Annotated in this window: 57 protein-coding genes and 1 tRNA gene (2 of these 58 running past the window's edge); 31 read left to right on the plus strand and 27 right to left on the minus strand. The window is 70.2% G+C overall.

Going from position 1 to position 56,233, the window contains the following annotated elements; all coding sequences use genetic code 11:
- Together AB0J76_RS02665 and AB0J76_RS02670 are read left to right on the plus strand one after the other, a co-directional pair.
- On the plus strand, positions 1 to 1,004 hold the 3' portion of the coding sequence (locus AB0J76_RS02665; RefSeq protein WP_352319157.1) for a hypothetical protein. Its footprint begins 1,867 nt before the window's first position; the window shows 1,004 of its 2,871 coding nt (coding positions 1,868–2,871); its start codon lies beyond the left edge, outside the window; the stop codon is at positions 1,002 to 1,004.
- Between the two features lie 567 nt (positions 1,005 to 1,571).
- A complete protein-coding gene (locus AB0J76_RS02670; protein WP_352319159.1) occupies positions 1,572 to 2,708 on the plus strand; it encodes an ImmA/IrrE family metallo-endopeptidase in 1,137 nt (378 codons plus the stop codon).
- Between the two features lie 9 nt (positions 2,709 to 2,717).
- Here AB0J76_RS02670 and AB0J76_RS02675 read toward each other — a convergent pair whose 3' ends face one another.
- A complete protein-coding gene (locus AB0J76_RS02675) occupies positions 2,718 to 3,158 on the minus strand; it encodes a hypothetical protein (protein ID WP_352319161.1) in 441 nt (146 codons plus the stop codon).
- Positions 3,159 to 3,520: 362 nt separating this feature from the next.
- Positions 3,521 to 5,161, minus strand: coding sequence for a PD-(D/E)XK nuclease family protein (locus AB0J76_RS02680; RefSeq protein WP_352319163.1), 1,641 nt, complete (start codon positions 5,159 to 5,161; stop codon positions 3,521 to 3,523).
- A gap of 427 nt (positions 5,162 to 5,588) precedes the next feature.
- On the opposite strand from AB0J76_RS02680, the gene AB0J76_RS02685 reads away from it, so the two are divergent.
- The 5 genes from AB0J76_RS02685 (at position 5,589) to AB0J76_RS02705 (ending at position 9,505) form a co-directional block, all read left to right on the plus strand.
- The gene (locus tag AB0J76_RS02685; protein ID WP_364388552.1) at positions 5,589 to 6,089 is read left to right on the plus strand and encodes a hypothetical protein; all 501 of its coding nucleotides are present in this window, start codon (positions 5,589 to 5,591) and stop codon (positions 6,087 to 6,089) included.
- 1,082 nt (positions 6,090 to 7,171) lie between these two features.
- On the plus strand, positions 7,172 to 7,510 hold the full coding sequence (locus AB0J76_RS02690; protein WP_352319167.1) for a hypothetical protein: 339 nt from the start codon (positions 7,172 to 7,174) through the stop codon (positions 7,508 to 7,510).
- Positions 7,511 to 7,639: 129 nt separating this feature from the next.
- Positions 7,640 to 8,269: a pentapeptide repeat-containing protein gene (locus AB0J76_RS02695; RefSeq protein WP_352319208.1), complete on the plus strand. Its 630-nt coding sequence runs from the start codon at positions 7,640 to 7,642 to the stop codon at positions 8,267 to 8,269.
- A gap of 66 nt (positions 8,270 to 8,335) precedes the next feature.
- A complete protein-coding gene (locus AB0J76_RS02700; RefSeq protein WP_352319169.1) occupies positions 8,336 to 9,004 on the plus strand; it encodes an HNH endonuclease family protein in 669 nt (222 codons plus the stop codon).
- 141 nt (positions 9,005 to 9,145) lie between these two features.
- Complete coding sequence (locus AB0J76_RS02705; protein ID WP_352319171.1) at positions 9,146 to 9,505, plus strand: hypothetical protein; 360 nt, start codon at positions 9,146 to 9,148, stop codon at positions 9,503 to 9,505.
- Positions 9,506 to 9,811: 306 nt separating this feature from the next.
- Here the strand turns inward: AB0J76_RS02705 and AB0J76_RS02710 are convergent, their stop codons facing one another.
- From AB0J76_RS02710 to AB0J76_RS02725, 4 genes are all read right to left on the minus strand, one after another.
- Complete coding sequence (locus AB0J76_RS02710) at positions 9,812 to 10,429, minus strand: hypothetical protein (protein ID WP_352319173.1); 618 nt, start codon at positions 10,427 to 10,429, stop codon at positions 9,812 to 9,814.
- Positions 10,430 to 10,524: 95 nt separating this feature from the next.
- Entirely contained in the window at positions 10,525 to 11,517 is a 993-nt protein-coding gene (locus tag AB0J76_RS02715; RefSeq protein WP_352319175.1) for a carbohydrate kinase, read from the minus strand.
- A gap of 78 nt (positions 11,518 to 11,595) precedes the next feature.
- A complete protein-coding gene (locus AB0J76_RS02720; protein ID WP_352319177.1) occupies positions 11,596 to 12,516 on the minus strand; it encodes a hypothetical protein in 921 nt (306 codons plus the stop codon).
- A 74-nt stretch (positions 12,517 to 12,590) separates the two neighbouring features.
- A complete protein-coding gene (locus AB0J76_RS02725; RefSeq protein WP_352319179.1) occupies positions 12,591 to 13,616 on the minus strand; it encodes a LacI family DNA-binding transcriptional regulator in 1,026 nt (341 codons plus the stop codon).
- A 92-nt stretch (positions 13,617 to 13,708) separates the two neighbouring features.
- Between AB0J76_RS02725 and AB0J76_RS02730 the strand changes: the two genes are divergently transcribed.
- From AB0J76_RS02730 to AB0J76_RS02755, 6 genes are read left to right on the plus strand one after another with little or no spacing between them, the layout of a single operon-like run.
- Entirely contained in the window at positions 13,709 to 15,433 is a 1,725-nt protein-coding gene (locus AB0J76_RS02730) for an ABC transporter substrate-binding protein (protein WP_352319181.1), read from the plus strand.
- A gap of 25 nt (positions 15,434 to 15,458) precedes the next feature.
- Entirely contained in the window at positions 15,459 to 16,400 is a 942-nt protein-coding gene (locus AB0J76_RS02735) for an ABC transporter permease (RefSeq protein ID WP_352319183.1), read from the plus strand.
- Complete coding sequence (locus tag AB0J76_RS02740) at positions 16,397 to 18,271, plus strand: dipeptide/oligopeptide/nickel ABC transporter permease/ATP-binding protein (protein WP_352319185.1); 1,875 nt, start codon at positions 16,397 to 16,399, stop codon at positions 18,269 to 18,271. The genes AB0J76_RS02735 and AB0J76_RS02740 overlap by 4 nt, the downstream gene beginning before the upstream one ends.
- On the plus strand, positions 18,268 to 19,296 hold the full coding sequence (locus AB0J76_RS02745) for an ABC transporter ATP-binding protein (protein ID WP_352319187.1): 1,029 nt from the start codon (positions 18,268 to 18,270) through the stop codon (positions 19,294 to 19,296). The genes AB0J76_RS02740 and AB0J76_RS02745 overlap by 4 nt, the downstream gene beginning before the upstream one ends.
- A complete protein-coding gene (locus AB0J76_RS02750) occupies positions 19,293 to 20,435 on the plus strand; it encodes a serine hydrolase domain-containing protein (RefSeq protein ID WP_352319189.1) in 1,143 nt (380 codons plus the stop codon). Before AB0J76_RS02745 ends, AB0J76_RS02750 begins: the two co-directional genes overlap by 4 nt.
- 31 nt (positions 20,436 to 20,466) lie before the next feature.
- Positions 20,467 to 21,423, plus strand: a complete 957-nt coding sequence (locus AB0J76_RS02755) for an alpha/beta hydrolase (protein WP_352319190.1) — start codon at positions 20,467 to 20,469, stop codon at positions 21,421 to 21,423.
- A gap of 929 nt (positions 21,424 to 22,352) precedes the next feature.
- Here AB0J76_RS02755 and AB0J76_RS02760 read toward each other — a convergent pair.
- The 5 genes from AB0J76_RS02760 to AB0J76_RS02780 all read right to left on the minus strand — a co-directional run bounded on the left by AB0J76_RS02760 (position 22,353) and on the right by AB0J76_RS02780 (position 27,741).
- On the minus strand, positions 22,353 to 23,141 hold the full coding sequence (locus tag AB0J76_RS02760) for a type II secretion system F family protein (RefSeq protein ID WP_352319192.1): 789 nt from the start codon (positions 23,139 to 23,141) through the stop codon (positions 22,353 to 22,355).
- A 159-nt stretch (positions 23,142 to 23,300) separates the two neighbouring features.
- A complete protein-coding gene (locus tag AB0J76_RS02765) occupies positions 23,301 to 23,990 on the minus strand; it encodes a type II secretion system F family protein (RefSeq protein WP_352319194.1) in 690 nt (229 codons plus the stop codon).
- Positions 23,991 to 24,027: 37 nt separating this feature from the next.
- Complete coding sequence (locus tag AB0J76_RS02770) at positions 24,028 to 25,191, minus strand: TadA family conjugal transfer-associated ATPase (protein ID WP_352319196.1); 1,164 nt, start codon at positions 25,189 to 25,191, stop codon at positions 24,028 to 24,030.
- Positions 25,188 to 26,228, minus strand: a complete 1,041-nt coding sequence (gene ssd / locus AB0J76_RS02775; protein ID WP_352319198.1) for a septum site-determining protein Ssd — start codon at positions 26,226 to 26,228, stop codon at positions 25,188 to 25,190. Before ssd ends, AB0J76_RS02770 begins: the two co-directional genes overlap by 4 nt.
- Positions 26,229 to 26,961: 733 nt before the next feature.
- Positions 26,962 to 27,741, minus strand: coding sequence for an oxidoreductase (locus AB0J76_RS02780; RefSeq protein WP_352319200.1), 780 nt, complete (start codon positions 27,739 to 27,741; stop codon positions 26,962 to 26,964).
- A 460-nt stretch (positions 27,742 to 28,201) separates the two neighbouring features.
- On the opposite strand from AB0J76_RS02780, the gene acs reads away from it, so the two are divergent.
- The 4 genes from acs to AB0J76_RS02800 all read left to right on the plus strand — a co-directional run bounded on the left by acs (position 28,202) and on the right by AB0J76_RS02800 (position 32,169).
- A complete protein-coding gene (gene acs / locus AB0J76_RS02785) occupies positions 28,202 to 30,175 on the plus strand; it encodes an acetate--CoA ligase (RefSeq protein WP_352319202.1) in 1,974 nt (657 codons plus the stop codon).
- Between the two features lie 186 nt (positions 30,176 to 30,361).
- Positions 30,362 to 30,802 carry a phage holin family protein gene (locus tag AB0J76_RS02790; RefSeq protein ID WP_352321392.1) on the plus strand — a complete coding sequence of 147 codons (441 nt, stop codon included), beginning with the start codon at positions 30,362 to 30,364 and terminating at the stop codon, positions 30,800 to 30,802.
- Positions 30,792 to 31,709, plus strand: coding sequence for an alpha/beta hydrolase (locus AB0J76_RS02795; RefSeq protein WP_352321390.1), 918 nt, complete (start codon positions 30,792 to 30,794; stop codon positions 31,707 to 31,709). Before AB0J76_RS02790 ends, AB0J76_RS02795 begins: the two co-directional genes overlap by 11 nt.
- A 16-nt stretch (positions 31,710 to 31,725) precedes the next feature.
- Entirely contained in the window at positions 31,726 to 32,169 is a 444-nt protein-coding gene (locus AB0J76_RS02800; protein WP_352321389.1) for a DUF309 domain-containing protein, read from the plus strand.
- Here the strand turns inward: AB0J76_RS02800 and AB0J76_RS02805 are convergent.
- Complete coding sequence (locus AB0J76_RS02805) at positions 32,166 to 33,356, minus strand: MarP family serine protease (protein ID WP_352321387.1); 1,191 nt, start codon at positions 33,354 to 33,356, stop codon at positions 32,166 to 32,168. The genes AB0J76_RS02800 and AB0J76_RS02805 overlap by 4 nt on opposite strands.
- A 103-nt stretch (positions 33,357 to 33,459) precedes the next feature.
- Between AB0J76_RS02805 and AB0J76_RS02810 the strand changes: the two genes are divergently transcribed.
- Positions 33,460 to 33,951, plus strand: a complete 492-nt coding sequence (locus tag AB0J76_RS02810; RefSeq protein ID WP_352321385.1) for a HEAT repeat domain-containing protein — start codon at positions 33,460 to 33,462, stop codon at positions 33,949 to 33,951.
- Positions 33,952 to 34,008: 57 nt separating this feature from the next.
- Here AB0J76_RS02810 and AB0J76_RS02815 read toward each other — a convergent pair whose 3' ends face one another.
- Positions 34,009 to 34,674 (minus strand): CoA pyrophosphatase, encoded by a 666-nt coding sequence (locus tag AB0J76_RS02815; protein ID WP_352321383.1) that lies wholly within the window; start codon positions 34,672 to 34,674, stop codon positions 34,009 to 34,011.
- Positions 34,675 to 34,723: 49 nt separating this feature from the next.
- The gene (nth, locus tag AB0J76_RS02820; RefSeq protein ID WP_352321382.1) at positions 34,724 to 35,446 is read right to left on the minus strand and encodes an endonuclease III; all 723 of its coding nucleotides are present in this window, start codon (positions 35,444 to 35,446) and stop codon (positions 34,724 to 34,726) included.
- A 76-nt stretch (positions 35,447 to 35,522) separates the two neighbouring features.
- Here nth and AB0J76_RS02825 point away from each other — a divergent pair, with 76 nt between their 5' ends.
- Complete coding sequence (locus AB0J76_RS02825; RefSeq protein ID WP_352321380.1) at positions 35,523 to 35,951, plus strand: hypothetical protein; 429 nt, start codon at positions 35,523 to 35,525, stop codon at positions 35,949 to 35,951.
- 133 nt (positions 35,952 to 36,084) lie between these two features.
- Positions 36,085 to 36,765 (plus strand): Crp/Fnr family transcriptional regulator, encoded by a 681-nt coding sequence (locus AB0J76_RS02830; RefSeq protein ID WP_352321378.1) that lies wholly within the window; start codon positions 36,085 to 36,087, stop codon positions 36,763 to 36,765.
- On the opposite strand, the gene AB0J76_RS02835 is transcribed toward AB0J76_RS02830, so the two are convergent.
- From AB0J76_RS02835 to AB0J76_RS02850, 4 genes are read right to left on the minus strand one after another with little or no spacing between them, the layout of a single operon-like run.
- Positions 36,747 to 37,535: an MBL fold metallo-hydrolase gene (locus AB0J76_RS02835; RefSeq protein ID WP_352321376.1), complete on the minus strand. Its 789-nt coding sequence runs from the start codon at positions 37,533 to 37,535 to the stop codon at positions 36,747 to 36,749. The genes AB0J76_RS02830 and AB0J76_RS02835 overlap by 19 nt on opposite strands.
- On the minus strand, positions 37,532 to 38,350 hold the full coding sequence (locus tag AB0J76_RS02840) for an NUDIX hydrolase (protein WP_352321374.1): 819 nt from the start codon (positions 38,348 to 38,350) through the stop codon (positions 37,532 to 37,534). Before AB0J76_RS02840 ends, AB0J76_RS02835 begins: the two co-directional genes overlap by 4 nt.
- Before the next feature lie 49 nt (positions 38,351 to 38,399).
- Positions 38,400 to 38,858 carry a RidA family protein gene (locus tag AB0J76_RS02845; RefSeq protein ID WP_352321372.1) on the minus strand — a complete coding sequence of 153 codons (459 nt, stop codon included), beginning with the start codon at positions 38,856 to 38,858 and terminating at the stop codon, positions 38,400 to 38,402.
- The gene (locus AB0J76_RS02850; RefSeq protein ID WP_352321370.1) at positions 38,855 to 39,010 is read right to left on the minus strand and encodes a hypothetical protein; all 156 of its coding nucleotides are present in this window, start codon (positions 39,008 to 39,010) and stop codon (positions 38,855 to 38,857) included. The genes AB0J76_RS02845 and AB0J76_RS02850 overlap by 4 nt, the downstream gene beginning before the upstream one ends.
- A gap of 131 nt (positions 39,011 to 39,141) precedes the next feature.
- Here AB0J76_RS02850 and AB0J76_RS02855 point away from each other — a divergent pair, with 131 nt between their 5' ends.
- Both AB0J76_RS02855 and AB0J76_RS02860 read left to right on the plus strand, forming a co-directional pair.
- Positions 39,142 to 40,146, plus strand: coding sequence for an ArsA-related P-loop ATPase (locus AB0J76_RS02855; RefSeq protein WP_352321368.1), 1,005 nt, complete (start codon positions 39,142 to 39,144; stop codon positions 40,144 to 40,146).
- Positions 40,143 to 41,270: an ArsA family ATPase gene (locus AB0J76_RS02860; protein WP_352321366.1), complete on the plus strand. Its 1,128-nt coding sequence runs from the start codon at positions 40,143 to 40,145 to the stop codon at positions 41,268 to 41,270. The genes AB0J76_RS02855 and AB0J76_RS02860 overlap by 4 nt, the downstream gene beginning before the upstream one ends.
- A 53-nt stretch (positions 41,271 to 41,323) precedes the next feature.
- Here AB0J76_RS02860 and AB0J76_RS02865 read toward each other — a convergent pair whose 3' ends face one another.
- The gene (locus tag AB0J76_RS02865) at positions 41,324 to 41,620 is read right to left on the minus strand and encodes a WhiB family transcriptional regulator (RefSeq protein ID WP_090771382.1); all 297 of its coding nucleotides are present in this window, start codon (positions 41,618 to 41,620) and stop codon (positions 41,324 to 41,326) included.
- A gap of 244 nt (positions 41,621 to 41,864) precedes the next feature.
- Between AB0J76_RS02865 and AB0J76_RS02870 the strand changes: the two genes are divergently transcribed.
- Positions 41,865 to 44,216 (plus strand): transglycosylase domain-containing protein, encoded by a 2,352-nt coding sequence (locus AB0J76_RS02870; RefSeq protein ID WP_352321364.1) that lies wholly within the window; start codon positions 41,865 to 41,867, stop codon positions 44,214 to 44,216.
- 332 nt (positions 44,217 to 44,548) lie between these two features.
- Here AB0J76_RS02870 and AB0J76_RS02875 read toward each other — a convergent pair whose 3' ends face one another.
- Positions 44,549 to 45,004, minus strand: coding sequence for a GatB/YqeY domain-containing protein (locus tag AB0J76_RS02875; protein WP_352321362.1), 456 nt, complete (start codon positions 45,002 to 45,004; stop codon positions 44,549 to 44,551).
- 89 nt (positions 45,005 to 45,093) lie between these two features.
- On the opposite strand from AB0J76_RS02875, the gene AB0J76_RS02880 reads away from it, so the two are divergent.
- From AB0J76_RS02880 to AB0J76_RS02905, 6 genes are all read left to right on the plus strand, one after another.
- The gene (locus AB0J76_RS02880) at positions 45,094 to 45,957 is read left to right on the plus strand and encodes a metallophosphoesterase (protein ID WP_352321394.1); all 864 of its coding nucleotides are present in this window, start codon (positions 45,094 to 45,096) and stop codon (positions 45,955 to 45,957) included.
- Between the two features lie 64 nt (positions 45,958 to 46,021).
- Positions 46,022 to 46,095 (plus strand) — tRNA-Pro (locus tag AB0J76_RS02885).
- A gap of 333 nt (positions 46,096 to 46,428) precedes the next feature.
- Positions 46,429 to 46,545 carry a TMEM175 family protein gene (locus tag AB0J76_RS02890; RefSeq protein WP_352321360.1) on the plus strand — a complete coding sequence of 39 codons (117 nt, stop codon included), beginning with the start codon at positions 46,429 to 46,431 and terminating at the stop codon, positions 46,543 to 46,545.
- 29 nt (positions 46,546 to 46,574) lie between these two features.
- Positions 46,575 to 47,027 carry a TMEM175 family protein gene (locus AB0J76_RS02895; RefSeq protein WP_352321358.1) on the plus strand — a complete coding sequence of 151 codons (453 nt, stop codon included), beginning with the start codon at positions 46,575 to 46,577 and terminating at the stop codon, positions 47,025 to 47,027.
- Positions 47,028 to 47,328: 301 nt separating this feature from the next.
- Positions 47,329 to 48,198, plus strand: a complete 870-nt coding sequence (locus AB0J76_RS02900; RefSeq protein ID WP_352321356.1) for a hypothetical protein — start codon at positions 47,329 to 47,331, stop codon at positions 48,196 to 48,198.
- Positions 48,199 to 48,234: 36 nt separating this feature from the next.
- Positions 48,235 to 48,783 carry a hypothetical protein gene (locus tag AB0J76_RS02905; RefSeq protein WP_352321354.1) on the plus strand — a complete coding sequence of 183 codons (549 nt, stop codon included), beginning with the start codon at positions 48,235 to 48,237 and terminating at the stop codon, positions 48,781 to 48,783.
- Between the two features lie 133 nt (positions 48,784 to 48,916).
- On the opposite strand, the gene AB0J76_RS02910 is transcribed toward AB0J76_RS02905, so the two are convergent.
- Positions 48,917 to 50,317, minus strand: a complete 1,401-nt coding sequence (locus AB0J76_RS02910) for a hypothetical protein (RefSeq protein WP_352321352.1) — start codon at positions 50,315 to 50,317, stop codon at positions 48,917 to 48,919.
- A 43-nt stretch (positions 50,318 to 50,360) separates the two neighbouring features.
- Here AB0J76_RS02910 and AB0J76_RS02915 point away from each other — a divergent pair, with 43 nt between their 5' ends.
- Both AB0J76_RS02915 and AB0J76_RS02920 read left to right on the plus strand, forming a co-directional pair.
- Entirely contained in the window at positions 50,361 to 50,921 is a 561-nt protein-coding gene (locus tag AB0J76_RS02915; RefSeq protein ID WP_352321350.1) for a hypothetical protein, read from the plus strand.
- 36 nt (positions 50,922 to 50,957) lie between these two features.
- Positions 50,958 to 51,506: a hypothetical protein gene (locus AB0J76_RS02920; RefSeq protein ID WP_352321348.1), complete on the plus strand. Its 549-nt coding sequence runs from the start codon at positions 50,958 to 50,960 to the stop codon at positions 51,504 to 51,506.
- Positions 51,507 to 51,578: 72 nt separating this feature from the next.
- Here the strand turns inward: AB0J76_RS02920 and AB0J76_RS02925 are convergent, their stop codons facing one another.
- The 6 genes from AB0J76_RS02925 to AB0J76_RS02950 form a co-directional block, all read right to left on the minus strand.
- Positions 51,579 to 53,057 carry a hypothetical protein gene (locus tag AB0J76_RS02925; RefSeq protein ID WP_352321346.1) on the minus strand — a complete coding sequence of 493 codons (1,479 nt, stop codon included), beginning with the start codon at positions 53,055 to 53,057 and terminating at the stop codon, positions 51,579 to 51,581.
- Entirely contained in the window at positions 53,054 to 54,121 is a 1,068-nt protein-coding gene (locus tag AB0J76_RS02930) for a S8 family serine peptidase (protein WP_352321345.1), read from the minus strand. Before AB0J76_RS02930 ends, AB0J76_RS02925 begins: the two co-directional genes overlap by 4 nt.
- A gap of 98 nt (positions 54,122 to 54,219) precedes the next feature.
- Positions 54,220 to 54,720 carry a hypothetical protein gene (locus AB0J76_RS02935; RefSeq protein WP_352321343.1) on the minus strand — a complete coding sequence of 167 codons (501 nt, stop codon included), beginning with the start codon at positions 54,718 to 54,720 and terminating at the stop codon, positions 54,220 to 54,222.
- Entirely contained in the window at positions 54,711 to 55,562 is an 852-nt protein-coding gene (locus AB0J76_RS02940) for a hypothetical protein (protein WP_352321341.1), read from the minus strand. The genes AB0J76_RS02935 and AB0J76_RS02940 overlap by 10 nt, the downstream gene beginning before the upstream one ends.
- A complete protein-coding gene (locus AB0J76_RS02945) occupies positions 55,559 to 56,110 on the minus strand; it encodes an RNA polymerase sigma factor (RefSeq protein WP_352321339.1) in 552 nt (183 codons plus the stop codon). Before AB0J76_RS02945 ends, AB0J76_RS02940 begins: the two co-directional genes overlap by 4 nt.
- A gap of 101 nt (positions 56,111 to 56,211) precedes the next feature.
- Positions 56,212 to 56,233: the final stretch of a hypothetical protein gene (locus tag AB0J76_RS02950; protein WP_352321337.1), read on the minus strand. It continues 737 nt past the right edge of the window; the window shows 22 of its 759 coding nt (coding positions 738–759); its start codon lies beyond the right edge, outside the window — the gene reads right to left on this strand; the stop codon is at positions 56,212 to 56,214.

Below are 56,233 nucleotides of genomic sequence, written 5' to 3' on the forward strand. Positions count from 1 at the left end.
AACCTTCGGACGCCGACGCCGACCTCCGCACCAAGATCGTCACCGCTGCCACTCGGCGCCTGGTACTCATCGCACCCCGCGGCGACGAGGGCTACGGTTTCGACGTACGTTCCCTGCAAGAGCTCATGGCCGCGATGCACCTCACCACCGGCCCGCTGGACCTGGTGAGCCAGCGCCTGCGTACCGCAGCCGCCAGCCCGCACTGGCGCAACACATGGATCTTCGCCGCTGGCCGGTTATTCTCCACCCCTCAAGAGCACCAGCACCACGCGCTGGTCGAACTCGTGGAAACCATCGATGAGAGCGCCGAGGCCAGGCTGGGCAGCGTCGTCCCCGTCGGGCCCAGGCTGGCTCTTGACCTCATCGACGACGGGATGGCACGCTCGTGGCCGAAGTGGCGCGACCGCCTCGTTGCCTGCGGACTGCGCGTGCTTCAAGAACCTGAGCTGACACCCGCTGACCTCCTCACAGTCGTGCGCACCCTGGTGCGCTTCGCCAGCATCGGTGACGACCAACATCATGCTGTTGCCGAAGGGCTGCGCGATGCCCTCGCGGGTTCACCAGCCGCCCAGGCCACGGCGGAACGCTTTCAGAAGACGGTTCAGGATGTGGTCGAAGACATCGACGCACGGGCACGGACCCAGGGACTGTCAGAGGTTCGCCGGCGACCAAGCGCGAGCACACCAGGCATGCTGCTGGACGGCTGGACCGACTTCGAAGAGGAGATTCATACCTCCCCCTTTTCCAGGGACGTGCTGGTAAAGGTGACAGCTGCTGCAAACGCCATCCGCCGGATCAGCCAGAGCGGCGCGGACAAAGCCGCCGCCGCTGACGATTCACTCGCTGAAGTGGTCGCTACAGCACTCGAAGATGATCAGGCAGCCCGGGTTCTGGCATCGGCGCTGCACCATGTCGCGGCTCATGAACCCGTTCTCGTCGCAGTACTTCGAGACGAAGTCCTCCCCATTGTTCACCGTGCACCCGTTGGCGGACTCTTGCGGTAAGCCGACCAGTGTGACGAGCTCCGCCGCGATATGCGCGACCGCTCGTGCATCGTCTGCTGGCCGGGCACTCGAGCGCGCAACTCGTCGATCCGTCCGTGCCGTTCCACCCCGTCCCGAGGCGAGCTGCCGCGGCAGGCAGATATGGGATGCGGGCCTGGGGTCATTGGGTGGAGCGGGGCGGCAGTGTCGTCACACGTTGCCATCAAGACGCGACGGATGGTGTCACCTCGAGTCCTCCCGGCGCAGGCGTCGCTCCCGCAGAGTCGTTGGCAGCCTGGAGGGAGGGTTAGGCGAACGTCTGTGCGGGAAATGAAGGAATAAGGAGAGACGAGAGCACTTCGAACCGTAGTGGTGGGATCCCCGCTCGGGAGACCGATGTGCTGCCAGCATCTATGTGGCAAACGATATCTAGTGGTTATACAGCGTCCATCCTCTTTCCCCTCATACGTCCGGTTGTTGTCGGTGGCAACCTCTACTGTCGTACGTGGTAGCCGATACTCGGGTCGAGGGTCGCAGTGGCGGGTAACGTCAGAGCCTTCAAAGGTCGGGCAAGGCGAGGAGGAGCGTGTGACGAGGCAGGAGGTCCCCAGAAGCCCTGGAGGCCGGATCGCGCAGTTGCTAGAGCGTTCACCACAGGCGAGCGGCGTCCTCGCCCAAGCCTTGTCTCTCAGTTCGGAGTCGCTTGCTCAGATGCTGCGCCAGCCGGAAGGACTGTCGCTGAGCGAATTGGTGACAGCGGCTGATGTTCTAGATGTTCCCGTCACCTATCTGGCCGGGCAGACCGACGGGGCGCACAGTTTGGCTGTATCACTACGTCTGGGCCAGGCACAAGAGTCTGGCGTGCCCGAGCGTGCGCTGCAATACGCCCACATGCTGATCCGCCGGCTCACCCTCTTGGACTCCTGGCAGGGCAGGAGCCCGGGGGCACTGGATGAGTTGGGCGTCGACTACAGCCCGCTATACAAGGAGGCGGGCCAGCGCACGGCGGGGAAGGTCCGTGACGCCCTCGGCCTGGGCGATCAGCCGATCTCCGATCTAGTGGGTCTGGTCGAGAGCTGCGGCATCCCCGTCGCCTTTCAGCCTCTTCCCGACAACTTGCACGGCATCAATGTCCGCGATGACAGCAACGACCAGGTGCGGCGCGCCATCGTAGTCAGCAGCGGCGACTACTGGACGCGGCAGCGGTTCACCTTGGCGCACGAGTTGTGCCATGGCCTGTACGACGACGAAGGCCAGATCATCGTCGATGAAGTCGACGTTCCCCAGACCTTGCCTGAACTGCGTGCCGAAGTGTTCGCCCGCCACTTGCTGCTGCCGACGGCTGCGCTACGAAGGGAAGTAGAGGCGGCCCGGGCAAGGCAGGAGCACGCGCATGCGTTGCTCGTCCGGCTCATACTCACCTTCGGGGTCAGCCGGGATGTTGTGCTCAAAGCCTTGGTCGACGACGGGTTGGTGCCCCCCGCTGACAAACGCCTTGCGATGCTGGAAACGGCACCGGTGCGGGATCTGATGGCCCGCGCTGGCCAAGCGCAGACATGGCAAGAATTGTGCGAGGGGCAGGACGAGGCATCAGGCTCTCCCTGGCTGGTCGAACGCGCTGTCCAAGCTCACGGGGACGGGCTGCTCGATATCTCGGTGGTAGCCGAGCTCATGGGGGTAGAGGAGCCTGTGGTACGGCGCATGCTGACCGAGGCTGGTTGGTAGGCTCCCCGGCTAGCCCGCGTTGTCGCACGGAGTGCACACGCCGTCAGCACTGCTGCAGGCGAAGGCGGAGGCGTCTGCAGGTCGGGCCACGGTCGGTGGAGCAGAGACCTCGCAGGCGGATGTGAACAGCGTCATGCACTCCGCCGGAGACAGCTCCGGGTCAGCGCATGCGAACTCGGCCAGGACGTCGGCCGCGTGACGGGTGGGGATCTGGTAAAGCGCCGCGACCACGCTCGCGCCTCCGTCGTTCGAAAGCAGGACCTGTCGCGCTCCGGTGGTTTTCTGCTCCCGCGAGGCCAGGGCGATGAGCTCGGCTTCACCGCCGTGGGCCTTGTCCATGCCGCCAGGGAGGTTTTTGAGCGCTTCTCTGATGCGGTCCACCACCGGCAGATCCTCCGCAATGAGCTCAGGCTGCGGAAAGCGGCTTTTGCCCAGGAAGAACGCGGCCACGATGGCAGTGGCCGCTGTAGCTTTGCGCTGCTCGTGCGCGGTGGAGCCTCCTGGCCTGGCGTGACGTCGAATCTCGCGCTCGATTGTACGGGGCACCCGCACCCGACCTCCGTATTGGCGCACGAAGCGGCCTGCCACATGCTGGGCCACACCCAACGTCAACCAGATGCCGGTGTCGGGCCATACCGCGGCGTCGGACCAACCGCGCCGGGGATAGCCGTCGGCGGCCCTGAACGCGCTCCTGCTGGGCGGGGAAGGCCGCGGAGGGATAACGGGCCGCCGCCGCCGCGGCATCGACGCTGGTGTGGGCCTGGGGGGTGTGGTCACGTCCTCTAGCTTGGCAGGACTCCCGGGTCGCGAACTCAGAACGGAGGCAACTCATCGATCGCCATGCCGGCGAGACTCTCCAGGTCGACCCCACTGTTGTCAAGCGACACCCCCGGGCCTTCGCTGTCGGCGTCGGGACACCACTGGCGCACGGGACACCAGGTGCAGTGCGGGCCGGGACGGGACGCCCATGTCTCATCCCGATGCCACACCTCGACCGCCCGGCGAACGTCGCCGGCAGCCACCTGGGCGGTCATTGGGTGGTCACCATCCCATGACCACAGCTCGGCCCCATCCGGGGTCAGCAGTTCCAGCTCAACTCGGCCCGTCGCCACCTCATGATGTGCCATCAGACCGCAGGCCAGCATCCGCAGCAGGAAGGGAATCTGCAGATCCCGGCTGTAGGCCTCATCGCGGCCGTGCTCGGGAACAGCGGCGGCCGTTCTGACCTCGCGCAAGATCAGCTCTCCGTCACGCAGGAGCGCGAGATCCGGCGTCGTCACGACCACCACCTGAGCGTCGTGGTCAATGCCGTGGATGGCCTTCTTCACGCCGACCACCATGGTGCCCGGGACGTCGAGCGGGCAGTCCTTCAGGTGCTGCAGCAGGTAAGGGTAGGCGGCCGCGTACTCCTGCGAGGAAATGATGCCCTCGGCCAGCCCTAGGTCATTGCCAGGCTCCGGCAAGTCATCGCCGCGGCAGGCGGTTCCGCGCTCATGGGCGGCGCGCAGCCACAGGTGCACCGCCCGCCCACGAGCTTGCGGCTCGGTGAACTCGGTGTCCCTGGGCAGCTTCGCTTCCCGGGCCAAGAACCATTGAGCCGAGCACTGGCGGTATTCGTGCAGCTCGCGCGGTGTGACGGAGCGGAAGGCGATGCCGGGTCCCCGCTGACCGAGCATGCCGGTCACTGGCAGCAGGCTGTCGCAAGTGCCGGCGATCTTGCAGCTCGCGCAATCCCAGCCCGGCTCGGCATCGGTCTGTTCGATCACATGACGCAACCGGGGCATGCCAAGGGCTTGGAAGGCCGCCTGCGCCGCTTCGGGTGTGTCATCGAACAGCACGCTGATGCTGCCGTCGGCGGCACCGACCTCTACAGCTCTAATTCGAGCGGGACTGCTGCCGCGCAGCGCGGCCACATGGGCGGCGGTCACGCCCCACCGCAGATCCCCCTCGGTGGGAACCACGTGGGCGCGGCCCAGCCGATAGCGGCGAACCTCCCGGACATCCTGTTCTCTGGCATACACCGGCCCCCAGGCCGACAGTTGCTTGCCAGGCGGTCCGATCCTCGGGTCGTGCATGAGCAGCCGCAGCGGGCCCAGCTCTCCCTCGATAGAGTCGTGGGCGTCCAGCACGTTCTCCACCGCGTGCGCCAGAAAGGGGCGAAGCAGTCGGTGGACGTTGAGCGCGTCAAACTGCTGCTGCAGCCAACCCGCAATGGCGGAGGGGCCCAAGGCTTCTGCGGGTGCCGCATGAGCCTCCTTGATCAGATACACCAAGTCCCCGAGCGGGAAGGGGCGCTGCTTGCCCTTGAAGGGACTCCAACCCGCCGCAGCGACTTTGGGCCGCGCCTTGAGCGCCAGATGACGGCCGCACCCCTGACTGCCCGACAAGATCGTGGCAGAGACGTGCAGATTCGAGGCGTCACCGATCAAGTCGACGGGGAGACTCCAGGTCACTCCACGCACCTCCAAGCGCCCTGACACCTAGGCCGGCCCCAAGCGATGACCGAATTGAGTGGCGCCAAGGCGGCCTGTTGCAGCCGCACGCGGAGCCCAAAAGCACTACGGCTTTTCATAATGACGTCTCATGAGCACATCGCACGCTTGAATGGCGCAACTTCTGTCTCGTTCCAAATGTGACCTGGTCTTATTGCCCGTCCTGTGCGGGGGATCATGACAGCCCCGGCGGGCCGTCCGTACGAGGGACCATCGGGCGACACTCCCGCACCTCCACCTCGGTGAAGGAGGCCCCATGGTCGACGTGGCCAACTGGATCGCTGACCGCTACCAACGCCTCCAGGAGTGGACGCAGTAGCGGTTCGGCGAGGATCCGCGCGAGGCTGAGATCGCCAAGTACGCGGTTCTGGCCGTTCGCGTGGCAGGTGTGGCCCTCCTGGTGCTCGCGCTCTTCTGGCTGGCCGTCACCGTGCTGCTGGCCATCGTCGAAGTTGTGACCAACGGCGTGATCACCGGTGGGACGTTGGCACTGGAACGGGTGGCCGACTGGAAATTCACCGAGGTCGTTACCACGCCGGCGCACGCCTACATCACCGCCCACGCAGCCGGCCTGCCCATGGGAGCAGACGCCATCTGGTCGGCCTGGGCGTTGACCGGACCGATCCTGTGGCTGCTGTGCCGGCTGACGGGTTCCTCCTGGAGTGCTCGCCTGGCCTGGCTCCTGTACGGCGCCGCCACTGTGGCGATGGTCTACAGCGCCAGCCCCGTCAACGGGCGCATGCTGGCGGCCGGGATCACCGTCCTGTACTGGGGCGTGCTGTCAGTGTTCGCCCTGCGGGGCCTTCACCGCCGGCCCACCGTGCACGTCCAGTCGGCCCCAGCACTCACCACGGCGCTGGAGCAGCTGCGTACGCGCCTGGACGAGTAGTTCGGCGAAGTCCACGCACGCTTGACCAGCATGGAGGCCGCGGCCAACGACGAACTCGCCGCCCGCAGGACAGAACCACGTGATCACTGACCTGGCAGCCCCAGCGGTCAGCAGCTTCCGCGCGCAGGAGGATAAAAGTTCACCGTCCTTAACCGTCTTTAAGGGCCCTCCAGCAGCGGTTTCGCGACGGGTGCAGGCTGGTGGGGGAAAACTCACATCCGAGCGCTGTGACTGTCTGTGAGAGGTCCACTCCGATCCTCTAGGGTTCACCCTGGGATAGGAGACATGCCGCTTCCCTCGCCCATGCAGAACGTCCGGTCAGATCTGCCGGATGGCTTCGGCAGGGAAGGAGGTGAGGGCGTGGATTCCCGTCCTGACCGGGATCGGGATCGCTATGGGCGCATCACGGCATGCCTGGCAGCGATCAGGTTCGTGTTGTGGCTGGGCTGGCTCGTCTGGACCAGCAGTGATCACGATGCCACCCGCTGAGTCACCATCTGAGTGACCAGGGTGGCCGGGCCTCCTGCCGGGGAGTCAACGGGAAGTCGACCAGGCAGGAGGCCCGCCCACATCAGGCTAGGCGCACTCGGGCGCTTGCCCTGTCCGGCTGCGGTTTTTCCTTCACGCCGGGCCTATGAACTTGCCATCTTGACATACCCCTGTCCCTCCAATGATCAAAAAAACACGCATATCGGACCGCGCAAGAGATCATTTACGGCCTGCAGGGTGTGATTTTTCCTCCGTCGCGGTGAGCGACTGAGGCCGCTTCCGGTGATTCTGGTGGTGACGGCCAGCCGGAGCTGTAGGAGTTCCGGGCCGTAACGGTGTGCCGCCAGGACCGGAACCGAGTACGTGGGTCTTATCTGGCGCTCTCCCCGCCCGTCCGCCCCTCCTCCCGCGCTGCGACCGCCACGTTCGATGTGGTGGTGGGCTCTTCCTGCGGCGTTTCTGGTCGGTGCCGCGGCCTGGGGCGTCAGCGCCTGGCTGCTGCAGGATCTGGGCACGCTGCCCGTTCCCGAGCGGATCTCCGCCCGGAGGCCGTCCGTACCGCGCTGGCGGCCGGTGCCAGCGTCGGCGCCGCGGTGATGCTCCTGCTGGCCGTACGCCGCCAGCGACACCAGGAACTGGCCACCGCGCACACCACGCACGATGCTGCCGAACGCCGGGTGACCGAGCTCTACACCAAGGCCGTCGAGCAACTCGGCAACGCCCAAGCCCCGGTCCGGCTCGGTGGCCTGTACGCGCTGGAGCGCCTGGCCCAGGACACCCCGGCGCTGCGGCAGACGATCGTGGACGTGATCTGCTCCTATCTGTGCATGCCGTACACGCCGCCGCCGGAGGGGGCAGATCCGGCCGAGCCCGCCGTGCCGCGCGCCGCCGTCGCCGGCGTCTCCGCCCCGGCGACGGGCCGCGATCCGTAGGAGGAACGCCAGGTTCGGCTGACCGCCCAGCACATCCTGACCGCTCACCTGCGCTACGACGACTCCCCTGCCCCACGCCGCCGGTGGCCCTCCCGCCGCGCCGACCGCAACCCACGCCACTGGCCCGACATCCGACTCGACCTCACCGGAGCCGTCCTCATCCACTTCGATCTCAGCACCTGCCGCCTGGACAACGCCGTGTTCGATGAGGCGACCTTCACCGGCGCCGCCCTGTTCGGCAAGGCGACCTTCACCGGCAACGCCCTGTTCGGCGAGGCGACCTTCACCTGCACGGCCTGGTTCTATAAGGCGAGCTTCTCCAGTGACGCCCGGTTCGACGGGACGACCTTCACCGGCGACGCCCTGTTCGGCGAGGCGACCTTCTCAGGCGACACCTTGTTCGACGGGGCATCCGGGCCGGAGATGGCGTTTTTTGACCGGCGTACGCGTCGCACCGGCGACCGAGGGCGTGGAGCGGGAGTGGCCTCCGTGCTGGCGGGCGGAGGGAACCGCGAACGGGTGGCAGACGCTGCGCCTGGCGGCGGCGGGAGACGGCGGCGATCAGACGACGGACGGCGAGGCGTTATAAGCGCCGATATCGAGCACCACGACCTTGGGAAACGCGCTGCCGATCGTTATCGAGCCCGACTTATCCCATCGTTCGAGCCGAAACCAGCCTGCACCTCGCATCGCCCTCGGGGCTCACCCTCGCCGAGGAACTCTCGTCAAGCAAGGGGGCTCTTACCGCTACGGCAGTGACTTCTTCACCTCCTAAAACTACTTTCTGTATGTAGTCGATTACAGATAGTTAAGTTCTGGAGGGTCATGCGTCTCCCCCTGCGCCACGCGGTACTCGCGCTGGCACTACTGGCCACCTCTCTCGCCGGCGCTGGGCCCGCCCAGGCGAAGGCGACCCACCACGCCGTGCCCCCGCCCCTGCTGCGCGCGGCCGTCGCCGATCTGACCGTCGCCGCCGAGAACCGGGAAGGTTACAAGCGCACCTCGTTCAAGCACTGGGTCGACGCCGACGGGGACGGCTGCTCGGCTCGCTACGAGGTGCTGATCGCCGAGGCCATCGACGCCCCCGAAGTCGGCCCGAGGTGCGCCCTTGTCGGGGGTGTCTGGTATTCGTACTACGACGATCAAATCGTGGCAGACGCGGGCAAACTGGACGTTGATCATCTCGTTCCGCTGGCCGAAGCCTGGGATTCGGGCGCCTCGACATGGGATGCGGCCCAGCGCGAGGCCTACGCCAACTACCTCGACGCCCCCGAGCACCTGGTCGCCGTCACCGCCCGCTCCAACCGCCAGAAAGCCGACAAGGACCCCGCCGACTGGCTGCCGATCGAGGCCGTCCGCTGCCGCTACATCGCCGAGTGGACCGCGGTCAAACGCCGGTGGAGCCTGACCGTCGACGAGCGGGAGAAGCAGGAGCTGGCCTCCATCGCCGCCCAGTGCCCGAACGCGCCGCTGCCCACACCGCCTGCCCGCTGACTCCCGTCAGGTCCCGCTGCCTCACCACTGTCTGCACGCCCTCCCCGGCCGCTGCTCACACCTGCGCCCGGGGCCGGCCGCCCGCTCCGCCCCCTGGAGGGGCTGCACGTCTTCCCTCATGACCTGAGGAGGTCAACCGCCATGAACATCATCCGCCGTACTCTGGCCACCGTCGCACCCTTGACCGGCGCCCTGGCCCTCGCTCTGGCCGCCGGTATCGCACAGCCGGCCACCGCGGCCGCCCCGGCCGCAGCCGACTTCGCCTGCCCGCCCGTGCTGGGCATCTGCGCCTACGACGTGGACGACAACCTCAGGGTGCTCTACGACGATGAAGCCGATATCGTCCCGCCCATCGTCCGGGCGGCCAACTACAGCGGCGACTCCTGGTGCTTCTACAACTGGTTCGGTTACGGCGGCGACCGCCGAGAGCTGGCCCCGGGACAGGTCGCCGACGACTTCGGCTTCGTCGTCCGCTCCGCTCGACGTGGACCGTGTGACTGACTGTGTGAGTGACTGACACGGCGCCCGAAGGCCCTCCGCTCGCCTCGCGCGGCGTCGCGTGTTCTGGAGGGCCTGGACGCTGCCCGCGCCGCCGACAGAGGGCACTCGCCTGGCCACGGTCACCGATGAGGCGCTCGCCGTGACGCGGGGCCGGCGCAAGTGCGGCCAGTCGGTCTCTCAGATCGCCCGCGAGCTCGGCGTCGGGCGGTCGAGGCTGTGCCGGGCGCTGAACGGGTCCAGCCGAGGTACGGGCAAAACCGGCCATGAGTCGATCTTGACGCCCGTCTCCGCAGGCAGGTAGGGCGGTCAGCGGTCAACCGTGATCAATTTGAGGGCGTCCTCCTTGCCCTTGTCGGAGGGCAAGCTGTATCGGCGGGTGGTCTTCAGGCGGGCGTGGCCAAGGATCTCGGTGACCAGGACCAGGTCGGTTCTGCCGCGGAACAGCGTGGTGGCGAGCGTGTGCCAAGGGCGGTCAGCCGTCCGCCCTTGCCGTACAGGCGCAGCCGGCCATTGCGGGCCGACATCTGGATGTCGTCGACATCGAGGCGCACGACCTCGCTGATGCGGGCGTAGGCAGCGGATGCGGGCGCGCTCCTCCAGGGCACGCGGTGCGTTCTTGGGCAGGTCCTCGCGAGCGACGTCGGCCTTGCCCAAGCCTCGGCGGACGTGGAAGTCGTCCAGCGCGGTGAGGGCGGAGTTGACGTAGACGCGGCTACGCCTGGCCGGGCCGTCGCGCAGCAGCCACATCCGGTAGTCGCGCACCGCCCAGTCCCGCGCCTGCCGATCGGCGAGAGGATCTGCGGAATGGCTGGCGGCGTGATCGGCCAGCCAGGACAGGAACATGCGCACCCGGGAGCGGTAGGTGCGCCGGGTCTCATCCGACAGCGGCGCGCGCTCCAGCGCCGCGGCGTACTCGCCGAACACGGTGCCGTAGAGGGGCGAGAGCCGGGTGGGGCGCGCGCCCGGACGGCGCTTCGTAATCTCCCCCGATGGGCATGGCCTCGTCCTGCTGATCGAGGTCACGGCGCCGTGGTGTCGAGGCCGGGAGCGGTCCTGTCGGGGCATGCGGTCTGAGAGGCGTGTGCGGCGGCGGAAAGCTCCCAGCGGTGCGGGGGTTGTGCGCCTTCCCGGGTGGTGGCGAGTGCGCCAGCGAGCACTGCGCGGGTGAGGAGGCGCCGCAGCGCTTCGGGGTGGTCGGGGATGTGGGCGCGTGGGCGCCGCCCAGCCTCGGTGCGGACGAGCCCGTCCAGGAGCGCCGCCTGGAAGGCATCGCCGGCGCCGACGGTGTCGACGACCTCGACCGAGGGTGCCGGCACCGACACCTGCGCAAGGGCCGTGTAAGCGGTCGCTCCGGCGGCGCCGCGGGTGAGAACGACCAGCCGGGGACCGAGGGACCGAAGCCGTCGGGCACTGTCTTGCGGGTCATGTTCCGGCCACAGCCAGCGCAGGTCTTCATCACTGGCCTTGACCACATCGGCCACCGCGACGAAACGTTCGAGCGCCGACCGGTAGGCGCGGTGGTCTGGTTGCACGGCCGGGCGCACGTTGAGGTCGATGCTCACCGTGCAGCCTTGCCGGTGGACTTGTATGCACAGGTTGAGAACATTTTGGGCTCCGGGTTCAACGGCCACTGCGAGCGAGCCGGTGTGCAGAAGGATGACGTCCTGGCTCAGCGTCGGCGTTTCGGGAGCCCAGTGAGGGACGAACTCATACGTTGCGGAGCCAGTGTCGGCATCGAGGTAGGCCAGAGCGACCGTTGATCTCCGGGACGCCTCGGCAATCCGAACGACGTCGAGGCCGGTGTCCGCCAGATAGGACTTGATCATCTGGCCGGGCGGGTCGTCGCCCCAGCAGGTGAGGAGGCTGACGGGGCATCCCAGACGCCGTAGCCCGAGGGCCACATTGGCCGGGCTGCCCCCGGGAGAGATGCGCAGCGTGTCCGTACCGGCTCGCCACAACAGGTCCACCAGTGTTTCGCCCACCACGACAATAGGTGCGGTGGAGATCGTCATATGGCCGTCCTTAGGGTCAGGCTCTGATCGCGTCGGCTCCGGTGCTCTCACGGAGTGATCGGATCTCGCAGGCCAGGGTCACAGCGCGGGTTCGAGGCCGCCGACGGTGTAGCGCACGGGCATGGGGTCGCCGAGTTCGCCGGCGAAGCGCCCGTCGCGTTCCTCGACGAAACCGATGAGGTTCCAGGCGCCGTCGGTGTCCTGTACCAGGCGGGTGGCGTAGAGGTTGGAGACCGGGACGGGTCGTGCCCGAGAGAGATCCCACGGGCCGGTGACCGAGCGGCCGGGCACCGCCCAGATCTGCTCGGGCTCTGTCCGCTGGGTGAGGTTGCTGCAGAACAGCAGGAGCGGCTGGCCGTCGACGACGGCGCTCTGGGGGACTTCGAGGTGGCCGAACCCGGCGGGTTCGGTCAGGGGAGGTCGGACCTCCCAATGCAGGAGGTCGGGTGACCAGGCGTGTCCGATGACCCCTCGGCCGCCGGCCGGTCCTTGCCTGGCGTGGGCGGTGATGAGCATGTGCCAGCCGTCGCCGGTGGGGTCGGCGAACACCCACGGGTCGCGCCAGGCCTCGCCCGGCCAGTCGGTGGAGTCGGCGTGCTCGTACCAGGTGGGGTCGGGCTCGACCAGGGGTTTGTCGCCAAAGCGGTGCCAGGTGTGCAGGTCGTCGGAGGTGGCCAGGCCGATGCGCTGGACGAGGCGGCCGGCGGCATGGCCGACTCCGGTGTAGAACATGTACCAGCCGTCCGGGCCGCGCACGACGCTGCCGGTCCAGGTTGCGAGGCCGTCCCATGCTGGGCCGTCGGCCGGGACGAGCGCGTCGGCCCGCAACTCCCAGGAGCACAGGTCGCTGGAGACGGCATGTCCGATGGAGGCGCGCTTGTGGCGGCGCTCAGGATCCAGCAGCGCGCGGGAGGCGCGGAGGAAGAAGGCGTGGAAGCGGCCTTCGTCGTCGCGTGTGTACCAGCTGTCCCACACCCAGGCGTCGGGCAAGCGCAGCATTCGTCACTCTCCAAGGCTAAATCGATTGAGCAACAGGGGGGCGAACACCGGTCGGTTCGACCGGCACCACGAGATCAGGCGGTGGGCGCCGCTATAGAGCCTCGCTCGCGCAGTGGCATCGGCACCCATCGAGTTCCGGGGCCGGCGTCCTCGTCGAGCAGGAGTTCGGCCGCGAGGCGGCCCATGTCCTCGTGGGGCAGTGCGGCGGTGGTCAGGCCGGGGCGCATCCATGCGGCCATGGGTTCATCGTCGAAGGACACGATCGAGATGTCGCCGGGGACGGTGCAGCGTGCCTCGGCGGCGGCCTGGTAGGCGCCGAAGGCGAGCCGGTCATTCATGCAGATGACCCCGGAGGGCCGGTTGGGGCGGCGCAGCAGGGCGCGCATGCCGGCGTATCCGCTCTCGACCTCCCAGTCGGCCGTCTGCTCACCCGTCGAGAGCCGAAGGCGCTGCCCGGTAAGCGCCCGGCGGATGCCTCGCAGGCGCAGCCCCGCGGCGAGCGCTCTGTGCGGTCCCCGCTCGACCGACTCGGTCCGGCCGAGCACGGCGATGCGCCTGTGCCCGTGAGCGATGAGTGCGGCGGCGACGGCGTATCCCGCGTCCTCCTCACCGGGCAGGACGGACGGGAGCCGGTGTGCGCTGGTGGCGTTGAGCAGCACCGTCCGGACCGACAGCAGCGGCGGCGGGACGGCGAGGTGGCGGCTGTACATGGCGGCGTAGATGACGCCGTCGACCTGGCGGTGCAGCATCGCGTCGATCACGTCGCGCTCGAGGTCCGGGTCGCCCTGCGTTTCGGCGATCAGCAGGACGTGGTCGCGTTCGCGGGCGGCGTCGAGCGCCCCGCGGATCATGCCGCCGGCGAACCGGGTGGTGGCGACCGTGTCGGAGATGAGCGCGATGGTCGCGGTCTTGTGGGTGCGCAGGCTGCGCGCCGCCACGTTGGGGCGGTAGCCGAGCTCGCTCGCCGCGGCGAGCACCCGCCGCCGGGCGTCCTCCGACAGCCGGGTCCCCTCGCGCCCGTTGAGCACCCGGGAAGCCGCCGTCGTGGACAGGCCAGCGCGCCGAGCCACGTCGGCCAGCGTCACTCTGCGTTGAGACATGCTCTCCTCCCCGGGGACACGGGCTCCGTCGTCTGATCATCGTAGGGGGGCTTGACACGGCGCATACCGGGACGCATCCTTTGCTAAATCGTTTGCGCAACGATAACACGTCCGACGGTGTCGTCGGCAGCACGGAAAAGTCGCTGGTAGACGCCCTAACTGGCGCTCTGGCCGGCTGTCACAACGCCTCGATCCAACCCTGCAGTGCCTACTTCGATCTGGAGATGAACGTGTCCGGCCTCCTATCCCACGGCTGGTCGCCGCCCCGGTGGCCGCGCCTGAGCGCCGCCATCGCCACCGCGGCCGTCACCGCGCTCGCCGCCACCGCCTGCGGGACGGGCGGTGCGAAGAGCAGCGGCGGACAGGTGAGCGACCAGTTCACCTTCGGCTTTCCTGCGTCGCCGCCGAGCCTGAACCCGGGGATCGGCGATCCCTCGTACTCGGCCTTCTACCAGTGGGCGTACGACCCCTTGGTCGTCATGAAGCCAGACGGCACGTTCGGGCCGGGGCTCGCGGTCAAATGGGGCTACTCCGGCAAGGGCAACCGTGTCTACGAGCTGACCTTGCGCGAAGGGCTCAAGTTCAGCGACGGCACCGCCCTGGACGCCCAGGCTGTGAAGACCTACCTGGACTATGCGCGCGGCCAGAAAATCGGGTCGCCGGCGCAGTTGCTGGTGAGCGTCTCCGAGGTCGAGGTCACAGGGCCCCTGACGGTGCGGCTGAACCTGAGAAAGTCCGACCCGAACCTGACCTTCGCCTTCGCGCAGGCGTTCGGCGGTGGGGACATCGCCAGCCCGAAGGCGGTGGCCGATCCCGCGACCCTGGACAAGGGAACGGCGGGGGCCGGCCCGTACATGCTGCAGGCATCGCAGACCGTCGTGGGAGACCACTACACGTTCGTGCCGAATCCGCATTACTGGGACAAGAGTCGGCAGCGCTGGAAGTCGGTCACGATCCGCGTGATTCCCAACCCCTCGTCGATGATCCAGGCGATGCGGGCCGGGCAGGTACAGGCCGCGCTGGGGGATCCGACGACGCTGCAGGCGGCGCGCGGCGCCGGGCTCACCGTCTCGGCCCCGCCGCAGGCGCTGACCGGGCTCAACCTGGTCGACCGGGCGGGGGAGCTGGCCAAGCCGCTCGGCGATGTGCGGGTCCGGCAGGCGCTGAACCACGCGGTCGACCGCGCTGCCATCGCCAAGGCCCTCTACGGCGATCAGAAGCTGACGATCAGCCAGTACGCCCTGCCGGGGCAGGCCGCCTACGATCCGTCGCTGAACTCTGCCTACGCCTACGACCCGGGCCGTGCCAAGCAGCTGCTCGCCCAAGCGGGCTACCCCGACGGGTTCACGTTGCCGGTCCTGGACACCTCGCTGTCCGGGATGGACAAGATGATGCAGGCGGTGGCGGGCCAGCTGGCCAAGGTAGGAGTCAAGCTCCAGATCACGACGAAGGCGGTGGCCAACGACTACTTCGTCGCGATGCAGTCGGGGAAGTTCCCCGCGGCGGCCATCGGGTACGGTTTGGCCAACATGGCGTCGCTGTACGTCGGATTCGTCAACCCGCAGGGCCCGTTCAACCCGCTCCACACGGTCGACCCGAAGCTGGAGGCCTTGTACGGGCAGTACTTCGCGGCCGGCGAGCAGGACGGCGCGGCCATCCAGAAGCAGATCAACGCCTACCTGGTGGATCAGGCCTGGAGCCTGCCGGTGGTGGGTGCACCGCTGAGCTACTACCTGGTCAAGGGCCTCACCGGGCTCGATGCGACCACCGCCAATGCCGGTGTGCCATGGCTGACCGAACTCCGGCCGGCCGGCTGAGGCAGCGCACCCGAGCACGGAGACAATGATGCTGAAACTCATCCTGCGCCGGCTGGCGTGGTCGATACCGCTGGTGCTGGTGGCGTCCGTGGTGTCGTTCGCCCTGGTGGCGTTGCTGCCGGGTGACGCCGCCCGTTCATTGCTGGGCCCCAACGCCACGGCGGACCAGTTGGAGGCCGCACGCCAGGAACTCGGGCTGGACCGGCCGCTGTGGGTCCAGTACTGGAACTGGTTGTCGGGGGCGTTGCACGGAGACCTGGGCAGCTCGCTGATCAACCGGCAGCCGGTCGCCGGGCAGCTCGGCGACCGGCTCGGGCCCTCTCTCTCGCTGATCATCGGCGCCGTGCTCGTCGCCACGGCCGTGGGTGTGCTGATGGGTGTGCGGGCGGCACGCCGGGGTGCGGTGGGCCGTCTCGTGCAGGCCGGTTCCATCATCGGCCTGGCGCTGCCCGACTTCTGGCTGGGACTGGTCCTGGTCGTGGTGTTCGCGGTCAAGCTCGCGGCCTTCCCGCCCACCGGATACATCCCGCTGGGCCAAGATCCCGCAGGCTGGCTGAACTCGCTGGTCCTTCCGGTCATCACGCTGGCGGTGCCGGCCACCGCCACTATCGCCCGGCAGGCACGCGACGCCGTCTCGGCGGCCCTGGACCAGACCTACGTCCGCACGCTGCGGGCGGCCGGCGTGCCGGAGCTGTCGGTGGTCTACCGGCACGCGCTGAAGAACGCCGCGGTCCCGGTGCTGACCGTCATCGGGATGGTGTTCGTCGGCGCGCTCGGCGGAACCGTCGCGGTGGAGTTCATCTTCGCCATCCCCGGGCTCGGCAGCACCGCTGTGCAGGCGACCTCCGCCCACGACCTGCCGCTCATCCAAGGAGTGGTCGTGTACTTCACCCTCATCGTCGTCGCGGTGAACCTGCTTGTCGACGTGGCCTACGGCTACCTCAACCCCCGGGCGCGGCTGTCATGAGAACCTCGATTACCGCACTGCGCCGCAGACCGCTGGGGGCCATCGCGGCCGCCTACCTCGTCCTGCTGATCGCAGCCGGTCTGCTCGCCCCGGCCCTCGCGCCGCATCCGCCCCAGGCACAGGACCTGGCCGACGTGCTCGCCGGGCCTTCGGCCGGTCATCTGCTCGGCACCGACACACTCGGCCGCGACGTGCTCAGCCGGCTGCTGTACGGGATCACCCCGTCGCTGGTCAACGTGGTGATCGCGCTGGTGGTGTTCCTCGCGCTCGGCCTGCCCCTGGGGATCACGGCCGGTTACCGGGGCGGCTTGATCGACGCGGCGGTCAGCCGGGCCACCGAACTGGCCCTCGGCATCCCCTCGATCATCCTGGTGCTGGTGGTCCTCGCCGTTTTCTCCTCCAGTCCGACGGCGGCGATGGTGACCCTCGGCGTGCTGGGAGCCCCCATGCTCACGCGTGTCGTGCGTGGCGCGACCCTCCTGGTCCGCGACGAGCTGTTCGTCATCGCCGCACGGGTCGCCGGTGTCCGTCCCTGGCGGATCATGACCGGTCACATCCTGCGGCGCGTGCTCGGTCCCGTGCTGGTGCAGGGATCGGTGTTCGCGGGAGTGGCGCTTGCGTTCCAGGCCGCGTTGGCCTTCCTCGGCGTCACCGCCGCCGGCAACCGGCCCAGCTGGGGCCAAATGATCAGCGAGGCTTCGTCGGTCATCACCACCAGCTCATGGCTGCTCGTTCCGCCCGGGGTGGCGCTGGCACTGACCGTGCTCGCCTTCGGCGTGCTCGGTGACACGATCCGCGACATCTCATCCGGCGAGCGGCTGTCGGCCCGGCGCCGACGCACCGGCGCGGAACCGGCCACGACTCAACCCGCTACCACAACCGACACCAGCGATGCTCTGTTGAAGGTCCAGAACCTGGCGATCAGCGCTGACGGCGGGCCGCTGCTCGTCAGCGACGCGAGCTTCACCGTCCGAGCGGGTGAGACCGTCGCCGTCGTGGGCGAATCCGGCTGCGGCAAGACGATGACCGCACTGGCGGTCCTCGGCCTGCTCCCCAGCGGAGTCCAGATCACCTCAGGGCACGTGGAATTCGCCAGCATGGACCTGGTCGCCGGCGGACCGAAGGCCTACCGCGCCGTACGGGGCTCGGGCATCGCCTACATCGCGCAGGACGCGCTGGGCAGCCTCGACCCCACCCACACCATCGGCAGCCACCTCATCGAGGTCATCCGCTGTCGCGATGAGCTGTCCCGGCGGGACGCCCGCGCCCGCGCGATCGAGCTGCTGCACCAGGTCAAGCTCACCGACACCGACCGGGTCCTGGCCGCCTATCCGCATCAGATCTCCGGCGGCATGGCCCAGCGCGTCAACATCGCCCTCGCGCTCGCCGGACGGCCGCAGCTGGTGATCGCCGACGAGCCGACCACGGCACTCGACGTCACCGTCCAAGCCGGGATCCTGCAACTGCTGCGGGAACTGCGACACGAGACCGGGATGGCGATCCTGCTCATCACCCACGACTGGGGCGTCGTGGCGGACATCGCCGACCGCGCTGTCGTCATGTACGCCGGCGAGGTCGTGGAGAAGGCCGACGTTGAGGCGCTGTTCCGCGCGCCGCGCTTCCCTTACAGCGCCGCCCTACTGGCCGCCGACCCCAGCAATGCCGCCGAAGGGGCTCGTCTGCCCACCCTGCCCGGGCGTGTACCACCGCCCGGCTTCTGGCCGGCGGGTTGCCGGTTCGCCGGACGTTGCGCCCACACCACCGATGCCTGCACGACGGCGCCCATCCCCCTGGTCCAGGTGGGGGCTGATGCGGCGACCCGGTGCAGCCGCGTGGACGAGCTCGTCCAGGAAGGAGCACTACCGCAGTGACCGACACTCCCGCGCTCGCGGTCCGCAACCTCGCCGTCGGCTTCCGGCGCCGGCGCCGTGACCCGATGTTCTGGGCCTTGGACGACGTCACCCTCATCGTCCCGCAGGGAAGGACCATGGGCCTGGTCGGCGAGTCCGGCTCGGGAAAGTCCACCCTCGCCAAAGCCGTTCTCGGCCTCGCGCCCATCGCCTCAGGCGCCGTGCAACTGCTCGATCAAGACATCACCCGCCTGCGGCCGGCCCAGCGACGCAAGCTCGGCAGCACGCTCCAGGCGGTGTTCCAGGACCCGAACAGCTCACTCAACCCCTCCTACACCATCGGCCGGTCCCTCGCAGAGCCACTGCGAGCACAGGGAACGCACTCTCGCCACGACATCACCGGCCGCACCACCGCCATGCTCAAGGACGTCGGCATGGAGCCCAGTGCCGCGTCACGGTTCCCACGCGACTTCTCCGGCGGCCAACGCCAGAGGATCTCGATCGCCCGCGCCCTGATGACCGCGCCCCGCCTGGTCATCTGCGACGAAGCCGTCAGCGCACTGGACCTCTCGGTCCAGGCACAGATCCTCAACCTGCTCGCCGACCTGCAAGACCAGCACGGGCTGAGCTACCTGTTCATCTCCCACGACATGTCGGTCGTCCGGCACCTGTGCCACGATCTCACCGTTCTGTACCGCGGCCAGGTCATGGAAGCAGGCCCCACCCACCTGGTCGCCCGCTCCCCGGCCCACCCCTACACCCGGGCGCTCCTGCTCGCCGCACCAGTCGCCGACCCCACTACGCAACGCCGACGCCGCCCCGCTGCAACGGTCCCCGAGAACTCCACCGGCGCCCAGGGCGGCTGCCCGTTCGCGCCTCGCTGCCCCTTCGCGACAGACCGCTGCCGACAGACCCGACCCGAAACCCGTCACCTCGACGACGGGCGGACCGTCGCCTGCCACCACTACCCCCAATGGCAACATGACGCGCCCGACCACGGGGCCGCGCCGCTGACCACGACCTCCAATGGAACGGAGACATCTTGAGCCCGCGCCCGCAAGGCCTCGTGACCCCCGGATTCGAACCGGTCGCCGAAGCCTTCTCCGACAACTTCGACCAACGCGGCGACACCGCCGCATCATGCGTCGTCTACATCGCAGGGCGACCGGTCATCGACATCTGGGCCGGACGGAGCGGACGCGGCGCCTGGACACCCGACACCCGCAGTGTGGTGTTCTCCGTCAGCAAGGGCGTCACCACCATCTGCGTCCTCATGGCCGCCGAACAAGGCCTGATCGATCTCGACGCCCCCGTGGCCAAGTACTGGCCGGAGTACGTCCAGAACGGCAAAGAGGGCACCACCGTCCGGCACCTGCTCGCCCACCAGGCCGGACTCGTCGCCCCCGACCAGGACCTGACGGCCGAGGATCTGCAGTCCTGGCATCCCGTGGCCGAGACCCTCGCCCGCCAAGCGCCCGCCTGGCCCCCCGGCACCGCATTCGCCTACCACGCACTCACCTTCGGCTGGCTCGTCGGCGAAGTCATGCGCCGCGCCACCGGCCACAGCGTCGGCGACTGGTTGCGCGACCACGTCACCGAACCACTCGGTCTTGCCATGACCTTCGGAGCCGACCCGGCCGCGGCCGACTTCTCCCCGATGCTCCAACCGCTCCCCATCACCGACCCCGCCGCCGCCAAGGCGATCGCCGCAGTGCTCGCGGACCCGACGGCGGTCCGCGCCATGAGCCTCGGCGGCGTCTTCAACGCCGGCGACATGCCCGCCTCCGCCAGCACGCCCGAGTTCCTCGCCCCGGAACTCCCCGCCGCGAACCTAGTCACCAACGCCCGCAGCCTCGCCCGCCTGTATGCCGCCACCATCGGCGACATCGATGGCATCCGCCTCCTTAGGCCCGCCACCATCCACGACGCCCGCGCCGTCCGCTCCCAAGGCCAGCCTCGTATCGGCCTCGACGAAGGCAACCGATGGGGAACCGGCTTCATGCTCCACTCGACACGGCGCGGCATGGCCGGGCCCGGCAGCTTCGGCCACGACGGCCTCGGCGGCCAGCTCGCCTTCGCCCACCCCGAATCCCAGACGGCCTTCGCCTACCAGACCATCCGCCCCGGCGGAATCCCCGACGACCGCGCCGAAGCCCTCTGCCGCGCACTGCGCGCCTGCCTGTAAAGCTGCACTCCAACCCTAAGGAGACGACACCATGCCGCTCGACCCGTTCCTCGAACCCCTGCTGGCCTCCCTACCGCCCTCACCGGAGGAAATCGACGACTTCGCCGCCTTCCGCGCCCAAGACCAAGCAGGCAGCGAAGCGCTCGTATCCCAGCTGATGGAGCCGGCCCCGCCCGTGAGATCACGTCAGGCCGTCACCATCCCTGTCAACCAAGGGACCATCGACCTGCACATCTTCACACCCATCGCCGCCGGCCCTCACCCCGCGCACATCTACCTGCACGGCGGCGGATGGATCGGCGGATCGATCAACAACAGCGCCATCGACATCTTCTGCGCCGAACGCGCAGCCGGAGCTGGATGCGTCGTCATCGCGGTGAATTACCGCAAGGCGCCCGAAAACCCCTTCCCAACCGGACTCAACGACTGCTACGCGGCCCTGCTTTGGACGGTCGAACACGCCGACGAACTCGGCATCCGACCCGACCTCATCACCATTGGCGGCGGCTCCGCCGGCGCCAATCTCGCCGCCGCGGTCGCACTCAAAGCCCGCAACGAGAACGGTCCGGCGCTCGCACTGCAACTCCTCGAAGTACCGGCCCTGGACCTCACCTTCAGCCTGCCCTCCCATCAGCGACTCGCCACCGGATACGGACTCACACTCGCCACCGCCACGATGTGCGCCCGGTACTACCTCGGCGGGCAAGACCCGACGAACCCGTACGTCTCTCCCCTGCTCGCGGCAGACCTGTCCGGCCTGCCAGCCGCCTACATCATGTCCGCCGAATACGACCCCGTGCGCGACGACGGCGAACGCTACGCCGAACGGCTCAACGAAGCTGGAGTCCCCGCAACCTTCTCCCTCCAAAAAGGGCACATCCACATGTCGTCGGCCTTCACCAAAGCCATGGCCTCCGCCCGCGCCTGGCGCAACGAAGTCCTCACCGTCCTACGGCGCACACACCAGCAGGCGACCGCAGCCGGCTGAGCGCGTCAGCGACCGGGCTTCCCTGGACGTACCGCACCGGCGCCGCAGGCCATCCGCACTGGACACATTGGATTCGCGTCCGCGGCGCGGAGTTCGGCGCACTGGCCACCGGACCGGGCACGGGTCGGGGCGTGCTGGCCTGTCCTAACCGGCGATGCCCTGGGCGGCGCCGAGCGACGATGAGGGGCGGTGGCGGTAGTAGTGCGGCGCGCGGGTCGATCTTCAACGTCGAGGCGAGGTCGTTCGTAGTCGGTGGACACCTGGGTCTGCGCGTCGAACCGCGACGCCAGCGCCTCGGTCTGGACTGCGCCGGGCACACCGGGGTTGTGACCTGCGACCACATAGACCCCCTCGGCGGCGGTGATCGTCTCACCCCGGTGGGCCTTCACGGTGATCTGACGGCGATGCTGGGGTCTACTTGCCAGACGTGAAAGAAGAGATCATCATCCTCTGACCTGCTAAAAGGGTTCTCCAACCCTAGATAACGGAGGTGCCGACTGCGTATTCGGCTGTGGACATGCCGCGCTCTCGGTTCGCGACAGCGCAGGTGATCCACTTGCCGGGGTACCAGCGTGAGCTCTGCCCGGTGGGATCGCCGGGAGGTGCGGGGACGGTCGAGGAAGCGTGGGTGGCTGCCGTCTCGACGTCGGAGGAGTCGTCGGCTTCGGGGGGCGGCGTGGTGGTGGCCGGCTCGGTGCAGGCGGTGGGCCAGGATGACGTGGCGTACGCGTGAGCTGGAGTGGGGCTGGGGGTGCCTGGCATGGTGGCGGGACCTTGCATCGTGCCTCCAGGTGGTCGGAGCCGGGTCTTGTCCGGCGGGAGTCCAAGGTTCGCCGAGAAGGCACAGCCGCCGTCAGGCCGAATGGCGTTCTGGGGATTGTCGGCGAGTCGGCCCCCAGCCTGTGGACAAGTCCGCCGCCAAGGGGACGTCACGGCAGGACGATCGTGGAAGCGAGGCCGGCGATCACCGGGATGATGCCGAGGAGGACGAAAGCCGGCAGGAAGCACAGGCCCAGCGGGGCGACCGCCTTCACGCCCACGGTCCGGGCGGCGGCGAGTGAGGCGGCTCTGGCAGTGTCTCGGGCGTCATCGGCCAGCCGGGTCAGGACGTCCGCCAGCGGGGCGCCGGTCTGCGCGGCCCGGCTCATGGCTCTCGACAGCTGGCTCAGGGCCGGGTCCTTCGCCAGGGTCGCCCAGGTCGGCTCGGGGTCGGCGCCCAACCGGAGTTGGCTGCCCACCCATGCCAGACGCTGACCGAGGGGGCCGCCGATCGTGGTCGCGGCCAGGTCGGTGGCGGCGGTCACCGGTTGTCCGGCGAGAAGGCAGGCGGTCATCAGGTCGGCGGCGAAGGGGAGGTCGGCGGTGATCTGCTCGCGTTCCTGGCGGGACCGCGGAGGTTCCTTCCTGTGCAGGATCAGGGCGGTCACCGGGGTCAGCAGAAGGGCCACCGCGATTCCTGGGAGGCCGCCGATCAGGAGGGCCGTGATCACGCCGGTGACGGCGGCGGTGGTGACGGTTCTGCGGCTCGGGCGGCGGTGGTGGGGATCCTTCTTGTCGAGCCAGTCGGGCTGGGCGGGGACGTCCGGCGGAGAGGTGGCGGGGCTCGACGGCGGGCCGGGCGCGGGCAGGAGGCGGCTGAGGCGGTCCGCCGGGACGCGTGGGGCTGACCACAACCAGGTCGCGAGGGCTGCGCAGAGGGCGGACAACAAAGGGAGCATCGGACGAAATCCAGAGGTTCGGTTGGCAGAGATGAGGACGCCTCGCCGGAGTACCGGCTTACAGATCACGCCGGAGTAGCGGCCTACAGATCACGCAGAAGTGCCGGCCTACAGATCACGCAGGAGTACTGGCCTACAGGTGTCGAAGGCGTGGCGGGGTCAGGGTTGGGCTTTGGTGGCCATGCGGTGGGTCCACCACAGGCCGCAGGCGTCGAGGGCGGTGCCGGACAGGAGGCAGAGCAGGCCCGGCCAGGTGCCGAACAGGAAGCTCAGCGGATGCATGTCGAGCGCTCCCGCCATGAGCAGGCCGAGGACCGGCAGGCCCGCGAGCATCCGGGCCGTCGTGCGGGGGCCCGCCAGTTGGGCGGCGACGTCCTGGCGGTGGGTCTGGGCGGCGCGGAGCGTGCCGCCGACTCGTTCGACGAGGGCGGACATGCCGGCGCCCACGGTGAGGCTGACGTCCCAGCAGGCCGCGAGCCGGCGGAGGCCCTCGCCGCCCTGAGCCGGCGCCGCCGCCGTGAGGGCCGCGGAGACGTCGCCGCCGTCTCGCGCGGCGGCCAGGGCGGGGCGCAGGGCTTCCGGGTCGGGGAAGTCGACTGTCGTGATGGCCCGGGTCAGGGCTTCGCCGGGGGTGCGGCCCGCGGCGAGCTCGGCCGAGAGCGACTGGCACAGCTCTATGGAGGCCCGGCGCCAGGAGTCGGCGCGGCGGGCGGGACCGGGGCGGGTGAGGGTGGCCCGCAGCAGGTGTTGCCATGGGAGACGGCGATGGCGAGCGGTCAGGAGCGCGTGCAGGCGGCGGGCGGGCGTGGCGGGGCCGGTCCACAGCCAGATGGCGCAGGCTGTGGACAAGGCTGAGACGAGCGCGGCGGTCATCGCCCGGAGGCCTTCACGATGCCCTGCGCAGCAGGGATTCGTAGCCGGGGCCGGTGTGGGAGGAGCCGTTCGCGGCGAAGGTGAGGGCGGGGACCGATTCGACGAGGCCGGCCGGGGTTCTGGAGAGCAGGCAGATCTCGGCGACGCGCCTTCGGCCGTCGCTGCGGGTGCGGGTCAGGTGGACGACCACGTCGAGGGCCGCGGCCAGCTGGCTGTGCACGGCCTCCCTGGTCAGCCCAGCCGCGCAGCCGAGGGCTTCCAGGCGGGGCGGCACGTCGGCCGCGGCGTTGGCGTGCAGGGTGCCGCAGCCGCCCTCGTGGCCGGTGTTCAGGGCGGCGAGCAGGTCGACGACCTCCGCTCCCCTGACCTCGCCCACCACGAGACGGTCGGGACGCATGCGCAACGCCTGGCGCACCAGGTCGCGCAGGCCCACCCCGCCCGCTCCTTCGAGGTTGGCCGGGCGGGTCTCCAGACGGACCACGTGGGGGTGCAGAGGGCGCAGCTCGGCGGAGTCCTCCACCAGCAGGAGCCGTTCGGCCGGGTCGGCCTGGGACAGCAGGGCCGACAGGAGCGTGGTCTTGCCCGTGCCGGTGCCTCCGGTGACGAGGAAGGCGAGCCGGGCGTCGACCATCGCCGTCAGCACCGTGACGGCCGCCGGGGCGATCGTGCCGGCCGACACCAGGTCGGACAGGGTGAAGGTGCGGCGCGGCGGCAGACGCAGCGACACGCAGGTGCCACCGGACGCGATCGGCGGCAGTACGGCGTGCAGCCGGACGCCACCGGCCAGCCGCGCGTCGACGTAGGGGGACGCGTCGTCGAGCCGGCGACCGGCGGCGGCCGCGAGGCGCTGGGCCAGCCTGCGGACCGCCCCGTCGTCCGTGAAGGTGACGGAGGTGCGGCGCAGGCCGCCGCCGTCGTCGATCCACACCTCGCGTGGGCCGTTGACCAGGACGTCGGTGACGTCGGGGCGGGCCAGGAGCGGCTCCAGCGGGCCGGCGCCGATCAGGTCGGCGCACAGGGCGCGGGCCACCGCCAGGATCTCGGCGTCTCCGTAGACCGAGCGTTCGGCCCGGAGCGCCACGGCCACCTGGGCCGCCGTCGGCTCCACACCGGCGCGCGCCAGGCGGATGCGGACGGCCTCCACGAGCTCCGGCGAGACCTCCTCTGCGGCGCTCATGCCGGGAGCAGGTCGCGGAGGAGGACGGCGCAGAGGGCGCCGAGGACCGTGCGCGGGCCGAGCCCGGGCAGCTCGCCGCGGTTGAGGGTGGCGGTGAGCCTCGGGTGGTCGGGCAGGCGGGCGGCGACGGGGATGCCAAGGGACGCCGCGGCCGTCTCCTCGTCGAGGACGCCGGGACGGAGGACGGCCCGCACGTCGGAGGTGTGTTTGCGGAGCTCCCCCAGGACCTGGACGGTGGACAGGATGCCGCGCAGGTCTGCCGTGGTGACCGTCAGGGTCGTGGTCGCCCTGGTGAGGGCTTCCACGGCGGACGGGTCGAGATGGCGTGGCAGGTCGACGACGATCAGGTCGAAGCCGCGCCGGCCCGCTTCCAGGACCGAGCGCATGGCCTGGGACGGGATCGCGGCCACCGCGCCCCGGTGGAAGGACAGGACCGCGAGGTCGCCGAACGACGGGAGCGCCGCCCGCAGGGCGGTGGAGCTGATCCTTCCCTCCCTCGCCACGAGGTCGCCCCAGCGGGCGCCCGCCGCCTCCTCGTGGCCGAGCAGCGCGTCGATGCCGCCGCCCAGCGGGTCGGCGTCGACCAGCAGCGTACGGAGGCGGTCGCCCGAGGCGCGCAGGGCCAGGCAGGCGGCGACCACGCTCGCGCCCGCCCCGCCGTGGCCGCCGACGACGCAGGTCACCGCGCCGGACCGGGGTTCGGGCTCCATGGCGTCGGCGAGACGCTCCACGAGGTGGCGCTCGTCGCCGGGCAGGCGGACGACGCCCTGGGCGCCCACGGCCACGCATTTTCGCCAGGTGTCGGGGTCGTCGGGGACGCGGGTCACCAGGAGCACCTGGTCGCGGGCGGGCGGCGAGGTGGCGGAGAGCGCGTCGGCCTGGTCGGGGCCGACGGCGACCAGGGGGGCGAGGTTCCAGTAGGGGCGCGCGCCGGCGGGGGACTGGGCCACGTCGAGCTGGGCGCCGGCGGCGGCCGCGATGCGGACCAGGTCGTCGAGGAGGTCGTGGTCCTCGGTGATGACCAGGGGGCGGTGCACGGGGTCCTCCTCTTGCGGGGGCGTGGGAGGCCAACCCTGCCGGTGAGGAGGGACGTCGCGAGAGGGCGAACGGGATTCTGTGGACGGCGGCGCCGAGGCACGTGCCGCCTGTGGACAACCGGTGAGCCCGAGACGACCTGGGGCGGAAAAAGGGCGACCCCCGCCGGGGGGGAGAGCGGGGGTCGCCTGATCGGTCCGGCTCCGGGGGGGTAGAGCCGGTCCCGTTTCAGAAGAAAGCTTTCATCACTTCACCGGAGCATGGCAAGAGACTTGCAAAGCAATCCCTCACTCAGTCGCTCCAGTTTCGGGCGATACCACCGTATGCTGCCCGATCCACTCGAGTTTCGTCGAGCAGTAATCTGGCATTTTCGCCAAGTTTTTTCGCCACCCCATAACGATCGCATAAAGGCGATCACTGTCCGTAATCGTCACAGGTAGGTAACGGGTTGGCGTTCGCGGGCGCCGCAACGGAACCCTCCCGACCGCCCCAGGGCCCGGTAAAGGTCTTGTGCCAAGGGGTTCCCATCAGGGGGGATCCGACGTAGAAAGGTGTTACGGACCACTTGTCCGGGTGCATCAGCCGGGCACCCACGTGCGACCAGCCGCGGGAGGCGCGTCGTGACGGGCTTGACCCGCTCCGACGAATTGAGGTGCACGCTTGGTAACCCGGTGTGATGCACCGGCAGACGGCGTCTCGCACGAGACGCCGTCAGCTATGTGACCAGCCCGTCCGTCAGCCCCGCTGCATCGCTTCGCAGATCGCGGTCGTCTCCCGCACCCCCAGGCTTACCGCCGAGGCACAGTGTTGTACCCACTGACCGACGCCCTCGGGGGTGCCGGTCAGGTACGCCCGCAGCGCCTCCGCGTACGGCAGCTCCAGGTGCCCGATCTCCACGACGACCAGCGACTTCGGGTCGAGCCCGTACTCGACCAGGGTCAGCCGCTCCGCCGAGCGGGCCACGACGCCGTCGCACGTACCGAACGGACGCAGCACCGCCAGCTCGGCGTGCACCACGGCGGCCAGCACGATCGCCGGGGCCTTGCCCGCCCCTTCCAGCAGCCGGAGCAGGGCCTCCATCCGCGTCGCGGTCTCCGCGGCCCCCGGCGCGGGGCCGAGCCCGAGCGGGTCGGGGGCGGAGTCGTCCGTACGGGGACGTCCCAGGTCGGGCTGGTCGGCGAGTCCCGCGGCGGCGACGGTGTGCAGGCGGGCCAGCACCTGCCTCGGCGCCTTCCGCCAGGTGGCGCCGAGCCGGCCCATCTCCGCGGACGCCCGCAGCGCCCCCTGGACCAGCGGGTCGTGCACCTCGTCGCGGCGCAGCGCGTCCAGCGGAACGTCGGCGCCCTCGATCGCGGCCGAGGCCCGCGCGCCGCGCAGGGACGACTCGGTGGACACCGCCGGGCTCGCCCGGCGCAGGACGCGATGCCGATAGAGCCTGTCGACGGCCTGCCGGGCCTCGTCAACCGCCTCGGACACGCCTGGGAACCGCGCGATGACGGCCAATGGGTCACTCACGGAAACCGACCTTACCGGCGGGTACACCGTGCCCCACCATGGGCCACACCACCGCCGCGAAAGGCATCACGCCATGCCCCGCCACGGGCCACACCACCGCCGCAAATGGCACCACACCATGCCCTGCCCTGGGTCACACCGCCGCCGCAAAAGGCATCACGTCATGCCCGCCCGAGACCACGGCCACCGCCATATGAGGCGCCACGCCGCCCCTCGCCATGGACCGGACCGCCGCCGGATTAGGCGCTACGGCACCCCCCGCTTTTTCCCGCCACGCCGAACCGCATATTCTCCTGATTTCAGGATGACAACAGTTCAATTGCGTTTGTCATGCGAGCTGATAATCGTGCGGCCACCCACGCGAATCGGTACAGACCTGTCTAGACCTCTTGTGTGGGGAGGCCGTGAGCTGGTGAAGTGGGACCCGACCTATCCCACCTGGCCATAGAAGGAGCACGAAGTGGCCCCGGAGACCCCTGGCAACGAGACCCAGGCGCTGTCCAACCTGCTGCAGGAGAACCGCCGGTTCGCACCACCGGCTGAGCTGGCCGCGGCCGCGAACGTGACCGCCGCCGCCTACGCCGAGGCCGACGCCGACCGTCTCGCCTTCTGGGAGCGCGCGGCCGAGCGGCTGACCTGGGCCAGGCGGTGGGACACGACGCTGGAGTGGAACGCGCCGTTCGCCAAGTGGTTCGTCGGCGGCGAGCTCAACGTCGCCTACAACTGCGTCGACCGGCACGTCGAGGAGGGACGCGGCGACAAGGTCGCCTACCACTGGGAGGGCGAGCCCGAGGGCGACAGCCGCACGCTCACCTACAACGACCTCAAGACCGAGGTCAGCAAGGCCGCCAACGCCCTGCAGGAGCTCGGCGTGGGCAAGGGCGACCGGGTGGCCATCTACATGCCGATGATCCCCGAGCTGCCGATCGCGATGCTGGCCTGCGCCCGCATCGGCGCGATCCACTCGGTGGTGTTCGGCGGCTTCTCCGCCGGCGCGCTCAAGAGCCGCATCGACGACGCCGACGCCAAGCTCGTGATCACGGCCGACGGCGGCTACCGCCGCGGCAAGCCGAGCGCGCTCAAGCCCACCGTGGACGAGGCCGTCGCCGAGTGCCCCCAGGTGGAGAACGTGCTCGTCGTACGGCGTACCGGCCAGGACGTCGCGGTGGGCGAGAAGGACGTGTGGTGGCACGACCTGGTCGAGCGCCAGAGCGACCAGCACGCCGCCGAGCCCCACGACGCCGAGGACCCGCTGTACATCCTCTACACCAGCGGCACCACCGGTAAGCCCAAGGGCATCCTGCACACGACCGGCGGCTACCTCACCCAGACCGCCTATACGCACCACGCGGTCTTCGACCTCAAGCCCGAGACCGACATCTACTGGTGCACGGCCGACATCGGCTGGGTCACCGGCCATTCCTACATCGTCTACGGCCCCCTCGCCAACGGCGCGACCAGCGTCATCTACGAGGGCACCCCGGACACCCCGCACCGCGGCCGGTTCTGGGAGATCGTGCAGAAGTACAAGGTCACGATCCTCTACACCGCCCCCACGGCGATCCGGACGTTCATGAAGTGGGGCGACGACATCCCCGCCAAGTTCGACATGTCCAGCCTGCGCGTCCTGGGCTCGGTCGGCGAGCCGATCAACCCCGAGGCCTACGTCTGGTACCGGGAGAACATCGGCCACGACCGCTGCCCGGTCGTGGACACCTGGTGGCAGACGGAGACCGGCGCGATCATGATCAGCCCGCTGCCGGGCGTCACCTCGGCCAAGCCGGGCGCGGCGATGCGGCCGCTGCCGGGCATCAACGCCGACGTGGTCGACGACCAGGGCAACAGCGTGCCCAACGGCGGCGGCGGCTTCCTCGTGGTGCGCGAGCCGTGGCCCTCCATGCTGCGCACGATCTGGGGCGACGACCAGCGCTACATCGACACGTACTGGTCGCGTTTCGAGGGCATGTACTTCCCCGGCGACGGCGCGAAGAAGGACGAGGACGGCGACCTGTGGCTGCTCGGCCGCGTCGACGACGTCATGCTCGTCTCCGGCCACAACATCTCCACCACCGAGGTGGAGAGCGCGCTGGTGAGCCACCCCAAGGTCGCCGAGGCGGCCGTGGTCGGCGCCACCGACCCGGTGACCGGCCAGGCCATCGTGTCGTTCGTGATCCTGCGCGGCAGCGTGGAGGAGAGCGACGACATCGCCGCCGAGCTGCGCGACCACGTGGCCAAGACGCTGGGCCCGATCGCCAAGCCGCGGCAGATCTTGGTTGTCCCCGAGCTGCCGAAGACCCGCTCCGGCAAGATCATGCGTCGTCTCCTGCGCGACGTGGCCGAGAACCGCAGCATCGGCGACGTCACCACGCTGGCCGACAGCACGGTGATGAACCTCATCTCCGAGAAGCTGCCCGCGGCCAAGTCCGAGGACTGATCAGGCCGCAGGACAGCTGAGGCGCATGCCCGAACCGGGCATGCGCCTCAGCTGTCTCCACCGGACGGCGTTATCGTGGGCGATCGGGTAGTTCTGTGAGTAGCAGCGTCCTCGGCGTGTTCGGTGGCGCCCAGCCGTCAGTACGGGATGTTTGACACGGCCACCAGGCCTCGATAGGAGACGTTCATGCCGCAGACTCCCGAGGAAGAATCCCTGGGCTCGCTGGTCGCCCAGGCCAGCAGCCATATCTCCGACCTCGTCCGCTCCGAGATCGAGCTGGCCAAGGCCGAGTTCAAGTTCGACGCCAAGCGGGTGGGCATGGCCGCGGGCCTGTTCGCCGCCGCCGCGTTCATGGCGCACCTGTGCCTGATCCTGGCCTCGTTCACCATCGCGTACGTGCTCGCCCAGTGGCTGCCCAACTGGCTGGCCTTCCTCATCGTGACCGTCTTCTACCTGGTGGCCGCGGGCCTGCTGGTGCTGGTCGGCGTACGCCGGCTGAAGGGCCTGGCCGGGATGAAGCGCACCGCCAGGTCGATCAAGGGCCTCAAGGAGATCGCGACGCCGGAGGAGCAGCCGCTTCCCGTGCCCAGTCCCGAGGGCCAGCCGGTGAGTCGTGATGGCACCTGACGAGTCGGTCGTCCAGATCGACGGCCCGTGGACACACCGGGCCGTGCACGCCGGCGGCACCCGCTTCCACGTCGTGGAGGCCGGCGAGGGGCCGCTGGTCCTGCTGCTGCACGGGTTCCCGCAGTTCTGGTGGACCTGGCGCAACCAGCTCACCTCCCTCGCCCGGGCCGGTTTCCGGGCGGTCGCCGCCGATCTGCGCGGCTACGGCGGCAGCGACAAGCCGCCGCGCGGCTACGATCTGCCCACCCTGGCCGCCGACGCGACCGGCCTGATCCGCGCGCTGGGCGAGACCGGCGCGGTCGTCGTCGGGCACGGCTGGGGCGGCCTGCTGGCCTGGACGATGGCCGTGCTCGACCCCAAGTGCGTGCGCCGGCTGGTGGCGGTCTCGGCGCCGCACCCGCTGCGGCTGCGCAACGCGCTGATGACCGACCCCGCCCAGTTCAAGGCCGGCCGGCACGCGCTCGGCTACCAGCTCCCGCTGCTGCCCGAACGCCGGCTCACCCGGCACGACGCCGCCCTGGTCGGCCGCATCCTGACGAGCTGGTCGGCGCCCGGCTGGCCCGACGCCGAGACCGCGCGCACCTACCGGGAGGCGTTCCGGATCCCCGCCGTGGCCCACTCGGCGCTGGAGTACCACCGCTGGTTCGGCCGTTCCCAGCTGCGGCCGGACGGCCGCCGCTACGCCCGGGTCATGCGTACCGAGATCGAGGCGCCGACGCTGCACCTGCACGGCGCGCTCGACCCGTGCGTGCTGCCCCGCACCGCCCAGGGCTCCAGCCGGTACGTCGCCGCCCCCTACCGCTGGCGGCTGTTCGAGGGCGCCGGCCATTTCCCCCACGAAGAGATCCCCGACGTGTTCGACACCGAGCTGCTCGGCTGGCTGGCCGACCCCGAGCCCGACCGATGAGGAAGCCCCGCGAGCGATGAGAGACCGCGACCCCCAGGGCAAGCCGCGCAACGCCAGGCCACGCGACGCGTACGGCAGGCCGCTCCCCTACGGCTCGCCCGGCGTCGACCGGGTCCCCGACGACTACGCCCCCACCACCGAACAGGCGCTCGCCGACGCGCGGCGTTTCCTGGCCGAAGGGCTGCCGTTCAACGCCCACGAGGTCTTCGAGGGCCGCTGGAAGTGCGCGCCCGAGGAGGAGCGCGAGTTGTGGCAGGGGCTCGCGCAGATCTGCGTCGGCCTGACGCACCTCCAGCGCGGCAACTGCCGCGGCGCGGTCACCCTGTTCAGCCGCGGCGCGGCCAGGGCGCAGGCGTACGGCGGCGACTACGACGCCGTCGGCAGGGCGGCCACCGGCCTGACCCAGGACAGCGACCCCGCCGAGGCGATCGCCCTGATCCTGGGCGAGCTGCCCGGTTAGTCGCACTCCTGGGTGCTGGCCGCGGAGGTGTCGTTCCGGCCCTGGCCGGCGTCGGGCGCGACCTCCTCGGCGGTCAGCACGTAACCGGTGTCCTTCTCGCTGACCGCGGCGGCGAAGATCACGCCGTAGACGCGGCCGTCGACGGTGAGCAGCGGGCCGCCGGAGTTGCCCGGCAGCACCTTGCCGCGGATCGCGTAGACCTTCCGCCGGACGTTGCTGCCGTGGTAGATGTCGGGGCCCTCGGCGTCGAGGCGGCCGCCGATGCGGGCCGGCTCGGCGGTGAAGCCCTTGCCCCTGGGGAAGCCGGCGATGATCGCGTTGGCGCCGCGCTTGCCGTCGGCCTCGAAGCTGAGCTGCGGCAGGTCGAGGCCGGGCACGTAGAGGATCGCGATGTCGCGCTGGGGGTTGTAGCGCACGACCTTGGCCGGGTGGCGCACGTTCTTGTAGTCGATGACCTCGAGATCGCGGGTGACGCCGGCGACGACGTGCGCGTTGGTCATGATCCGGTCGTCGGCGTAGACGAAGCCGGTGCCCTCGATGTGCTTGTTGCAGCTCTCGGCGTTGCCCTGGACCTTGACGATGGCCCGCTGGGCCCGGCCCAGCTTGGCGCCCTGCAGGATGCTCTGCGCTGGCGGCGGCACGTCGATCAGGGTGTCGGCGCCGATCGCGTCGAAGACGGGCGGGAACTCCGACCTGTCGACGAACTTCTTGAACGGCTGCTGCCAGTTGCGCGCGGCCTGCGGGATCGCGTCGTCGACGGTGGTCAGCAGCGCGGAGTTCTTGACCTGGTCGACCAGCGGGGTGAACGTCGTCGAGACGATCAGCGACCCGATCAGCCAGGCGATCACCAGCACGGACAGCGCGCTGGCGAACGTGCCGCCCACCGCGTCGGCCATCTTGGCCGGCTCCCACGTCACGTGGCTGCGCACGACCGCGCCGACCGTGGAGGAGGCGAACTGGCCGATCGTGGCGGCCAGGAAGACGATCACGATCGCGAGCAGCGCCTGCGGGGTGTCGCCGTCGACGACGGCCTTGGCGATCGGCGGAGCGATGAAGATGCCGAGCACGGCGCCGCCCACGAACCCCACGAAGCTCATCGCGCCGATGATGAAGCCCTGTCGGTAGCCGGATACGCCGAAGGCGATCACGAGGCCGATCAATATGAGGTCAAGCAGATCACCGCGCACGCTTCAAAGGTAGCCAGCGATACGGTCAAGTGTGCACGTCTTCCGCCAGGACGGCGTCACCCGCCTGGCTATCTTGAGCGGTATGCCGCCGGCCGAGGGAACAGTGCGCGATCTCATCCAGGCAGCTCTCAGCGACACCGATCCGGACGGCCCGCTGCGCTGGCACGTGATCTGCCAGCTGCGCCAGCGGGCCGACCTGGAGTCGTTCATCGAGGCACGCCGCCTGTGCGCTGCGGACAACGTGGCCGAGCGCCTGCTCGGGGTGGACATCATGGGCATGCTGCGGCCGTTCGTGGACCGTACGCTGCCGGTGCTGCGCTACCTGGCCGCCAGCGAGGACGACGCCATGGTCCTGTACTCCGTGCTGATCGCCTTCGGCCACCTGGCCGACCCCCGCTCGCTGCCTTCGGTGATCGACCTGGCCTGTCACGGCGACGCCCGGGTGCGGTACGGGGCCGCGTACGCGCTGCAGCACGTGCTCGGCGACCCGCCCGACCGGGCCGGCCTGGAGATGCTGCGCACCCTGGCCGCCGACGACGACGCCGACGTGGCCGACTGGGCCTCGCTGGGCGTCTCGCTCAGGGCCCCGGAGTGACCTCGGCCCGGCGTCCCGCGTCAGGGCGCCGGAGCGACCCTGGCCCGGCGTCCTGCGTCAGGGGGCCGGAGTGGTGCGCTCGCGCAGGCCGAGCCGCACGACCTCGGCCGGCAGGTCCTCCAGCCGCGCCTGGTCCCAGGGACGTTCGAGGCCGCCCTCGCGCAGCACGGCGTCGAGCACCATGGCGGTGAACCCCCACACCAGCATGCCCCGCACGTGGAAGGCCGGGCCGGCGAGCCCGCTGGGATGCCGCAACATGACCCGGTTGCCCGGATCGACCAGTTCGGCGATCGGCACCCGCTCCACGGACTCCACCTCGTCCGGCGAGGCCGCGTGCACGGCGGACGGCGTGTGCCACCAGCCGAACACCGGGGTGACCCGGTTGTCGCTGTGATCGAGGTAGAGCTCGGGCATCGTGCCGAGGACGCGGACGCCGCGGGGATCGACGCCGGTCTCCTCCTCCGCCTCGCGCAGGGCCGCGCCGACCGGGCCGCCGTCGCCGGGATCGACGCCGCCGCCGGGGAAGGCGGGCTGGCCCGCGTGCCTGCGCCCGCGTGAGCTGCGCTGGATGAGCAGCACGTCGGGGCCGAGCGGGCCCTCGCCGAACAACATCAGCACCGCGGCCGGGCGCCCGCCGTCGGCCGGGGGACGCAGGTATCGGGGGACCGTGATGCGCGCGGCCTGCGCCGCCAGCCGTTCGAGCCAGTCGGGCACTTCTGTCACGCCAACCTCCAACACGGCACGGCCTCGATCACTTCCCGCGGCTCGGGGATCAGGAGAAGGGACCGGGCCTGACCAGCTTCTCGGCCTCCGCCTCGCCGGTGGGCCCGGTGCCGAAGGAGGGGCACAGGTTCGCCAGCGGGCACACGCCGCAGGCCGGACGGCGGGCGTGGCAGATGCGGCGGCCGTGCCAGATCACCCGGTGGGAGAAGATCGTCCACTCGCGCCGGGGCAGCAGCTCGGCCACGATGTGCTCGATCTTGACGGGGTCGGTCTCCTCGGTCCAGCCGAAGCGGCGCACGAGCCGCTGGAAGTGCGTGTCGACGGTCAGCCCCGGCACGCCGAACGCGTTGCCGAGCACCACGTTCGCGGTCTTGCGGCCCACGCCGGGCAGGGTGACCAGGTCTTTGAGCCGGCCGGGCACCTCGCCGCGGTAACGCTCGCACACGGCCTGGGCCATGCCGATGATGCTGTTGGTCTTCGCGCGGAAGAAGCCGGTCGAGCGGATGATGTCTTCCATCTCGGCGCGGTCGGCGGCGGCGTAGTCCTCGACGGTGGGGTATTTGGCGAACAGGGTGGGGGTCACCATGTTCACCCGCTTGTCGGTGCACTGGGCCGACAGGATGGTGGCGACCAGGAGCTCCAGCGGGTTGCGGAAGTCGAGCTCACAGTGGGCGTCGGGGTAGGTCTCGGCGAGGATGCGGTTCATCTTGCGTGCCCGCCGTACCAGGGCGAGCTGGGTCTCCGGCTTGCGCCCCGCCGCGTTCGTGGCCATGCCGCAAGACTATGGGAACGGTTGAACCTTCTACGCCGCGTTCGCGTACAACCTGGCGGCTTGGAGGGCGGCGACCATGGGCGATCGGCACAAGGGCGAGTCACTGACCGAGTTCGTCCGCGCGGGCGGGCCGTTGCGCGGCGCGGCGCTGCACCGGCTGGCGCTGGGCAGCGCGGCGGCGATGGCGAGGATGCACGCCCACGGCGTGACCGGCCTGCGGCTCACCCCGGACAACGTCGCGCTCGGCACGCGCGGCCAGGTGCTGGTGGGCGTGCAGGGCTCGCCCGGCCGCGGCGGCCCGGCCGCCGACGTGCGGGACTGGGCCGAGCTGGTGAGGTTCGCGAGCGGGTCCGGCGCGCTGCCGCAGCCGCTGCGCGGCGTCGTCGAGCGGTGCCGCCGTCCGGAGCCGGCCGGCCGCCCTTCGGCGGCCCATGTCGTACGCGTCCTGCTGGGCCACACGATGGCGACGGCGGTCGCCTCCGTGGACGACCTCCTGCGGAAGTAAGCAGGTCACCCGATTTGTTCATACACTTCAGTGCGCCACACAACAGGGCAATACCGGGCTAACCCGGGCATTCCCATAGCCTGTGTGTGCCGCCTGGAGTGGGGTGAGTCACAATGGCAGCAGAGGAGGCAGAGTGAACACCGAAGATGTGCTGGGCAAGGCCCCCCTGTTCGCCGCGCTCGACCGCGAGAGCGCCGCGGCGCTGCGGACGAGCATCACCGAGGTCCAGCTGTCCAAGGGACAGACCCTCTTCCACGAGAACGAGACCGGCGACCGGCTCTACGTCGTGCTCGAAGGCAAGATCAAACTTTCCCGCACGTCGCCCGACGGCCGCGAGAACCTGCTGAGCGTGCTCGGCCCGAGCGAGATGTTCGGCGAGCTGTCGCTGTTCGACCCGCGTCCGCGCACCGCCACGGCGACGGCGCTGACCGACGTGCGCCTGGCCGGTCTGGGCCACGACGACCTGCGCCCGTGGCTGACCGGCCGCCCCGAGGTGGCGCTGCACCTGCTGCGCGCGCTGGCCCAGCGGCTGCGCCGCACCAACGACGTGCTGGCCGACCTGGTCTTCACCGACGTGCCCGGCCGGGTCGCCAAGCAGCTCCTCGACCTGGCCGAGCGGTTCGGCGCCAAGACCGACGACGGCATGCGCGTGCACCACGACCTCACCCAGGAGGAGCTGGCCCAGCTCGTCGGGGCCTCGCGCGAGACGGTGAACAAGGCCCTGGCCGACTTCGCCCAGCGCGGCTGGCTGCGCATCGAGGCCAAGGCCGTGGTCATCCTCGACATGGACCGGCTCTACAACCGTTCCAGGTAGTCGAGCTGGGCCCGCACGGAGACCTCCGCGGCGGGCCAGAGCGACCTGTCGACGTCGGCGTACACGATCTCGACGACCTCCCGCGGCGTGCGCGCGCCCTGCGCCTGCGCCGCCCTGATCTGGTCGAGCCGCTGCCGCCGGTGGGCGATGTAGCCGTCGAGGGCCGCGATCGGGTCGGGCAGCACCGGGCCGTGGCCGGGCAGCAGCGCCCGCGCCCCCAGGCCCTCGGCCGCCGCCCGCAGCCGGTCGAGGCTGCGCAGGTAGTCGCCGAGGCCGCCGTCCTGGGCGATGATCGTGGTGCCCCGGCCGAGGACGGTGTCGCCGGTCAGCATGGCCCGATCCTGGGCCAGCCAGAAGCACAGCGAGTCGAACGAGTGGCCGGGCGTGGCGTGGACGTGCAGCTCCAGGCCGTCGACCGTGATCACGTCGCCGTCGCCGAGCCCTTCGTCGCCGAGCCGGTGGCGCGGGTCGAGGGCGCGTACGGGGGCGTCGACCAGCTCGGCGAACCGCTTGGCGCCGCCGCTGTGGTCGGCGTGGCCGTGCGTGAGCAGGATCTGGGTGACCCGCCGCTCGCCCAGATGGTCGCGTACGCGCAGCAGGTGCGCCTCGTCGTCGGGCCCGGGATCGACCACGACCGCGTCGCGGGTGCCGATGACCCAGGTGTTGGTGCCGTCGAGCGTCATGGCGGACGGGTTGGGCGCCAGCAGGTTCTCGGCGTGCTCGGTACGGGAGCCGTCGGGCGTGCCGAGCGGGATGTGCAGGCCGCTCACGGCGTCATCAACCTCATCTCCCCCTCGACCTCCACGGCCGCCGGCAGGATCGCGGTGATCCGCCGCTCCTCGGCCAGCACGGACGTCACGCTGTCGTGCCCGGCCAGCTCGGTGAGCGTGTGCGAGGTGGGCGGCATCAGGAAGATCTCGCCCGCGCGCCACAGCTCGATCGCCTCGGCCGGCCGCCGCCATACCACATGGTCGGCCTCGCCCCCGACGTCGCGCGTGCGCTGCCCCTCGGGCAGCACCGCCACGAAGAACCGGGTGTCGAACCTGCGCTGCTCGATCTCCGGCGTGATCCAGTGGGCCCACGGCTTGAGCAGGTCGGACCGCAGCACCAGGCCCCGCTTGGCCAGGAAGTCGGCGAAGGCCAGGCTCCGGTCGATCAGCGCCAGCCGGTCGGCCTCCCAGTCGTCGCCCGTGGTGTCCTCGACCACGCTGTCCGGCCCCGGGCCCGCCAGCAGCACCCCGGACTCCTCGAACGTCTCCCGCACGGCCGCGCACACCAGCCCGCGCGCCACGTTCTCACTGGCGTGGAAGACCTCTCCCCACTCCTTGGGGGACGGCCCGGCCCAGGCCACCGCCTGGTCGGTGTCGCGTGGATCGACGGAGCCGCCGGGGAAGACGTAGGCGCCCGCCGCGAAGGCCATCGTGGACTTCCGCCGGAGCAGGTAGACCTCGGGCCCGCCGCGCGGGCCCGAGCCGCGCAGGATCACCACCGTGGCGGCGTCGCGCGCCGGGACGGGGGCGAGCCGCCCGGCGATGATCTCTCTGGCTCGCGCGGCGAGCTCGTCGGGAAGGGGAAGACCGGCCACCTGACCTCCTACTAGAACATCACTCGGTCATGGTGACACATCCTGATGGTCAGGAGACCTCCGCGATCAGCTCCACTTCCACGGGGGCGTCCAGCGGCAGCGCGGCCACGCCCACGGCGCTGCGGGCGTGCTTGCCCGCCTCGCCGAACACCTCGGCCAGGAAGTCGCTGGCGCCGTTGGCCACCTGCGGCTGCTCGGTGAAGCTCGGCGCGCTGGCCACGAAGACCACGACCTTGACGATCCGCCGCACCCGGGACAGCTCGCCCAGCTCGGCCTTCAGCGCGGCCAGCGCGTTGAGCACGCAGATGCGCGCCTGCGCCTTCCCCTCGTCGACGCCGAGGTCGACGCCGAGCTTGCCGGTCTGGTGCAGCTTGCCCTCCAGCATGGGCACCTGGCCGGAGGTGTAGACCAGGTCACCGGTACGGGCGGTCGGCACGTACGCGGCCAGCGGCGTCACCGGCTGGGGCAGCTCGTACCCGAGCTCGGCGATCCGCTCCTCGGGGGTCATGCCTTCTCCCGCTTGAAGTAGGCGACGAGCTGCTCGGGCGAGGCGCCCTGGACGATCTGGACGAGCTCCCAGCCGTCGGACCCGAAGTTGTCGAGGATCATCTTCGTGTTGTGGATCAGCACCGGAGCGGTGAGGTACTCCCATTTCTTCATGGCATGACGATCTCATGGAAAGCCGCTTCCCGGCCTGTCACCCCACCCATACGGGAGGCGGTGACCACAATGTGAGCAATCAAACGGTGGCCGTCGGGTTTCGACAAGTAACCGTTCGGTAGCCTCGAAACGTGGACTTCCCGGACACGGATTGGGGCGACGTGCGGCTGCACGTCGTCACCGGCAAGGGCGGCACCGGCAAGACGACCGTCGCCGCCGCCCTCGCCCTCGCACTGGCCGCGGGCGGGCGCAAGGTGCTGCTCGTCGAGGTGGAGGGCAGGCAGGGCATCGCCCAGATCTTCGACCTGCCGCCGCTGCCCTACGAGGAGCGCAAGATCGCCGTCGCGCCCTCCGGCGGCGACGTGTACGCGCTGGCCATCGATCCCGAAGAGGCCATGCTCGAATACATGGAGATGTTCTACGGCATGCGCAGGGCCGGGCGCGCGCTGACCAAGATGGGCATCGTCGACTTCGCCACCACCGTGGCCCCCGGGTTCCGCGACGTCCTGGTCACCGGCAAGACGACCGAGGCCGTGCGCAGGCGGGGCAAGAACGGCCGCCGGGTCTACGACGCCGTCGTCCTCGACGCGCCGCCCACCGGCCGCATCACGCGCTTCCTGAACGTCACCCAGGAGGTCGCCGGCCTGGCCAAGGTCGGACCGATCAAGAACCACTCGGAACTCGTGAACGGCGTCGTGAAGTCCAGGGAGACGATGGTGCACTTCGTCACCCTCCTGGAGGAGATGCCGGTGCAGGAGACCCTCGACGGGGTCGCCGAATTGCGCTCGGCCGGGCTCCCCGCAGGTTGCGTTTTCATCAACATGGTCCGTGAATCACTGCTTCCACAGGCCGCTCTTGACATGGCTGTCAAGGGCCGATTCGACGTGGGCGAGCTGGCGCTCGGGCTCAAGGCGGCCGGTCTCGCCGACACCTCCGACGCCGCCGCGATGGCCGAGGCGCTCGCCGAGGAGGTCGTCGAGCACGCCCGCCGCACCGAGCTGGAGCACGCCGAGCGCGAGTCGCTGGCCGAGGCCGGCCTGCCGCGCGTCGAGCTGCCGCTGCTGGCCGACGGCGTCGACCTGGCCGGCCTGTACGAGCTGGCCGAGATCCTCCGCACCCACCGGGGAGCCGCGTGAAGAAGCCCATCCCCCTCGACGTCGACGCGATCCTCGACGACAAGGGCACCCGGATCATCGTCTGCTGCGGCTCCGGCGGCGTCGGCAAGACCACGACCGCCGCGGCCCTCGGCCTGCGCGCCGCCGAACGCGGCCGGTGCGCGGTGGTGCTGACCGTCGACCCGGCGCGCCGCCTGGCCCAGTCGATGGGCCTGACCGAGCTGGACAACACCCCGCGCCTGGTCAGCTCGCCCGAGGGCGGCGGCCAGCTCTTCGCCATGATGCTCGACATGAAGCGCACGTTCGACGAGATCATCGAGGCGCACGCCGACCCGGAACGGGCCCGCCAGATCCTGTCGAACCCCTTCTACCAGTCGCTGTCCTCCAGTTTCTCGGGCACGCAGGAGTACATGGCGATGGAGAAGCTCGGCCAGCTCCGCCGCTCCGACGAGTGGGACCTGATCATCGTGGACACGCCGCCCTCGCGGTCGGCGCTGGACTTCCTCGACGCGCCCGAGCGGCTCGGCCGCTTCCTCGACGGACGGTTCATCCGGCTGCTCACCGCTCCCGCCAAGGCGGGCGGACGCAGCGCGTTCCGGCTGCTCAACGCCGGGTTCGGGTTGATGGCCGGGGCGATGACCAAGCTGCTCGGCGCGCAGGTGATCAAGGACCTGCAGACGTTCGTGTCCGCGCTGGACGCCGTGTTCGGCGGGTTCAGGCAGCGGGCCGAGATGACGTACAAGCTGTTGCAGGCGCCGGGCACGGCCTTCCTCGTGGTGGCCGCGCCGGAGCGCGACGCGATGAGGGAGGCGTCGTACTTCGTGGAACGGCTCGCCGAGGAGCGCATGCCCCTCGCCGGGCTCGTGGTGAACCGGGTGCACGTGTCGCCCGGCTCGGCGCTCTCGGCGGCACGCAGCGCCGCCGCGGCCGAGGACCTGGAGTCGAGGGGCGAACACGAGTTGACGGCCGCTGTGCTGCGGCTGCACACCGGCCGGATGCAACTCGCCACTCGCGAGAGCCGCGAGCAGGAGCATTTCGTCTCGGCGCATCCCACGGTGCCCGTGGCACAGGTACGTGCGATGTCCGGAGATGTCCACGACCTAGCCGGCTTGCGGCAGATCGGGAACCTGTTGGCGAGCGCGTAGGGAAAGCACGGCCGACGGGCGGCGCCGGCCGTGCTTTCCCGCCGCGGGCCCGATCAGCCCGCGATCAGCTCATTGGTCCGTTCGTACTCTTCCTTCGCGGACTCGAGCAGGTCGCGCCACGAGTCCACGTCGGGCCGGCGCCTGAGCAGCGCGCGGCGTTCGCGTTCGGTCATACCGCCCCACACCCCGAACTCGATGCGGTTGTCCAGCGCATCGGCGAGGCATTCGGTACGGACCGGGCATCCTCGACAGATCAGCTTCGCCCTGTTCTGTGCGGCGCCCTGGACGAACAGCGCGTCCGGGTCCGCACCCTTACAGGCGGCACGGGAGGTCCAATCCGTGATCCACATTTTTCGACCCCACTCCCCTTAGGTGGTCAGTCGTCATTTGGGGCCGACGGGCGCGGGCGCCGAGCCTCCGTATTCAGTTGCCGCAGAGGATGAACGTACGCAACTTCACGTTCGGGCCGACAGACCCCAGAGGACCAATTTCTCGCCGGACTGTTGACCGGGAATGACTAGTCACCCCTCCCAGTCAAGGCGAAATGGTGTCGTGTTACCGATAAGGACAGTGTTTCGACGTACCCTTGGGAGCGTGCAAGCGAAGCGCAAAGACCGCTCCCACCCGCTCGTCAGCGTCCTGCGTCTGATCATCGCCGGGACGGCGGCGGGTGTGCTGGCGGCGGCGGTGGCGCTGCCGGCGGTGGGCGGGGCGGGCGTGTCGGCCAAGACCGCCATGGACGGCCTCGAACTCAAGCCCCAGGAACTCGACGAACCCCCGCTGCCCGAACGCACGAAGCTGGTCGACGCCAACGGCAAGCAGATCGCCCAGTTCTACTACGAGAACCGGCAGTCCGTGACCCTCGACAAGGTCGCGCCCATCATGCAGACCGCGCTGATCGCGATCGAGGACTTCCGCTTCTTCGAGCACGGCCCGATCGACGTCGAGGGCACCGCCCGCGCCCTGGTGAAGAACCTCACCGGCGGCGGCGTCATGCAGGGCGGCTCCTCGATCACCCAGCAGTACGTCAAGCAGGTGCTGGTCAACAAGGCCGAGACGCCGGAGGAGCAGCAGGCGGCCATCGCCCCGACGATGTCCCGCAAGCTCCAGGAGCTGCGGTACGCCATGGCGATCGAGCGCAAGTACAGCAAGCAGCAGATCCTGGAGAAGTACCTCAACATCGCCTACTTCGGCGCGGGCGCGCACGGCATCCAGGCCGCGGCCAGGCGTTTCTTCGACAAGCCCGCCTCCGAGCTGGACCTGTCGGAGGCCGCCACGCTGGCCGGCGCCGTCCAGAACCCGGCCCGCACCGACCCCAACGTCGGCCCCGAGTCGCGCGAGCGGCTGCTGCTGCGCCGCAACACCGTGCTCGACCGGATGGCCGAGATCCACAAGATCACGCAGGCGGAGGCCGACGCGGCCAAGGCCGAGAAGCTCGGCTACAAGGACGTCAAGTTCCCCGGCGGCTGCGAGGCCAGCAAGTTCCCGTACTTCTGCCTCTACGTCCAGTACGAGATCCTCAACAACGACGACTTCGGCAAGAACCAGGACGAGCGCAGGAAGCTGCTCCAGCGCGGCGGCATGACGATCAAGACCACGCTCGACCCCAAGATGCAGAAGGCCGCCGAGAAGGCCATCAAGAAGTACGTCAGCCCCAAGGACAAGCCCGTGGCCGCGCAGGCCATGGTCGTGCCCGGCACCGGCGAGATCAAGGCGATGGCGGCCTCGCGCAAGTTCGGCGGCAGCAAGAAGAAGAACGAGATGAGCTACAACGTCGTCGCCGACGCCGCGCACGGCGGCGGGCGCGGCTTGCAGCAGGGCTCGACGGCCAAGGCGTACACGCTGGCCGCCGCCCTGGAGGAGGGCCTGAAGTACGGCGACGGCTTCCCCGCGCCGGCCGGGTTCACCGCGAGCGGCTACAACTCCTTCAAGGACTGCAAGGGCGAGAACGTCGGCGACCCCTCGCACACCGCGCACAACTCCAGCGAGGGCGGCGGCGGTTTCAAGACCCTGCAGACCGGCACGTGGGGCTCGGTGAACACGTTCTTCCTCAAGCTGGAGCAGGAGGTCGGGCTCTGCAAGGTCGTCAAGCTCGCCAAGCGCCTCGGCGTCAAGCGGGCCGACGGCGGCAAGCTGCGCGAGGTCGAGACGTTCACGCTGGGCGTCAACGAGGTCGACCCCGTCACGATCGCCAACTCCTACGCCGTGTTCGCCTCGCGCGGCCAGTACTGCCAGCCGCTGGCCATCACCGAGATCAAGGACAGGAACGGCGCCGCCAAGCAGTACAAGCCGAAGTGTTCGCAGGTCATGGAGGAGGAGGTCGCCGACGCGGTCAGCGGCATCCTGTCGGGCGTGTTCACCAAGGGCACGATGAGCGGCGTGGGCGGCATCGGACGTGACGCGGCCGGCAAGACCGGAACGACCGACGACTACATGTCCGCCTGGTTCGCCGGTTACACCCCGAACCTGTCCTCGGCCGTGAGCCTCGGCGACCCGCGCGGCGCCTCCACCCACAAGCTGATCGGGGTCACGATCGGGGGGCAGTACTTCCCGTACGTGTACGGCGCCTCCATCTCCGGGCCCATCTGGAAGCAGGCGATGATGCAGGCGCTCAAGGGGGTGGAGCCGGCGAAGTTCACGCCGGTGGACCACTCGCGGTTCGGCGGCTGCTCCGACAAGTGCGCGCCGAAGCCCAAGAAGAAGAAGCGCGGCGACGAGGGGCCCGGGGACGGCGACCCGTTCGACAACTTCTTCGGCGACCACAACGACCGTGGCGACGGCGGCGGGGACGGGCGCGGGCCTGGCGACTGGCAGCGGCCGGGCAACGGGTTCGGCGGCGGGCTGGGCGGCGGCCCGGGAGTCGGCGGGCTCGGCGGGCTCGGCGATGGGCTCGGCGGGCGGGCCGACACCGGGCTCACCGCCCCGGCGGCCCGAACCCGCCGCTGAGAGGCGCTGGGCGGCCCCGAACAGCCTTTGCCGCCGGATTGCCCTTCCATGGCCGCCCAGCCCCTCCTGCAACGCCTCCAGAGGCTTCCCAGGGACGGCCCTCAACAGCCGCCCCTGGCCACCTCCCACAACACCTCTCAGACCGACACCGCCGCGGGGCCACGACACCGCCCGGTGAACCGGCACCGCCACTCCCTCGGACCGCCGCCGCCATGTAGGACCGCCGCAGTCACGTCCCAAGGGCGGCGTCCCACGCGAAGGCGTCCCACGCGAAGGCGTCCCACGCGAAGGCGGCGCGAGGGTGGCGGTCGGTGGGTGAAGTGGTGCCGGGGTCAGGCGGTGAGGCGGGCGCGGACGGCGGCGGCGACGCGGCCGCCTTCGGCCCTGCCCGCGACCTTGGGGTTGACCACCTTCATGACCTGCCCCATGGCCTGCGGCCCCGACGCGCCGGTCTCGGCCACGGCCGCGTCGACGATCTGGGCCAGCTCCTCGTCGGAGAGCTGCGCCGGCAGGTACTCCTCCAGCACCGCCTGCTCGTCCAGCTCGGCCTGGGCCTGCTCGGTGCGTCCGGCGTTCTGGAACGCCTCGGCGGCCTCGCGCCGCTTCTTGGCCTCCTTGGTCAGCACCTTGATGACCTCGTCATCGCTGAGCTCCCTGGCCGCCTTGCCCGCCACCTCCTCGACGTTCACGGCCGCCAGAGCCATGCGAATCGTCCGGAGACGGACTTCGTCCCGGCTCTTCATCGAGGCCGTGAGATCGGCCTTCAGCTTGTCCTTCATTGCGCTCATGCGGTCCATCTTGCCGTCTGCCGGGACGGCTCGTGCCCGTTGTCAGGCATCATGAGTACGTGAGGAAAGCCGTCGCAGTGCCCCTGTCCATGATCGGTCTCGGCCTGGCCGGGCTGGGCTACGCCTCCGTCGTGGAGCGCAACTGGTTCCGCCTGCGCCGCTTCGACGTGCCGGTGCTGGAGCGCGGGCGGCGTCCCGTACGCGTGCTGCACCTGTCCGACCTGCACCTGACCCCCAGGCGCACGATGCTCATCAACTGGGTGCGCTCCCTGGGCGCCCTGGAACCCGACCTGGTGGTCAACACCGGCGACTCGATCGCCCACCCCGAAGCGGTCCCCGCGCTCCTGCACGCCCTGGAGCCGCTGCTGTCCCGTCCCGGCCTGTTCGTCTACGGGTCCAACGACCTCTACGCCCCGCAGCCGAAGAACCCGGCCCGCTACCTCTGGCGTACCTCGAAGAACGACCGCCGCCAGCACATCCCCAACCTCCCGTGGGAGGAACTGGGCGCCGGCATGGCCGCCGAGGGCTGGCTGGACATGAACAACACCACCGCCCGCGTCAAGATCGGCGACCTCGACGTCGCGGTGGCGGGCATCCACGACTCCCACATCTCCCGCGACCGCTACGACCTGGTCGCCGGCCCGGCCCCCGCCGACGCCGACCTCCGCCTCGGCGTCATGCACTCCCCCGAGCCGCGCAACATGACCCGCTTCGCCGAGGACGGCTACCAGCTCCTGCTCGCCGGCCACACCCACGGCGGCCAGCTCTGCGTCCCGTTCTACGGCGCCCTGGTCACCAACTGCGGCATCGACCGTGCCCGCGTGAAGGGCCTGAGCCGGCACGAGAACGCCTGGCTGCACGTGTCCGCCGGCCTCGGCACCTCGCCGTACGCACCGGCCCGTTTCGCGTGTTTCCCGGAGGCGACGTTGCTCACGCTGGTTCCGCGGCGCTGAGGCGGTCACGAGTACCCGCGAAGTCCGCTAGACTTTCTCAAGCACGCGCAAGACGGGCGTGCACCGGGGTGTAGCGCAGCTTGGCAGCGCGCTTCGTTCGGGACGAAGAGGTCGTGGGTTCAAATCCCGCCACCCCGACACAGTTTGACCAGGTAGAGGGCTTGATCCGCTTAGCGGGTCGAGCCCTTTTCCGTTTCCGGAAGCCGAGGGGAGCCATCTCACTCGGACTCAACCTGTCGGAGCAGCGCTGCGGTCCCCTTGCTTGACCGCGCCGCGCGGACGGCCGAATCGGAGCACTACAGAGGTTGGGTTGAGGTTCTTCGGTGTGCTGACGGGGTTGAGCCTCGCCGTGCCACTGGGACGTAACGGTGCATCGAGGCCCGGCTAGCAGTGGAAATGCGGCGAACTGCCCGTCGTCGGGCGACTTGGTTCGCTCGCTACGATACGCGGCGTGAGTGATGACTCTTCGTGATGAGCACCGGGCGCCTGGAGGCGTTCAGCGACGGCGTTTTCGCCATCGCGATCACGCTGCTGGTGCTTGAGATCCGGCTGCCCGAGGGCTGGAAGAGGACCTCGGGGGTGCGCTGATCCGCCTGTGGCCGTCCTACCTCGCCTACATGGTGACGTTCCTGCTGGTGGGGATGATCTGGATGAACCACCATCGGATGTTCCACTTCATCCGCCGGACCGACGGCCCGCTGCTGGCCCTCAACGTGCTCCTCCTGATGGATGTCGCCTTCTTGCCGTTTCCCACGCACGTGCTGGCCGAGGCGCTGCACGCCGACCACGGCACCCAGATGGCCGCCGTCTTCTACGGAATCGTGCTGGTGATCGGCGGCATCTTCTACAACGCCGTGTGGTGGTACGCCTCGTCGGGACACCGCCACCTCGGCGGGCACATCACTCCGGCCGAGGCGCGCTCGTTGCGATTCCGCTGGGGCATGGGGCCGGTGCTCTATCTCGTCGCGACCGTCATCGGCGCGTTCAGCGCGATTGGCGCGCTCGTGTTCTACGTGTTGCTGCTCGTCTTCTACATGTTCGACATGCGTCCCAGGCGACAGGCTGCGTAGCGCCCCACGGAACGTGAGGCGAACACGAGCAGGCCACCGTCGACGGGCGACGGGGGTGTTACCGTTGCGCACGCTGGTGCGGGAGGGAGGCGGGGCAGGGCGATCAGATTTGTCCGGGGTGGCGGATGGGGGTGCCGGACAATTCTCCGGCGGCCGAGACTGAGGGTCGTGAGAGCGCCGGCTAGTGGCGCGGCGCTCGCCGCGCAGCCCGCGTCCGGGCGGCTTCTCGCGCATCCCCTTCCTCCAGAAAGGCCGCCGCCATGCCTCGAAGAATCCCGCGCCCCGCGGCGCGGCCGGGCCGATGAGTCCGTCCTCGCGGTGGCGGCGGTGGCTGGCCTTCGCGGGCGTGCTGGCCACGGTCGCCGCCGGCTCGGGAGCCGCGGTCCCGACGCCGGCGCTCACCGCTTCTCGTGATCCCACGCCGCGGGACGAGGCACTCTTGCACGACGCGGAGGAGCTCCTCATCCAGCGATGCATGCGGCAAGGAGGTTTCGCCTACTGGGTCGTCGAGTACGCGCCGCCCCCCGCGTTCCCCTACGTCGTGGACGACGTGAACGCGGCCGGCGCCCGCGGCTACGACACCGGCGGAACGCGTGGCGGATCACCCCACCCCAACCAGGTGCACGGGATGAGCCTCCCGCCGGAGCGGCGGCACGCCTGGCTCCTCGCCATCCACGGCAGCCTGACGGACGAGCAGTTCGAGGCGAATCTGCCGTCGGGCGGACGCGTACGTCACAGCTCGCGCGGCTGCACGTCCCAGGCCCAGCAGCAGCTCTACGGCGACGCCCGGACGTGGTTCCGCGTCAAGGAGATCAGGACGAGCCTGCGCGCGGTCCGGTACGAGGCCGTCAGCGGCGATCCGGCCTTCGCCACGGCCATGGCCGGATGGGCGGCCTGCATGCGCGGGCAGGGGCAGGCGTTCGCATCCCCCGTGGAGATCCGGGTCGCCCTCGACAACAGCCGCCAGAACGGGACGGAGGCCCGGTGGCGCCGGACCGCCGTCGCCGAGGCCACCTGCGCCCTGCGGACGGGCTTCGCCGCCACGGCGCGCCGCCTGGACCGGCACTACGAGCAGCGCATCCGCGCCCGATACCGCGAGGAGCTGGCGACCTGGCGCCGCCTGGCGCTCTCCGCGCTTCCGCGAGCCCGAACCGTCACCGAGTCCCTCTGAGTTCCCGCCTTCTGTCGAACGCGAGAAAGGATCACCATGCGCACCATCATCTCCGTGGCCGCGGGGCTGGCCGTCGCCGGCCTGGCCGCCGTCCTGCCGGCCGGCCAGGCCGTGGCCGACGACACCGCGCCCGCCGCGTCCACCTCGTCCACCTCGTCCCCCTCGTCCCCCTCGTCCGGCGCTCCCGCCGACGGCACGGCGGAGAACACGGTCACGCCCGCGGACCTCCTGATCCCTGACGGGTTCTTCTACGCGGCCGAGCATCCGAACGGGCTGGGCAAGTACTGCAGGTGGCTCCTCTACGACACCTCCTGGGCCGACTGCCTGAACGGCGAGAACCAGACCATCAGCATGGAGAACCAGGCTTCCCAGATGTTCAACAACGGGTTCCCGGGCGGTTACAGCGTCGTCAAGCTCTACTGGGGCCGCAACTACACCGGCGCCTGGCGCTGCCTGGCGAGCGGCAACCACTGGGACAACCTCTCGCTGGGACGCGAGACCTTCAACGGCGGCGCCGGCCTGTCCGGTTACGGGCAGTCCCTCAACGACAACGTCGCCTCGCACAAGTGGGTCGACGCCTGCTAGGACGTTCGCGAAGGACCCGCCGGTCCATCGAGCCGGAGAGCTTCCGGGCGGCCTGCACTCCATCGGCACACCCAAGCCTCATCCGGAGTCACGGCCACAGGCGGGCCGGAAGGCCCGGGAAGTAGGCGGCCGCCTACTGGTTCCCGGGTCGGTAGCCGGGCGGCGGGCCGTTCTTGATGTGCCAGGTCCTGCCGGTCGCCAGGTCGAGGAAGAAGTTCTTGCGCTCCCCGTCCCCCGAGTCCCGGCGGACCTGGAACGGGCCCTTGCTCGACCAGCCGGTGCCCGAATCGATCGGGTCCCCGCCGGGGAGTCGGGGGCGCACGCGATGGATGCGCTCGCCGGTGGTGAGGTCGTAGGTCTCGACGAGGTTCCCGTCGTCACTGATGATCAGAAGTCGGCTTCCGTCCGGTTTGAGGAAGGCGGTGTGGGATCGCAGGAGCCCGTCCGGGATGGCGGTGCTCAGCAGCTCCTTGCCGCGGTGGTCGTAGGCGATCAGGCGGGAAGCCGTCCTGACCACCGTCCCCGCCGAGTTGACTTCGAGCACCTTCAGCACGCCGGGAAGCGTGATTCCGCTCCAGGCCCTGGTGTCGATGACGCGGGTGCCGTTCCTGGTCAGGGCGACGTACCTGCCGCGTTCGCTGATGCTCACCTCGGGCACGTCCGTGTCGGCGAGCGGCCCGCCGAGTTCATGCCGGTTCGCTTCGTTCTGGTGGACCATACGACGCGAGGTCCGGTCCAGGTAGACGACGGATCGCCGATCGGGGCTCACCACGAACGGCGCCGCCTTCGGCGCCCCACCCTTCATGACGACATATGGCGCGGCCTGCGGGAACGGCACGTCGTCAACCAGCCAGTAGCGGCACGGCGCGTCCAGTTCGTCGATCCACGGACAGGTGGGCCGCTTGACCTCGCCGATCTCCTGGAACGAGACCTGCTGCTCCTCGACCCGTATGGGCATCGTGTACTGCGGCGATTCGCTCGGCAGCGCCCGTCCGGGAGCCAGGAAAACGCCAGCCAGCACAATCGCGGCGCCCGCCGAATAGCGCGCGCGAACAGACCATCGGCCAATGGCGGACTCGGTTTCATCTGCCTTTTCCGGCCCGGCATTCCGCTCGGCGTACAGTATCGCCGCTATCACCGCGACCACGATGACGGCGTGCGCAAGCCGCGTGAGAGTGATTCCCTGCGCTGCCAGGAGGTAGCAGCCTGTCACGGCGGACGCGAATACGGCGAGCAGCCATGCCTGGCGATATACGGCCTCCGTGACCGGCGCCCGTACGACGCGGAACACCGAAACGGCGCACCACCCCACGACGAGATAGAACGGATCCGCGGTCAGCCCCGCCACGGGGGCCGCCAGGACGACGGCCGCCAGCCGCCACCGGCGCACACCGGCGAGATGGCCGACGACCCGGCGGGCGTCGGTCTCCTCGGCCGGGAGGCCCGTCAGGGCGACGAACCTGCCGAGACGCCCCTGACCGAGGGGCGCGGCTGCCGCCGGCACGGTGATCAGCGCCGCCGCCCAGAAGATCAAGGGGGGTATCGTCACAAGGCGTCACGATATATGGTTCCGTCTCGTGAGTTTAGCGGATATATGGCAGCAATTTGGCGTCGCCCCGCGTACGCGATTACCGTTCGTGGTGTCCGGTTGTCTCGTGCTGATGTGCGTCGCGGGCGGCTTGTGGTGGACGGGGTCGATAACGCCGAACATCCGCTGGAGAATCGACAGCTTCTTTCTCACCGCCCACGTTGACGACAATGGTGTGTTGTCCACCAGAGCCTGGATCGAGCTGGAGAACCAGGCGATTTCTCCATTCACCATCACGGATATCTCGATGGCCATACCGGGCCTGCGACTGCTCCCTCCCGAGGACACGCAGGACGATCCCGCCAAGTTCACCGTCAGGGGCGACGACTCGGAGACGGTGATCCGGCGGATCGTCATCACCGACTGCGCGGCGGTGCCGCACGAGCCGCAGCCGATCCGCTTCACCTACCGGACCTGGCTGGTCTCGGGCACGTCTGAGGTGGTGCTGGACCCGTGGCAGATGACGGTGGGCGAGCGTCGCGTTCCCGTGGCCTGGCAACGCGCCCTGGCCGGCACGGTGTGCAACAAGGCAGTGAGCGGCGAGTTCTGACGACCACCTCAGGGCCTCGGGAGAGAAGGGCACCACGTGCGTCCCGTCACGAAGATCGCCACCGGGCTGGTCATCGCCTTCGGTGCGCTCCGCCTCAATGGCCTCGACCTGCTGTTCGACCCCGTCGGCTGGGGCCTGTGCGCCGCCGGGCTGCTCTCGTTGCAGCGACCGGGCGACGCCTTCGCCACGGCCCGGCAGTGGGCGTTCTGCATGGGCCTCGTCTCGCTGGTGCCCGTCGCGATCGGCCCAGGCACGGACGAGCCGATCAGGCTGGTGATCGGCTTCGTCGGCACGGCCGGCCCACTGATCACGGTCTGGCTGATCGCGGACGCCCTTATCACCGCCATGCGCGCACACGGCGACAACTCCCAGGCCGCCCTGCTGGACGTGTTGCGCTGGGCCGTGGCCGGTCTGGGCGCGGCCGGCCTGCTGGCCGGGTACGGCTACGCCGAGCTGTCACCTGTGCTGCTCGTCGCGTGGTTCGCCGCCTTGGTCGTGCTCATCGTCGTGCTCTATCGCTCGTCCGGCCTGCCGTACTTCTCCGCGCCCTCGCCGATCCCCGACGACGAGGTGAGCTCGACGTAGCACGCGCACGGGCGGCGGGTGAGTCAGCCGGCTGTGCCCGGCCGTGCCCCCGATGCACGGCCGGGCACCGGTTCAGCCCACCGCGTAGGCGCGGATGACCGTCTGGGTCAGCCGGGTGGTGGGGGTGTCCGTGACGGTTGCGCGCAGGGAGACGAATCCCGCTGTGCGGGGGTTGAGGACCACCGCCAGCCAGCCCCGGGCGGATCGTGTTACCGGGACGGGACGCCAGGTTCGGCCGTCGTCGTCGGAGGTCTCAAGGCGTACCCGGGTGCCCTCCTGGCGGGATGAGGGGTCGAGGGTGAGGGGGGTGCGGGTGCCCGGGCGAGCGCGGTTGTGGTCGTCCAGGGTGGGGGTGAGGCGGACCGCCGTCAGGGGCGGCGGGCGGTGGCCGTCGGCGCTGGAGGCGCGGAACGTCCAGACGGACTCGACGGCGGTCGAGAGGGCGGAGTAGGGCACCCCGCGGCGGGCCGACGCCTTCAGGGTGTACGTGGCGGGCTCCGGACGCAGGGCGGCGTGGAGCACGCACTCATTGGGCCGTTCCGTCGCGCATCCCGCCAGGTCGGTCTCGGCCAGCGTCCGGCCGCCGGCGGTGAGGGTGGCGGTGCCGGTGGCCGCGTCGTCGGCGCCCCTGTGGCCGGCGACGCCGTCGGCGAACAGGTCGCCCACCGGAACGGTCAGCTCGTCACCCGATCGGGTCGCGACGGGCGCGGACGGGCCGGTCACGGCGGCGTTCCACACCTCCGTGGTGCTCCCCCGCTCCAGCCTGACCGGGGCACCGGCCACGAGGGACGTGCCGACCTGGAAGCCGCTGTCCCACACCAGTCCCGGCGTCCGGTAGTGGGTGAGGGTGCTCGGCAGTTCCACGTCCTGCCCGGGGGCGGCCATGATCCCGGGCCTGTCCTCGACGAGCCTCGGGCCGAAGTACGGAAGTCCGGTCGCCGCCGCGGCCGCGGCCCGGTACGTCGCCGTCACCTTGACCAGGTCAACCCGCCGGGCGGCGTAGAAGGGGTTGTCCGGCAGCCCGTCGGTGTGGGTGTTGACCAGGTCGTAGACGTACGGGCTCGGCGTGCGGGTCCTGCTCGTCCACATGTTCCTGGTCAGGAATCGCAGGCCCGGCGCGCGTGCCGGGACGACGTAGGTGTCCCAGCCCGGTGCGGACCAGCTCGAGAACCCGTAGGACCACGCGCCGTCGGCCAGTTCGACGATGAGTTCGGCGCCCGGCACGGCGTCCGGGTCGTCCACGCTGAAACCGGCTCGCCTGCCGTCGTGGGCGTCGACGGTCACCTGCCGGTCCTGGTCGAGATCGAGCCGGGCGTGGGCCAGGGTGTGTCCCGCGTCGTCGTAGATCTCGGTGTACAGGTTCCACTCGCGCTCGGGCAGCCTGAGCCGGGCCGTCCCGTCAACGAGGGGGACGTCGCGGCCGGCGCCCGTCCGCGCGTCGTACACCTGGATGAAACCCGCTTCGGCGGGCCGGCCAGCCCGGTCGAGCGCCTTGACGGTCACGTTGTGGGACTCGGGCTCGACGTACGCGCCGGCCAGGGTGCGGATCACCGTGTCGCCCGACCTGGCGATGATCGTGGCCAGGTGATCGCCGGACGCCTGTCCTTGGCGTCGATCGTCACCGTGACCGTCGCCTGCCCCTTGGCGGGCACCTGGAGACGTCGCGCGGAGAGCCGCACCACCTCGCCGTCGGCGGTCAGGTCGAGGTCGACGGGGGCGTCACCGGCGTTGTCGTACGTGACGGTCCCGGTGGAGACCCGCTCGCCCGTCCCGTCGGAGGGGAAGTACGCCCACACGCGCTCCGGCACGGCGACGACCTGCTGGGCCAGCGCGCGGACGACGTCCACCCGGCCGGTCCCCTGCCGGTACGGCGTCAGGCCGGGAAGCGGCGTGGCGCTGCCCGTCAGCGCGGCCTTGAGCCGTTGCCCGGTCCAGTCGGGATGAAGCTGGGCGAGGATCGCCGCGGCGCCCGCCACGTGCGGCGCGGCCATGGAGGTGCCCGACATCGCCACATGCGCCTCGGTCCCGGCCCCGCCCGCCTTCGCAGCCACGATCCCCACGCCGGGCGCGGTGATGTCCGGTTTGATGGCGTGATCGCCCTCACGGGGGCCGCTGCCCGAGGAGGCGGCGATGCGGTCCTGGTGGTCGACGGAACCGACGGTGAGCGCGGCGTCCGCGCTGCCGGGGCTGGTGACGGTGGTGCTCCGGTTGCCCGAGGCCGCGACGAACAGCGTGCCGTACCGCTGCGACAGCGTGTTCACCGCCTGCTCGACCGGGTCGAGGTCCAGGGTGTCGGGGGCGCCGAAGCTCAAATTGACGATCTTGGCCTTGACCTCGGCGGCGGCCCACTCCATGCCCGCCAGGATCGCCGACTCGGTCAGTCCGAAGGCGGTGCCGGCCTTCGCGACGGCGAGCTTCGCGCCGGGCGCGATCCCCCGGTACTTCGCGTCGGCTCCCGCGATGATCGAGGCGACGTGGGTGCCGTGCCCGGTGTTGTCGCGGATGTCGGGCTCGTCGGTGAAGTTCTTCTCCTGGGTGACCACGCCTTTCAGGTCGGGGTGGTCGGGGTCGTATCCGCTGTCCAGGACGGCCACCGTGACCCCCTTGCCCGTCATGCCCTGCTTCCAGGCCTGGGTCGCGCCGATCTGCTCGGCGCTCTGGTCGAGGCTGTAGGAGCGGCGGCCGTCCAGCCACAGCTTGGTGGATCCGGCCGTCAGGGAGCGGGCGCCGGCCGCCAGGTCTGCCCGGCGGACGCCTTGGCAACGTTCATCGCGCTCATCCCGAGCCCGCCGAGCGGCCGGGCCCGCTCGGTCCCCCGGAGCGCCGGGGCCGTCCCTCGGGACGACTGGACGATCAGCGGGATGTCCGGCCGGTCGGCGTCGCCGTACCGCCAGGCCAGCAGTTGGGTGACGTCGAACAGCCGCCGGTCGAGCAGGTTCGCCGCGACCAGCGGCCGGGCGTCGGACGGGATCACGTACAGGTGACCGTCCTGGACCTGGCCGCTGAACGCCACCCGCCGGCCCGGACCCGGTTGCACGCGGTATCCGCCGCCGCCGGTGACCACCACGCGGTCACCGGTGATCAGCGTGACGCCGCCCGCCCGGCCCGCGTCCACGGGCTGCGGAAGGTCGTCCTGACGGTCCGGCGCGGGCACGACGCCGACCGTCGCGGCCACCAGGACGGCGGCCAGCGCCTTGTTCGGGATCACGGGCATCCGGCCTTCTCCTTCAGCGTGCGCACGAGGTCGGCGGGCAGGTCCGAGTCGCTGACCTGGACTGCCGCCTTGCCGGCCATCGTCAGGTAGCCGCCGACGACGTGCATGGACTCCGGGACCGACGTCTTGGTCACCGGCTCGGTGTTCTTGCCCTCGTCCGTCCAGAAGGCGGGACCGAGGACGTCGAACGCCTGGATGTCCACCCCCCGGTCCTTGAGCAGGGCGCGCACCTCGCTGACGGGCCTGTTGTAGTACGGCGCGCAATGCATGGGCTCGCCGGGCACGTCGAAGCCGGTGATGATCTGGTATTCCTCACCGGGACGCGCCTCCCGGCCGAGGAAGAGCTCGGCCGAGCCCTTGAAGTCCCGGCGGACCTTGATGCTGATCGGGCAGCCGCCCACCGCCTCGCAGCCTTCCTGACGGTCGATCACCTTGATCCCGTCCGGTTCCACCATGCTCGGGGCGACCGAGCCGACGCTGCTGGGCGTGGAGGGCAACAGGCGCAGCTTGATGTCGAGGCCGGCGTCGCGCAGCTGCCGCTGGTACTCCTCCGGCTTGGCGAACACGTCCGTGACCTCGATGACGAAGTAGCCGCCCTCCTCCTTGACGTCCAGGGCAGAGGCCGAGGCGGGCCCGAGGGCGACGACGACGGCCAGCGACGCCGCGAGGGCGCCCAGCGCGGCCGGCAGCACGAACAGGGCACGCCGCCTTTTGGGCGCGGGCACGGCCGGAGCGGGCTCGTCCTCCATGATCTTGTACATCGTCTCCATGGCGCCGGGCGTCAGTCCCGGCCCGGCGGGCGGGGCGAGCCGCCTGACGATGTCGTCGGGCTGCGGGTTCATGAGGTCTCCTTGGCGAGACGGACGGCCCGCGGGCCGTACCGGGCGAGATCGGGGTCGGCGGCGGCGAGCTCGGCGGCCAGGCGCTTGCGTGCGCGGTGCAGGCGCTGCCGGACGGCGAGGCGCGAGCAGCCGAGCACCTGCGCCAGCTCGGCGTTGCCGAGCCCCTCCCAGGCGACCAGCGAGAGCACCTCCCGGTCGTCGGCGGACAGCCGCATGAAGGCCGCGCGGGCGGTCTCGGGCACGGTGTCCGCCGCCGGGCCGGTCCATTCCGCGAGTTCGGTGCGCAGGCGCGTGGTGAGCGCCGCCCGGCGGGACTCGCCGCGGCGGTGGTTGGCCAGGGTGCGCCGGGCCACGCCGTACAGCCAGAGCCGGGCGCGGTCGCCGGTCGGCACCTCGCCGAGCCGCCGCCACGCGGTCGTGAACGTCTCGGCGATGACGTCGGCGACGTCGTGAGGCTCGTCGCTGCGCCGCCGCACATAGCCGGAGACGGTCGCGTAGTGCTCGGTGTAGAGCTCCTCGAAGCGTTGCCGGGGGTCCGGTGGGCCCACGCGGTCGTCCCTTCCGTAGGGGTATGTCACAACAAGCAGGTGTCCGGATGGTTCCAGGCGTGACAGACGAATACGGAGAAGGCCGCTCGGCGTCGGTGCCGCTATCTCGGAGGGTCGGTGACG

Origin of the sequence: Nonomuraea sp. NPDC049624 (genome assembly GCF_040675255.1) — a bacterium.
GTDB lineage: Bacteria > Actinomycetota > Actinomycetes > Streptosporangiales > Streptosporangiaceae > Nonomuraea.

Bases quoted from the DNA above. Each gene is read 5' to 3' on its own strand.
- AB0J76_RS02850 (WP_352321370.1), bottom strand. From the start codon at position 39,010: ATGAAGAAATGGGAGTACCTCACCGCTCCGGTGCTGATCCACAACACG.
- AB0J76_RS02880 (WP_352321394.1), top strand. From the start codon at position 45,094: ATGATCGGTCTCGGCCTGGCCGGGCTGGGCTACGCCTCCGTCGTGGAG.
- AB0J76_RS02795 (WP_352321390.1), top strand. From the start codon at position 30,792: ATGGCACCTGACGAGTCGGTCGTCCAGATCGACGGCCCGTGGACACAC.
- AB0J76_RS02740 (WP_352319185.1), top strand. From the start codon at position 16,397: ATGAGAACCTCGATTACCGCACTGCGCCGCAGACCGCTGGGGGCCATC.
- AB0J76_RS02800 (WP_352321389.1), top strand. From the start codon at position 31,726: ATGAGAGACCGCGACCCCCAGGGCAAGCCGCGCAACGCCAGGCCACGC.
- AB0J76_RS02935 (WP_352321343.1), bottom strand. From the start codon at position 54,720: ATGCCCGTGATCCCGAACAAGGCGCTGGCCGCCGTCCTGGTGGCCGCG.
- nth (WP_352321382.1), bottom strand. From the start codon at position 35,446: ATGGCCACGAACGCGGCGGGGCGCAAGCCGGAGACCCAGCTCGCCCTG.
- AB0J76_RS02735 (WP_352319183.1), top strand. From the start codon at position 15,459: ATGATGCTGAAACTCATCCTGCGCCGGCTGGCGTGGTCGATACCGCTG.
- AB0J76_RS02700 (WP_352319169.1), top strand. From the start codon at position 8,336: ATGCGTCTCCCCCTGCGCCACGCGGTACTCGCGCTGGCACTACTGGCC.
- AB0J76_RS02875 (WP_352321362.1), bottom strand. From the start codon at position 45,004: ATGAGCGCAATGAAGGACAAGCTGAAGGCCGATCTCACGGCCTCGATG.
- AB0J76_RS02890 (WP_352321360.1), top strand. From the start codon at position 46,429: ATGAGCACCGGGCGCCTGGAGGCGTTCAGCGACGGCGTTTTCGCCATC.
- AB0J76_RS02895 (WP_352321358.1), top strand. From the start codon at position 46,575: ATGGTGACGTTCCTGCTGGTGGGGATGATCTGGATGAACCACCATCGG.
- AB0J76_RS02865 (WP_090771382.1), bottom strand. From the start codon at position 41,620: ATGTGGATCACGGATTGGACCTCCCGTGCCGCCTGTAAGGGTGCGGAC.
- AB0J76_RS02720 (WP_352319177.1), bottom strand. From the start codon at position 12,516: ATGCTGCGCTTGCCCGACGCCTGGGTGTGGGACAGCTGGTACACACGC.
- AB0J76_RS02825 (WP_352321380.1), top strand. From the start codon at position 35,523: ATGGGCGATCGGCACAAGGGCGAGTCACTGACCGAGTTCGTCCGCGCG.
- AB0J76_RS02790 (WP_352321392.1), top strand. From the start codon at position 30,362: ATGCCGCAGACTCCCGAGGAAGAATCCCTGGGCTCGCTGGTCGCCCAG.
- AB0J76_RS02845 (WP_352321372.1), bottom strand. From the start codon at position 38,858: ATGACCCCCGAGGAGCGGATCGCCGAGCTCGGGTACGAGCTGCCCCAG.
- AB0J76_RS02940 (WP_352321341.1), bottom strand. From the start codon at position 55,562: ATGAACCCGCAGCCCGACGACATCGTCAGGCGGCTCGCCCCGCCCGCC.
- AB0J76_RS02900 (WP_352321356.1), top strand. From the start codon at position 47,329: ATGAGTCCGTCCTCGCGGTGGCGGCGGTGGCTGGCCTTCGCGGGCGTG.
- AB0J76_RS02770 (WP_352319196.1), bottom strand. From the start codon at position 25,191: ATGAGCGCCGCAGAGGAGGTCTCGCCGGAGCTCGTGGAGGCCGTCCGC.
- AB0J76_RS02905 (WP_352321354.1), top strand. From the start codon at position 48,235: ATGCGCACCATCATCTCCGTGGCCGCGGGGCTGGCCGTCGCCGGCCTG.
- AB0J76_RS02930 (WP_352321345.1), bottom strand. From the start codon at position 54,121: ATGACGGGCAAGGGGGTCACGGTGGCCGTCCTGGACAGCGGATACGAC.
- AB0J76_RS02705 (WP_352319171.1), top strand. From the start codon at position 9,146: ATGAACATCATCCGCCGTACTCTGGCCACCGTCGCACCCTTGACCGGC.
- AB0J76_RS02715 (WP_352319175.1), bottom strand. From the start codon at position 11,517: ATGACGATCTCCACCGCACCTATTGTCGTGGTGGGCGAAACACTGGTG.
- AB0J76_RS02755 (WP_352319190.1), top strand. From the start codon at position 20,467: ATGCCGCTCGACCCGTTCCTCGAACCCCTGCTGGCCTCCCTACCGCCC.
- AB0J76_RS02725 (WP_352319179.1), bottom strand. From the start codon at position 13,616: ATGTCTCAACGCAGAGTGACGCTGGCCGACGTGGCTCGGCGCGCTGGC.
- AB0J76_RS02760 (WP_352319192.1), bottom strand. From the start codon at position 23,141: ATGCTCCCTTTGTTGTCCGCCCTCTGCGCAGCCCTCGCGACCTGGTTG.